The sequence below is a fragment of the Mesorhizobium sp. L103C105A0 genome, from assembly GCF_000502215.1.
Classification (GTDB): Bacteria; Pseudomonadota; Alphaproteobacteria; order Rhizobiales; family Rhizobiaceae; genus Mesorhizobium.
Window position 1 is genome coordinate 112,726 of the sequence record NZ_AYXF01000009.1, and the last position, 57,671, is coordinate 170,396.

Here is a 57,671-nt window from a genome sequence, read left to right on the forward strand (position 1 = left end):
CTTGCCGGGAACCATCGGGCGTTTGCAAGGGATCGTCACAACAACAGGAGCTACGATGTCCGCAACCACCGACGCTTCCCGGGGCAAACTTATCGTTCCGGTGTTTGGCCGCCTGTATTCGTCGCTGCATGATGGCGCCGAAACCCTTCTGCGCGTCGTCGCCGGCGGGTTTCTCACCATTCACGGCTCGCAGAAGATCACCAACCCTTTCGGCGCCGCCGAGATGGTCGAAGGCCTCGGCTTCTATCCCGGCGCGTTCTGGTCGTTGCTTTTGTCCTGCACCGAATTCTTCGGCGGCATTCTGATCGCCATCGGCCTGTTGACTCGGCCCGCCGCCTTTGCCGGCATGATCGTGCTGCTGGTCACCGTCTGGTTCCACTGGATCACTGTCGGCCAGGGCTTTTCCGGCGCTGAAAAGTCGCTTCTATGGGCGGCGATCCTGCTGTTCTTCGTTATCCGCGGCGGCAACCGGCAGTCGGTCGACGCGCGCCTCGGCAAGGCGTTCTGAAGGGTCTATAAGAGGGTGGCAGCGACGACGCGTCACCCTTTGCCTTTGGCCCAAAACGGACTATGAAACGGCTTCAGCCAAGCTTTCGAGCGCCGGAGCCAGCCATGACCGAAATCCTGCAGATCCCCAAGCTCGTGGTCGTCTTCGGCGGCTCCGGCTTCGTCGGCCGCCACATTGTGCGGGCGCTGGCCAAGCGCGGCTACCGCATCAGGGTGGGGGTGCGCCGGCCCGATCTCGCGGGACATCTGCAGCCCCTCGGCAATGTCGGCCAGATCCAGCCGGTGCAGGCCAATGTGCGCGTGCGCTGGTCGGTCGACCGCGCCGTGCAGGGCGCCGACCATGTCATCAATCTGGTCGCCATCCCGTATGAAAGCGGCCGGCAGAAATTCAACACCGTGCACGAATTCGGCGCCCGCGCCGTCGCCGAAGCCGCGCGCTCGGTCGGCGCAGGGCTCACCCATATTTCGGCGCTTGGCGCCGACCTCAACGCCGAGTCCGACTATGCGCGCACCAAGGCGCTCGGCGAAAAGGCCGTCCTGGAAACGATCCCGGACACCGTCATCTTCCGACCGTCGATCAATTTCGGACCCGAGGACAGTTTCTTCAACCGCTTCGCCGACATGGCGCGCTATTCGCCGGTGCTGCCGCTGATCGGCGGCGGCCAGACCAAGTTCCAGCCGGTCTATGTCGGCGATGTCGCCGAAGCCGTGGCGCGTTCGGTCGAGGGCAAGATCAAGGGCGGCCAGATCTATGAACTCGGCGGGCCGCAAGTGCTCACCTTCAAGCAGTGCATGGAAGAGCTGCTCACTGTCATCGAGCGCAAGCGGCTCCTGGTGCCGGTGCCGTGGTGGATGGCCAATCTGCAGGCCTCGATCCTCGGCCTGCTGCCCAACCCGTTGCTGACCAAGGACCAGGTGCTGCTGCTGCGCCAGCCCAACATCGTGTCGGAGGAGGCCAACAAGGCCAACCGGAACCTTGCCGGCCTCGACATCCAGCCGCAGTCTATCGGCACCATCCTGCCCAGCTATCTCTGGCGCTTCCGCGCCGCAGGCCAGTTCCAGCGCAAGCCCGCCGGTATCGCGTAACAAGGCGTTGCGCCGTTAAACGCGCCGCGTGACCTGCATCGGCAGGCCGCCCTGCGGCTGTGTCGTCAGTTTCTGCACCGGCCACGGCTTGGTCTCGGCGGTCACATCGAAGCGGAAGCGCGACAGCATGATGGCCAGCGCAATGATCGCCTCCTGCATGGCGAAGCTGGCGCCGATGCAGATGCGCGGACCGGCGCCGAACGGCAGATACTGGAAGCGGTCGATCTTCTCGCGGTTTCCCGGATGGAAGCGTTCGGGCATGAAGGCGTCGGGCATGTCCCACAGTTTTCTGTGGCGGTGGACGACCCAAGGCATCACCAGTACGGCCGCGCGCTTGGGGAGCACCAGATCGTTCCAGGTCTCCGTCTCGATCGGCTCGCGGTTGATCGACGGCGCCGGCGGATAAAGCCGCAGCGCCTCCTCGAAGGCGGCGCGGGTGAACGGCATTGCCTCGAGCCATTTCGTTGGGTCGGGTTCGCGCGCCAGCACGGCCTCGATCTCGCGCTCGACCTTTTCGCGCTCCCACGGCGCTTCGGCGAGGCAGTAGATCGTCCAGCCCAGTGCCCGCGCGGTGGTCTCGTGGCCGGCGCCGATGAAGGTGATGATGTTGTCCTCGACTTCCGCCCGCGTCAGCCCGTCGGGGCCTTCGGCGCGCAGCAGAAGCGTCAGGAAATCCTGCGGCGCGGTGTCGGGGTCGCGCTTCAGCCGCTCCTCGCGCATCTTGACCGTATCGGTGACGATCTTGCGGAAATAGGCCATGGTCTTGCGGCCGCGGATGCGGGTCAGCCGCGGCAGCCATTCGGGCGCGCGCAACAGGTCGAGCGGATCGACGCGGCCCATGGTCTCGAACAGGCGGTCGATCTCCTGCGCGAAACTGCCGGGCTCGCCCGCAATCTCGCCCGAAAACAGCGTCTCGGCCAGGATATCGTAGGTGAGCAGCGTCATGTCATGGGCGACATCGGTCATGCCGCCTTCGTCATAGCGGGCGACGAACTGCATCGTGCGGCGCAGCATCGGCTCGGCGAAGCCGAAGATATGCCGCGGCGTGAACACCGGCGCCATCGCCTTGCGCGAGCGCTTCCACACCTCGCCTTCGGCGGTCAACAGCCCGTCGCGCAAGATCGGTCGCAGGATCATCTGGCGCACCGTCGCCATCTTGTAGTTCTTGGCGTTGTCGATCAGCACGTGGCGGATAAGGCCGGGATCGTTGGCGACGATCAGATGCCCGCCGACGCCATTCGCCGAAATCCAGGGCTCGTTGTAGGTGTGCTCGCCCCACAGTTCGAGCGGATTGCGGTAGACGATCCGCATCATCTCCAGCGTCGAAGGCGGCGTCGTGCGCGGCCTGGGCGCCGGCGGCACGAAGGGGACGGGCTGCGTGTCCATGAGGTGCTCCGCTGATAGCTCAGATGTAGTGGCTGGCAATCCGGGCGTCCATGTGACCGAACGGCAAACTGAAACGCTGCAGCGCCCGGTGTGCCCGACAGACGGTGTGTTCATCGGATCGTGACCGCCGGTGAAACGGTTGCGGCTTGTCCGGTTGGACACTCTGCCATAGGTGACAGTTACCAACAGCTACTGCCAATCGCCCAGGAGAGTCCGCTTGAAGCACAAGCTGAACATCATAATCGGCAGCACGCGGCCGGGCCGCGCCGGGCCGGTCTTCGCCCACTGGCTGGAGGATTTTGCCCGCGAGCACGGCAAATTCGAACCGGTGCTGACCGACATTGCCACGTTCCATCTGCCGGTTCTGGACGAGCCGCATCACCCCAGGCTCGGCAATTACCAGAACGACCACACCAAAGCCTGGTCGAAGGTCATTGATGCCGCCGACGCCTTCGTGTTCGTGGCGCCGGAGTACAATTATTTCGTGGCGCCTGCGATCGTCAACGCCATCGACTACCTTGCGCGCGAATGGAAATACAAGCCAGCCGCCATCTTCAGCTATGGCGGCGTTTCCGGAGGCCTGCGCGCCGCGCAGGCGCTGAAGCCGCTGCTGACCGCGGTGGGCGTCATGCCCATCTCGGAAGGCGTCGCGCTGCCGATGTATCAGAAACTGCTGGAGAGCGACGGCTCCTTCCAGGCTAGTGAGCAGGTAGAGGGTGGGACCAAGACCATGCTGGACGAGCTCTCGCGCTGGAGCGGGGCGCTGAAGCCGATGCGGGCTACGTAACGCAGCCGGCCCCGGCTTGCTCATGCCATAAAGAGGTGGAATGGTCGGCAGGTGACTGAGCCGGGGGCGGTTCGATTTGCGCCTGTTGTTTGCCTTGCTGTTGATGCTTGCGACCACCGCCACAGCGGTGGCGGAGCGGCGCGTGGCGTTGGTCATTGCCGAGGACGACTACCGGCTGGTGCGGCCGCTGGCCAATCCTGTCAATGACGGCGAGGTGATGGAAGTGGCGCTGAAGAAGCTCGGCTTCGAGGTCGTGGTCGAGACCAATCGTGATCTCGGGCGCATGCGCCGGGCTCTCGACGATTTTCGCGAGGACGCCATGGGCGCCGACGTGGCGCTGGTGTATTTCTCCGGCCATGGCGTCGAAATCTCCGGCGACAACCGTCTTCTGCCGGTCGATGCCGATGCCTCCTCGCTCGACCAGCTGGAGAAGACCAGCCTGCCGCTGGAGGAAGTGCGCGATGCGGTTGCCGCCACGGCGAAGGTCGGGCTGATCGTGCTCGACGCCTGCCGCAGCGATCCGTTCACAGGCGGCAGCGGCGACGGGCGTGGCGCCACATCGCTGATCAAGGACCTGGTGGACAAGATCAAGCCGGGCCTCGGACGCGTCGGCAAGGCGGAAAACATCCTGTTCGCCTTTTCGGCGGCGCCCGGCGAGACGGCTGCCGACGGTACCGGTGCGAATTCGCCCTTTACAGCGGCGCTGATCAAATACCTCGGCACCGACGGGCTCGAAATCCGCTCGGTGCTGACGCTGGTGCAGCAGGAGGTCTACGACCTTTCGCGCGGAAAACAGCTGCCCTACGTCGAGAGCGGGCTGCCGAAGCTGTTCTTCGCCTCGGCGGCCAAGGAACAACTGCCGGAGCGCGAGCGGCTGTTGCTTGCCATGGCCGATGTGACGCCGGAAATGCGCGGCGCGGTCGAACGGGTCGCCAGCGATGCCGACATGCCGCTGGCGCCGCTCTATGGCGCGCTGATCAGTTCCGACACCAGCCATCTCTCCGGCGAAAGCCTGGACGCCAAGCTGCGCGAGGCGGCCGACGCCTTCGTCAAGGTGCGCGGCGAGATGAAGACGCTGGCCGCCGACGACCCGCAGGTGACCGAACTGCGCCGCCAGGCCGAGGAACAGTTGGCGCTCGGCGCTTTCGATGGCGCACGCGTGATCCTCGCCAAGGCCGCCGACGTCGACAATGTCTCGCGCCAGGCGTTGAAGGCCAATTTCGTCAGCCGCACCCTGTCCGAAGCCGCGACGCGGTTTCTCTCGGGCGGCGCGGCGCGCGCCACCCTGGACTATGCCACCGCCATCAAGGACTATGAAACGGTGCTGGCGCTCTATGGCGAAGCCGGACAGACCTCGCTCAGCCTGGAACAGGCCGACCGCCAAAGCCGCACGCTGGAAGAGCTCGGCATCCTCTACACAACGATTGGCAACACCGATGCCGCCGGCCGCGCCTTTGCGGCGCTGGTCGCCAACCTCGAGCAGCGAGCGCGCCAGGAAACCGATCAGAGCGTCAAGCGCGATCTCGCCATCGGCCATATCAAGTTTGCCAACATCAAGATGGCGCAAGGCGACCTGCCGGCCTCCCTGCAAAACTATGAGGCGGCCAGGGACATGCTGCAGGATCTGACTGGAAGGGTCCCTGACCAAAAAAACTGGCTCGGCGATCTGGCCATGGCCAATGACAAGATCGGCAACGTACTGGCGACGCAAGGCGATGTGGGTGCGGCAGCCCAAGCCTATCGGCAAAGCCTGTCCATCAAGCAGCAATTGGCCGACGCCGAGCCGAACAGCGTCTATCTGCTGCGCGGCCTGACCATTACCTACGACGAAATCGGCGGTCTTGCCCGCACCGCCGGCCAGCTGGATGGCGCCCAGACTGCATTCGAAGAGAGCCTGAGAATTCGGCTGGCGCTGGCGCAGAACAACCCCGACGACCCCAGGCATCAGCGCGCCGTCTCCGTCAGCTACACCAGGATCGGCGACGTCCTGCGCGAGCGTGGCGACGCTGCGGGCGCGCTCGACGCCTACAACAAGAGCCAAATAATCGCCGAAGCGCTGGTGCGCCGCGACTCAAACGACACCGATTTGAAGCGCGACCTGTCGGTCGGTTACGCCAAGATCGGCAATGCTTACGGCGACCAGAAGGACTGGCCACTCGCGTTGGAGGCCTACCAGCAGGCGCTGGCCACGGCGCGAGACCTTGCCGCCAGCGACCCAGGCAACACCGACTGGCAGCGCGACCTGTCAGTCTGTCTGGAAAAAATTGCCGGCGTGTTTGATGCCCAGGGCGATATCGCCGGTGCTTTGCAGAACTACCAGGACAGTCTCGTCATTGCCGACCGGTTGGCAAAGCTCGACCCGGGCAATTCCGATTGGCAGCGCGACCTGTCGATCACGTTCGAGGAAATAGGCCTGCTGGAGACCAAGCAGCGCCACTATGAGGGCTCGAAGAAGGCCTTCGAAGCCAGCCTGGCCATCCGCCAGCGGTTGGCCCTGTCCGATCCGGACAATGCGATCTGGCAATTCGATCTGGTACAGGCCTACATCAACTATGCCTATGTGGCGAAGAATCCGAAGGCTGTGTTGTCGCAGGCGCTAGACCTGACGCTGGAGCTTGACCGCACAGGCAAACTGGCGCCGAGGGACAAACCCACGATCAAATATCTGCGCCGTCTTCTGGCCAAATTGAAAGCCGCGAAAAAATAGCCGGCTGCCAGCTCGGGATTCAGCCCTGAAATGCCCGCAAACCTTGGAAAAACCGCCTTTTGCGCCTATATCTAGGACATCAAAGCGGCGTGATTCGAAGCCATTTTTTCGCGCTGAGCATGCGGCATCAATCAGACAGGTTTTCATGAGCGATCAAAGCGACAACGCCAACGGCGCTGAGGCCGAATACGGCGCCGATTCCATCAAGGTTTTGAAGGGGTTGGACGCTGTCCGCAAGCGGCCGGGCATGTATATCGGCGACACCGACGACGGCTCGGGCCTGCATCACATGGTCTATGAGGTGGTCGACAACGCCATCGACGAGGCGCTGGCCGGCCATGCCGATCTGGTCACGGTGACGCTCAATCCCGACGGTTCGGTCACCGTTATCGACAATGGCCGCGGGATTCCGACCGATATTCACACTGGCGAAGGCATTTCGGCGGCCGAAGTGATCATGACGCAGCTGCATGCCGGCGGCAAATTCGACCAGAATTCCTACAAGGTGTCTGGCGGCCTGCACGGCGTCGGCGTCTCGGTGGTCAACGCGTTGTCGGCCTGGCTGAAGCTGAAAATCCGCCGCAACGGCCAGATTTTCGAGATGAGCTTCACGCATGGCAATGCCGATGCGCCGCTCAAGGCGACCGGCAGCTATGAGCAGAACAAGCAGCCCGGCACCTATGAGGGCCGCAGCGGTTCCGAGATCACCTTCTTTCCGTCGTCCGAAACCTTCACCATGGTCGAGTTTGACTTCGGCACGCTGGAGCACCGGCTGCGCGAGCTCGCCTTCCTGAATTCCGGCGTGCGCATCATTTTGACCGATGCCCGCCATGCCGATCTCGTGCGCCACGAGTTGCACTATGATGGCGGCCTGGAAGAGTTCGTCAAATATCTCGACCGGGTCAAGAAACCGCTGATCGACAAGCCGATCGCCATCAAGGCCGAGCGCGACGGCATCACCGTCGAAGTGGCGATGTGGTGGAACGACAGCTACCACGAGAACGTGCTGGCCTTCACCAACAACATCCCGCAGCGCGATGGCGGCACCCATCTGGCCGGCTTCCGTGGCGCGCTGACGCGCCAGATCACCGGCTATGGCGAATCGTCGGGCCTGACCAAGAAGGAAAAGGTGGCGCTGATCGGCGACGACTGCCGCGAAGGCCTGACGGCGGTGCTGTCGGTCAAGGTTCCCGACCCGAAATTCTCCTCCCAGACCAAGGACAAGCTGGTCTCGTCGGAAGTCCGCCCGGTGGTCGAAGGCCTGGTCAACGAGGCGCTTGGCACCTGGCTGGAAGAACACCCCAGCGAGGGCAAGGTGGTTATCGACAAGGTGATCCAGGCGGCTGCGGCGCGCGAAGCCGCGCGCAAGGCCCGCGACATCACCCGCAAAAGCTCGCTCGGCGTCACCTCTCTGCCCGGCAAGCTTGCCGACTGCCAGGAACGCGACCCGGCGAAATCCGAAATCTTCATCGTCGAGGGTGATTCCGCCGGCGGTTCGGCCAAGGGTGGCCGTTCGCGCCAGAACCAGGCGATCCTGCCGCTGCGCGGCAAGATCCTCAATGTCGAGCGCGCCCGCTTCGACCGCATGCTCGGCTCCGAGATGATCGGCACGCTGATCACCGCGCTCGGCACCTCGATCGGCAAGGACGAGTTCAACGCCGACAAGCTGCGCTACCACAAGATCATCCTGATGACCGACGCCGACGTCGACGGCGCCCATATCAGGACCTTGCTGTTGACCTTCTTCTTCCGCCAGATGCCGGAGCTGATCGAGCGCGGCCATCTCTACATCGCCCAGCCGCCGCTCTACAAAGTGACGCGCGGAAAAAGCTCGCAATACATCAAGGACGAGAGCGCCTTCGAGGAGTTCCTGATCGGCTCCGGGCTGGAAGAGGCGTCGCTGACGCTTGCCTCCGGCGAGGCGCGGGCCGGACAGGATCTGCGCGGCTCGATCGATGATGCACTGGCCGTGCGCCAGCTCATCAACGGGCTGCACACGCGCTACAACAGGGGCGTGGTCGAACAGGCGGCGATCGCCGGCGCGCTCAACGCCGATGTGCTAAACGACCTCGGCCGCGCCAATGCCATGGCCGAACGCGTCGCCCAGCGCCTCGACATCATTGCCGAGGACACCGAGCGCGGCTGGACCGGCCGGCTGTCGACCTCCAATGAAGGCGTCGGCGGCTATGTGTTCGAACGCACGGTGCGCAGCGTCAAGGAATTCGCGCAGCTCGATGCCGGGCTGATAAATTCAGCCGACGCACGCCAGCTCGACCGCTATGCCCCGCGCCTCATGGAAGTCTATGGCGAGCCGCCGGTGCTGCGCCGCAAGGATGTCTCCGAAGTCATTTCGGGGCCGCTGGCGCTGCTCAACGCGGTGTTTGCGACCGGCCGCAAGGGCCTGACCATGCAGCGCTACAAGGGCCTCGGCGAGATGAATGCCGAGCAGCTCTGGGAAACCACGCTCGACCCGAATGTGCGCTCGCTGCTGCAGGTCAAGGTGAATGACGCAACCGATGCTGACAGCTTGTTCTCGCGGCTGATGGGCGACGAGGTCGAGCCGCGGCGCGAATTCATCCAGGACAACGCGCTGTCGGTGGCCAATCTGGACATTTGATGGCTGCGCGCCCATCGCTTCGTCATCCTAGGGTCTTCGCGACGGAGCTTCGCTCCTGTTTCGCCCTAGGATAACGACGTGGGTGAGGTCTCAGCCAATCTCCAGCGTTTGCGATGAACCGTTCTCAACGCCGCCACTCAACTCGGTCCAGCTTTCGCCCGAGATCGACGGCGTCGCGCAGCACTTGCAGATGCGAGCGCGGCGCGGTGCCCGCCGGCAGGGCGATTTCGACGCCGTTTGCCGTCGATGACCAATAAAGCGTGTGGGTGAAGATACGGCCAAGTGAGCTGCGAAGCTCGACCTGGATGTTCTCCACACCGGGGCCGAAATTTTCCGTCATCGGACCGGAAATCGGATCGCCTGTCGCCCAGCCATTGCCGCGGTCGTAGACGTTCGTCCAGCGCGTTGCCGCAAACACCGCGCCATGATGCACCGCGCGCTGCGCCTTGCCTGCTTGGCTGTGTCCTTCCTGGTAAAGCACGGTGCCGCCGGCGCGCCCGTCATCGGCAATCGGCGGGCAGGCCGAGAACAGGCGCTCGGCAAGGCCACGCCTGAATTCCGCGAGATTGTAGGTCACCAGGAATTCGCTGTGGGAGAGCGGACTGCCAAGCGTGACGAAATCGCTGATCTTCCAGGGCAGCGGGTGGTCGGCGTCCTTGGTCCGAAGCTGCTGGTAGAGCGCCCATTGGCCGCGCCGGAACCCGGCGAGGTCTTCAAGATTGTTTGGCCACGCTGACCCATCAGAGCCGAGCGTTGCCTTGTCGATGGCCTCGACCGCCGCCAGTTTGGCCTTGTCGCGGACCGCTTCCAGCCTTCGCGGCCGGAACTCGGCCCACAGGATCTGCAGCAAATCATAGGCGATGATCGACCCAAGGCTGTGCGAGACCAGCACGATGCGGTCGTAAGCATCGTCCTTCATCAGCGTCTTGAGCAACGTCAGGCCTCTGTCGCGGATCAGCGCACGCTTCTCGATCGTCGCCGCCTCGGCGCGCACATAAGCGGCGACGTCACCGAAATAGGGCAGGGCGAACTGATCCACCGCCCAGATGACAAAAGAAGCGAGGGTGGTGATCATCAGGCCGGTCGTCAAGGTAACGGCCTGTTGCCAGACCGATGTTGCCAGCACGAGTGCTGCGCCCAGAATGACGATAACGATCAGAAGTGTGGCGACGTAAAGCTTGCGGGCGTCGGGCGGAATGTCGGCGGGCTTGCGCCACAACAGGTTCGTCACCCAGGCGGCCAGCCGGCCGCGCGTCGTGCCTTGCGTGATGTCGGCCCAATAAAGCTCGTAGAAATCGGTACGGCGGCCATCGACGTCGTAGGGCGTGGTGATGCGGCGCAGCTCGTGTGACTTGGTCCGGCTGTCGGGCGTGATCCAGCTCTGGTTGATCGTGGCGCCGGAAACGGCCGGATCGGGAATCTGGGCGTAGGGTGGAGCACGGGTGGGATCGCTGCTCCAGACCGCCTGGACGAATCCCCTCAGCGTACCCATCGGCCGCTGCTCGCCCATGCCGTGCACGATCACCACCGCCTGGCCGGGCTGCGCCTTTTTGTAAGCCAGCGATGCGACAGTCTTGGGCATCAGCGTCTCCGTTGACGACATCCGACGGCGGGATCGCTCATGCTACCCCCGGCTCACCGAGCCAACAATACACGGCAGCCCATGTGGAACTCCGTGAACCAATCCACAGTTTCGCAGTCGTTCCTCGGGCCGCGGGGAAAATAGTTCCGTTCCCGGCAAGCAAATCATTTCATTGCCCTTCGGAACGGAAATCGCCCAGGAACATTGTGACGACATCGATCAATTTCTCGCAGGGAGGCTCTCTATGGGACGCGGTATTTTGCTCTGGTTGCTCGGTATTCCGATCCCGATCATCATTCTCATCATGCTGTTCGTACGGTAGGAGGCGTCGATGCAGTCCACCGTATCGGCTGTCGACGTATCCGCCTCAACAGAATCCTCCGCCCCGGCCGTCAGCTGGGGTCCGATCATCGCCGGCGCCTTCGCGGCCTCGACGCTGACCTTCATCCTCATGCTGCTCGGTTCGGGGCTGGGGCTGACCATGGTCTCGCCGTGGTCCGGCGCCAGTGCCTCGCTGACCACCTTCGCGGTGTCCGGCGCGATCTGGCTCATCATCGTGCAATGGCTGTCCTCCGGGGTCGGTGGCTATCTTGCCGGACGCCTGCGCACCAAATGGGTCGGCATCCACACCGACGAGGTCTATTTCCGTGACACCGCGCACGGCCTCCTCGCCTGGGCGCTGGCGACATTGCTGGTCGTCGGCATTCTCGGGTCGGCGCTGTCGGCAGTGCTTGGTTCAGGCGTGCAGGCGGCTTCTACTGTTGCCTCAGGCGCCGCCATGGGTGCTTCGGCCGGCGCGTCCGCCAATGCCGGCAGCGCACCGGCCGACAATGCAACGTCCTATCTTGTGGATACGCTGTTCCGTCCGGCTGATGCCGCCAGGCTCGCGGCGGCCAATCCGGACAGCGATGCGGCTGCGGCCGGGCAGGCTTCGCGCATCCTCATCGCCAGTGCGGCGGCAGGCGAAATTTCGGCTGACGACAAGACCTATCTGTCGCAGCTGGTCGCCGCCCGCACCGGGCTTTCCGAGGCTGACGCCAAGGCGCGTGTCGACGCCCTGGTGGCCAGGGTCGAGGACGCCAAGGTCAAGGCCAAGCAGGCCGCCGACGCCGCACGGAAAGGCAGCGCCACCTTCGCACTGCTTGGCGCCCTGTCGCTGGTTATCGGCGCCTTCATCGCCAGCGCTGCGGCAGCACTGGGCGGCAGGCAGCGCGACGACGAGGAAGCGGTTTTCCTGACCAGCCGCTGAACCGGTCTTCAACATCAAAAAGCCCGGTCGAACCGGGCTTTTTTGTTTCCGATGATGGACCGACAACCTTCCAGTGGAAGGTTGCGGCGGGGTCAGTGATCCATGGCCTTGACGATTTCCTCGGTCATCTTCTTGGCGTCGCCGAGCAGCATCATGGTGCCGTCCTTGTAGAACAGCGTGTTGTCGATGCCGGCGTAGCCCGAGCCGAGCGAGCGCTTGACGAACAGGCAGGTGCGGGCCTTGTCGACGTCGAGGATCGGCATACCGTAGATCGGCGACGACTTGTCGTCGCGGGCGGACGGATTGGTGACGTCATTGGCGCCGATGACATAGGCGACATCGGCCTGCGCGAACTCGGAGTTGATGTCTTCCAGTTCGAACACTTCGTCATAGGGAACATTGGCTTCGGCGAGCAGCACGTTCATATGGCCGGGCATGCGGCCGGCCACGGGGTGGATGGCGTATTTGACATCCACGCCATTGGCCTTGAGCTTGTCGGCCATTTCGCGCAGCGCGTGCTGGGCCTGGGCGACCGCCATGCCGTAGCCCGGCACGATGATGACCTTCTGTGCGTTCATCATCAGATAGGCAGCGTCGTCGGCCGAGCCCTGCTTGACCGTGCGTTCGATGCCGTCGTCGGCAACCGCCGCGGTCTCGCCGCCGAAGCCGCCGAGGATGACCGAGATGAACGACCGGTTCATGCCCTTGCACATGATGTAGGACAGGATGGCGCCGGACGAGCCGACCAGCGCGCCGGTGATGATCAACGCCAGATTGCCAAGCGTGAAGCCGAGTGCCGCGGCGGCCCAGCCGGAATAGGAATTCAGCATCGAGACGACGACCGGCATGTCGGCGCCGCCGATCGGGATGATCAAGAGGACGCCGAGCGCCAGCGACGCCGCGACGATCAGCCAGAACACCAGCTTGGCCTCGGTGGTGACCAGAAGCACGATCAGCACGATCAGCGCGATGCCGAGGACCGCGTTGATGATGTGACGGCCGCCGATCATGATCGGCTTGCCCGACATGCGGCCATCGAGCTTGAGGAAGGCGATGACGGAGCCGGTGAAGGTGATGGCGCCGATGGCAACGCCAAGGCTCATCTCGATCAACGCCTGGGCGTGGATGTCGCCATTCGTGCCGATGCCGAAACTTTCCGGCGCGTAGATGGCGGCTGCCGCTACCATGACGGCGGCAAGGCCGACCAGCGAGTGGAAGGCGGCAACCAGCTGCGGCATCGAAGTCATGGCGATGCGGCGCGCTGTAACGGCGCCGACGCCGCCGCCGATGGCCAGACCAAGCACGATCAGGCCGAAGCGCCCGGCGGACGGAGTCGCCAGCGCCAGCGTGGTGGCAATGGCAATGCCCATGCCGATCATGCCGTAGAGATTGCCTTGGCGGCTGGTGGTCGGATGCGACAGGCCGCGCAGCGCCATGATGAACAGGACGCCGGAGACCAGGTAGAGGAAGGACGCGAAGTTGGCGTTCATGGCTCTCTACCGGTCCTTCTTCTTGTACATGGCCAGCATGCGCTGGGTGACCAGGAAGCCGCCAAAGATGTTGACCGAGACCAGCATCAGCGCGACGAAGCCGAAGCCGGTGGCAATGCCGGAGGCCGAGATGCCGACGGCCAGCAGCGCGCCGACGACGATGACCGAGGAGATGGCGTTGGTGACCGCCATCAGCGGCGTGTGCAGCGCCGGCGTCACCGACCAGACGACGTAGTATCCGACGAATATCGCAAGTACGAAGATGGCGAAGCGGAAGACGAAGGGATCGATGGCGCCGCCGGAAAGTGCGTGCGCGGCATCGCCCGCCGCATCGGCGCCACCGGGCGCGTTGGCCAGGTTCTGCACAGCCAGCCGGACGGCGGCACTTGCCTGGTCGAGCTGATCGAGGGCTTTCTGCAAGGTCTGATCCATCACGCGATCCCCTTCGGCTTGGCGGCGGACTTGCCGGCAGTGGCTTTGTCGGACGCCTTTTTCGGTGCAGCCTTCTTCGGCGTGGCATCAGCCACCATGGTCTCCGCCGGAATGGCCGCCGGTTCGACATGGGGCTGTTCCGCCGCCTTGGCGAAGGCCGGATGCACCACGCGGCCAGCGTCGGTCAGCATCGTCGCCTTGACCAGATCGTCTTCGCGGTTGATGGCGAGCGTCTTGCTGGTCTTGTCGACCAGCGTCTCGAGGAAGGCGAACAGGTTCCTGGCGTAGAGCAGCGAGGCCGATGCGGCGACGCGGCCGGGCACGTTGAGGTGGCCGACGATTTTCACGCCATTGGCCGTGGTCACCACCTGGCCTGCAACTGCGCCTTCGACATTGCCGCCGCGCTCGACGGCGAGGTCGACGATCACCGAGCCCGGCTTCATCGAGGCGACCATCGCCGCCGACACCAGCTTCGGCGCCGGACGGCCGGGGATCAGCGCCGTGGTGATGACGATGTCCTGCTTGGCTATGTGCTCAGCGGTGAGCGCTGCCTGCTTGGCCTGGTACTCCTTCGACATTTCCTTGGCGTAGCCGCCGGCGGTCTCGGCCGCCTTGAACTCCTCGTCCTCGACGGCGAGGAACTTTGCGCCGAGCGACGCCACCTGTTCCTTGGCGGCGGGACGAACGTCGGTGGCGGTGACGACGGCGCCGAGACGGCGCGCCGTGGCGATCGCCTGCAGGCCGGCAACGCCGACGCCCATAATGAAGATCTTCGCCGCCGGCACCGTGCCGGCCGCCGTCATCATCATCGGCAGCGCGCGGTCATACTCCGATGCGCCGTCGATCACGGCCTGGTAGCCGGCGAGATTGGCCTGCGACGACAGCACGTCCATCGACTGGGCGCGGGTGATGCGCGGCATGAATTCCATCGAGAAGGCGGTGATCCCAGCCTCGGCAAGCGCCGCGACCGCGGCGTCATTGCCGTAGGGATCCATGATGGCAATGACCGCCGCACCCGATTTGTAGCCCTTCAACTCGGCATCGGTCGGCCGGCGCACCTTCAGCACTACATTCGCCCGGCTCGCATCCGAAGCCTTGCCGATCGCGGCGCCCGCCTTGGCGAACTCCTCATCGGGAATGCGCGACCTGGTGCCGGCGCCCGTCTCGACGGTGACGTCGAAGCCCAGCGCCGCCAGCCGCTTCACGGTATCGGGCGAGGCCGCGACACGAGGCTCGCTGGCATCGAGCTCGCGAGGGATGAAAACCGTCTGTCCCACCGCATGATCCTTTCGGCTGGAACCTGTTTGCGCAAGAGTGCGGCTTTGCGAAAGAGTGCGGCCGGATGTCCGGCTACGCCCTTGGCAAGGGTCTGAAGAGACTATCGGAGAATGAAGGCGCCGAGGGCGAGGATCAGCACGAACAGGATGGTCGCGGAGAAGAAGCCGCCTGCGAAGAAGCCGAAAGCCATGGCCAGGAGCAGGGCGCCGCAGAACAGCGAGCCGTATTTGGCCAGCGCCAGAAAGCCATGATAGGTGCGGTCATGTTCGGCATAGTCCATCTTCGCGCCCAGTTCGACAGGACCGGTCGGCGTGTGATCAGCCATAGGAATACCCCTTCGAAGACATCTTTGAGGCACATAGCGAAAAGCCGGGCCAAGAGCAATGGCGCTATTGCCGCACGACCAGTGACAACAGCCTCAAAGGAATGTTGACAGCCGGCGGTAGGGCTTGTCGCCGGCCTAACGTCGAACGTTTTGCGTTTCAACCGGCCAGATGCGGAAACAGCCCGAGCAGCCCAATGACGATCAGATAGAGCGCGACGATGTAGTTGAGCAGCCGCGGCATCACCAGGATCAGCACGCCGGCAATCAGCGAGATCAGCGGGGTCAGTGCTAGCTCGGGAATATGCATGTCGGTTCCTTTCTATGGCCGCGTCGGGGTCGTGACGTCCAGAACGCCGAAGCGGCCGGAAAGCTCCTCGCACCGGGCGCTAAAGTGCGCCGGCTTTGCCGACATTACGCTGCTTCGCGAAAATATTTGGCGGTGGGCAGGATGGTCAGCGGCGCGAGCTCGCCGGCCGGCGCCTTGGCAAACAGCATACGCCGCTCCAGCGCCGTCGACTGGAAGAAGGGAAAGCGCTCCAGCGTCGGGGCCATGTTCTGCTCGCAGATCGATTCATAGAAGAAGATCGGCATGGTGAAGGGCGGGTAGAGGCGCGGCTCGCCGACCTGCACCGATCCGAAGATGCGATGGTAGAAGGCCGTGTGCTCCTCGCGGATCATCGAAATGCAGCTGGTGGCGTTGAAGAAGGTGTTGGCGATAACCGCGAGCCGCAGCGTGACATAGGGCAGGGCGCGGTTGGCCGACGACATTTGCGGATCGATCGCCAACCGGCTCGGGTCGATGAAGGTTTCACCGCGCGCCAGCCGCAGCAGCAGCCGGTCGCCGAAAACGGTCATGATCGGCGCTTCGGGGGTCTCACGGGTCAAATGGTGGAGCCTGACGGTGCTGACCAGCTCGCCATCCATGAAGACGCCGAAACAGTAGCAATTGCGCACTTCGTCAAGGTGATCGACGAGCTTCTGTTCGGTAATGGTATCAAGCAGGCCGTGTGTATGAAAGGCCTTGTAGCGCAGCCGGTAGACCGCTTCGAGATCCTCGCCGCTTTCGCAGCGCCGGTATTCGACACGATCGAGGACGTCGAGGACGTTGCGGGCGAACAAGGAAGGCGGGCCAGATTTGACTGCCGCACCCGAAAGCACACCTGACTGATGCGTGTCCATTACTTCCCCTCGTACCGCCGCAGGAGAACAATACCGGACGACCGAAGGAACAAGAAGATGAAACTCTAATCGTCTGTGTTTACCGATCATTAACCTTAACAATCAGTTAACGCCTAGACAATACAACGCTTTTTAGACGGGCTTTTCAAGCGCAATTTAATGACGGGTCAGGGCGTGGCGAGTTTTGCCGCCGGCCGCAGCTCGGCGGCGAAAGGCCAGGTCACGTTGGACATGGTCTCTATGCCCGAGGCACTGAGTGCTGCGCCAAACAGGAAGCCCTGGACGAGGTCCGGCTTGACCGAATGCACCAGGATCTTCAGCTGTTCGAAGGTTTCCACACCTTCGATGGTGACGGTCAGCCCGAGCACGCGGGTCAGGTCGACGATGCCCTTCAACAAGTCGAGCGAACGCTTGTTCTGGGTCACGTCCATCAGGAACGAACGGTCGATCTTGATCTTGTCGAGCGGCAGCTTGTGGAGGTAGCTCAGGCTTGAATAGCCGGTGCCGAAATCGTCGAGCGCGATGCGCACGCCAAGCTGCTTCAGTTCCTCGATATACTGGCGCGTTAGCGATTTGTCGTCGAGCAGCGCGGTTTCGGTGACTTCGATCTCGAGGCGGCCGGCGGCGAGCCCCGAAGTGGCAAGCGCGTCGCGAACCTTCTGGACAACGTCGCGGTTGCGGAAATCCTTGGCCGAAAGGTTGACCGAGACGCTGGTCTGGCCCGGCCATTTGGCGCATTCGGCGCAGGCAGCCGCGAGCACAAAAGTGCTGATCTCGGAAATGATGCCCATTTCTTCGGCCAGCGGAATGAAGATGCTGGGCGAAACCGGCCCGAGATCGGGATGATCCCAGCGGCACAGGGCCTCGCAGCTGGCGATGCGCATGGTGTTCATCGCCACGATCGGCTGATAGACCACCCGCAGCGCCTTGCCTTCGACCGCCGTGCGCAGATCGGCCTTCATCAGCTGGCGGTTGCGGAACGCCGCATCCATCGCTGCCTCGAACAGCCGCCAGTTGTTCTTGCCGAGTTCCTTGGCCTTGTAGAGCGCCAGATCGGCCTTGACGATCATGGCGTCGACATCGGTGTCCTCGACCCTGGACAGCACGGCGCCCGCGCTTGCCTGGATGCGCAGACCGTGGCCTGCGACGTCGACCTCGCCCTGCAGATCGGCAAAGATCTGGTCGAGCAGGCCCGTCAGATGGCTTTCATCCTCGACGCGGTCGAAGAAGATCATGAACTCGTCGCCGCCGAAACGGCTGACATTGACGCCTTGCCCGGCGACGGCCGCCAGCCGCTCGGCAACGGCATAGATAAGTCCGTCGCCGACCGGATGGCCAAGGGTGTCGTTGACGCTCTTGAAATCGTCGAGATCGAGCACCGCCAGGGCACACAGGCGGTCGCGGCTGCCCGACGCCATGGCCTCGCCGACCAGCTCATGGAAATACGCGCGGTTCGGCAGGCCGGTAAGGCTGTCATATCGCGCCATGAAGCGGATTTTTTCCTCAGCCTCGACACGGGCGGTGACGTCCTCGAAGGTGATGACACCGAGGTCCTGATTGCCTTCACGGGCCGAGAACTCATAGTGCTGGCCATTGGAGAAGGAGACCAGCACCTTGCGGTCGCGGCCCTCGCGCAAGGCGCGCGTCAGCTGCGCTTCGACATAACGACAGTCTTTCGGCGCCAGCATGCCTCCGGCGACGCCGCGCAGGAGCAGCGAATGGATCGACCGCCCGAGCAGTTGGTCAGGCGAGCGCAGCGACATCAGATGCGCGGCTTCGGCATTGCCGACCACGACCTTGCCGTCGGGGCCGAGCATGACCAGGCCATGCGACATGGTGTTGAGCGCGCGGTTGAAGCGCTCGGCGAGCCTGGCGGCCGTCTTGCGCTCCGAAATGGCGTTGAACAGCACGGTGCGGACGTGGCTGGCCATCCGGGTGATGATGAAGATGAACGGCACGATGTAGAGGCCGAGGATGAAATCGCCGAGATGTCCCTTGAGCATCAGCCCGACCGCGATCGGCAGCACGACCGTGAAGGCCTGCACCGCAACCATGGTCTTGGAGCCGTAATTGCGGCCGACAATGGTCACCGTCGAGCCCATTATGACGGCGATGGCGGCGCTTTCCCCGAAGACATCGGGAATGAGATAGATTGAGGTGAAGCAGAAAAGCCCCATGAAGAAAGCCTGGATGGTGCCGCCAACCAGGTAGTAGCGTTCCCACTTCTTGGCTTGTTCATAAGTTTCGAAACTGCCTATGCGCAGGCCTTTGCGGATGCCGTAGTAACGGTAAAGCCCCGCCCCAAGCATAAGCGCGGCCAATGCAAGATAGGCCGGATGCCCCGAGGTAAAATAAACCAGAATGCCGATGAGGCCATGGCAAAATGCGCCAATCAGCAGGATCCCGGGATCGTTGAACAACGATCGCACGAACCCAGCATAGACGTCCTCACCTATCTCTGCGGCTTTGTTTTCTTGCATGGCCTGCGGTGTCGCACGAACCGCAGTCATGTCACATTCGCCTTAAGAAAGGTTTAGAGATGCCGTTTCGACGCTTGGCGTCAAGTCGGCTCCACCGGCGTAAACCGCGAAAATTCGTGTTCAGGTAAACAAGGCGTATCGATCACTCGGCGGCCTGAAGTTCAGGCCGCGCCGGCGTGTTGGCCAGCCGCTCGACAAGCCTTGTGCGCTCGCCCTCGGCCTTTTCGGCGCTGCCCTGCCTCACATGGCCGTAGCCGCGAATGAGCGCCGGCACCGAGGCAAGGGCGATGGCGGCCTCGATCCTGCCTGGCGCAAGTGCTTTGGCGACAAGCTCCAGATCGGCCTCATAGCCGGCCAGAAGCTGCCGCTCCATGCGCCGCTCAGTGCTGTAGCCGAACACGTCGAAGGCCGTGCCGCGCAGGCCTTTCAGCGCCGCCAGCAGGCGAAATCCCTTCATCATCCACGGGCCGAAGCTCGATTTCCTCGGCTTGCCGTCATTGCCGCGCCTGCCCATGATCGGCGGCGCCAGATGAAATTCGAGCTTTTCGTAGCTCTGGAACTGTTTTGAGAGCTCCATAGCGAAGGAGCCGTCGGTGTAGAGCCGCGCCACCTCATATTCGTCCTTGATCGCCATCAGCTTGAACAGGTTTCTGGCGGCGGCCTCGGTCACCGCGGTCGAGCCAGGCACGGCCTTGGCCTCGGCAGCACGCAAAACCGCCAGCTTCTCGGCGTAGCGCCTGCCATAGGCGGCATTCTGATAGGCAGAGAGGAAAGCGACGCGGCGGGCGATGATATCGTCCAGCGTCTTGGCGATCTCAGTGGCCTTGCCCGGCTGGGCGACCAGGCCGCGCACAAACTCCGGCTGATGCGCGGCGCGCCGGCCCCAGCGGAAGGCGGCGATGTTCATCGCCACCGCCTCGCCGTTCAATTCGATTGCTTTTTCAACGGCTTGCGCCGACAGCGGCAGCCCGCCATGCTGGAAGGCGAAGCCGAGCATGAACATGTTGGCGCCGAGCGAATTGCCGAACAATTGGGTGGCGGTGCCCGTCGCGTCGAAGAAATGCGTCTTGTCGTCGCCAGCGGCAGCGCGGATCGCCTTCTTCAGGCGCTCGATGGGCAGCGAGAAATCGGCCGAGCGGGCGAACTCGCCAGGCATGATCTCGGCGGTGTTGGCAAGGAAGATGGTATGGCCTTCGCGCACCGCGCCAAGCACCTTCTTGGCGCCGGACACGACAAGGTCGCAGCCGAGTACCAGGTCGGCCTTGCCGGCCGAAACGCGGATCGCGTGGATGTCGTCCGGCGTGCGGGCGATGCGGACATGAGTGAACACCGAACCGCCCTTCTGGGCGAGGCCGGCCATGTCGATCATGCCGCAGCCCCTGTCCTCGAGATGGGCGGCCATACCGAGCACAGCACCTATGGTGACGACGCCGGTGCCGCCGACGCCGTCGATGATCGCCGCCCAACCCTCGCTACCGAGCGGGAATTCGGCTGGCACCGGCACGCCGTCAAGCGGGTCGGAGCGCCCGGCAATGCCTTCGGCCTTCCTGATCTTGGCGCCGTGCACGGTGACGAAGGACGGGCAGAAGCCGTTGACGCAGGAGAAGTCCTTGTTGCAGCTCGACTGGTCTATTCTGCGCTTGCGGCCGAACTCGGTTTCGACCGGCTGGATCGAGACGCAGTTCGATTGCACCCCGCAATCGCCGCAGCCCTCGCAGACCAGTTCGTTGATGAAGACCCGCTTGTCGGGATCCGGGAAGGTGCCGCGCTTGCGGCGGCGGCGCTTTTCGGCGGCGCAGGTCTGGTCGTAGAGCAGCACCGAGACGCCCTTGACGTCGCGCAGCTCGCGCTGAACGAGGTCGAGGTCGTCGCGGTGGTGGATGGTGGCGCCGAAGGGGAATTCGGCCTTCCCCGCATATTTGTCCGGCTCGTCGGTGACGATGGCGATGCGCTCGACGCCTTCGGCGCGCACCTGCCTGGCGATCATGTCGACAGTCAGGCCGCCCTCATGCGGCTGGCCGCCGGTCATGGCGACGGCGTCGTTGTAGAGGATCTTGTAGGTGATGTTGGCATCGGTCGACAGCGCGAAGCGGATCGCCAGCGTGCCGGAGTGATTGTAGGTCCCGTCGCCGAGATTCTGGAAAATGTGGCCGCGCTTGGAGAATGGCGCCTGGCCGACCCATTGTGCGCCCTCGCCGCCCATGGCGGTGAAGCCGACCGTGTTGCGGTCCATCCACAGCGCCATGAAATGGCAGCCGATACCGGCGGCGGCGATCGAGCCGTCCGGCACCTTGGTCGAGGAATTGTGCGGGCAGCCGGAGCAGAAGAACGGCGTGCGCGAACCGATATCGCTGGTGTCGGCAAGCATCGCCTGGAACTGGCGCAGCTTTGCCACCTTTGCAGTGATCTCTTCCGAAGGGCCGATTGTGCGCAGGATGCGCTCGCCCAGCGCAATGGCGATCTCGTTGGGGTCGAGCGCGCCCTTGGCCGGGAACAGCCAGTCGCCGCGCTCGTCCTTCTTGCCGACGATCATCGGCTGGGTGGCGGTGCCGTAGAGGTTTTCGCGCAGTTGCACCTCGATCAGCGAGCGCTTCTCCTCGACGACGACGATGGTGTCGAGGCCGCGGGCGAATTCGGCGATATGCTGCAGGTCGAGCGGCCAGGGGCAGCCGACCTTGAACAGGCGGATGCCGATGCGGTTGGCGGCGGCCTCGTCGATGCCGATGTCTTCCAGCGCCTGGCGGACATCGAGATAGCTCTTGCCCAGCGTGATGATACCGAGCTTCGGCGCGCGGCCGCCCGAATAGACGATGCGGTTCAGGCCGTTGGCATGGATGAAGGCGGATGCAGCGGCGCGCTTGTATTCATGCAGCCGCTCCTCCTGGCCGAGCATGTCGATCTCATCGCGGATGTTGAGGCCGCCGGGCGGCATATCGAACTCCGGCACGACGATGTTCAGGCGCTCGAGCGCGGCATCGACGGAGGCCGTGGATTCGATGTTGTCCTTGACGCATTTGATAGCCGCCCAGGTGCCGGCGAAGCGCGACATGGCAAAGCCGTAGAGGCCGTAGTCGATGATCTCCTGAACGCCGGCCGGGTTGAGGATCGGCACCATGGTGTCGACGAACAGGAATTCGGTGGCGTGCGCATTGGTCGATGATTCGGCCATATGGTCGTCGCCCATCAGCGCAAGCACGCCGCCATACTTCGACGTTCCCGCGAGGTTGGCGTGGCGGAAAACGTCGCCGGAGCGGTCGACGCCCGGTCCCTTGCCGTACCAGACCGAAAACACCCCGTCATGCTTGCCTTCGCCCATTAATTCCGTCTGCTGAGAGCCCCAGCAGGCGGTGGCGGCAAGCTCCTCGTTGAGGCCGGGCTGGAAGACGATGTCGGCCTGCGCCAGCTGCTTTTTCGCCCGCCACAGCTGCATATCGAGGCCGCCGAGCGGCGAGCCGCGATAACCGGACACGAAGCCGGCCGTGTTGAGGCCGGCCCGGCGGTCGCGCTCGCGTTGCATCAAAAGCATGCGGATGACCGCCTGTGCGCCGGACAGGAAGATGCGCTCCTTACCAAGATCGAACTTGTCGTCGAGCGCGACGTCGTGCAGCGTCATCAGGCATTTCCTCTGCGGAGACAGCACCGGGGGCGCGCAGCCAACGTAGGAGTGAGATGGCGCAGTCTTTCTCCGCTTGCAAGGCAGGTCAAACGAAATCGAAAGTGCCAGGCAAAGCGCAACGAACGATCCGCTGCCGTCGCGTATTCGGCACGAAATCGGTCCGCGGCGGTTGTCCGGCGACCAGAAATTTCCACGCAGTCGCGCCGGGCAAAGACGCGTCAGCCTTTCGAGCAATCCGGCTTCGGCTCACCCGGCAGCTTGCCGTCGGGATGGCCGGCAAGATCGGGATTGGCCGTATAGAGCTGGTCGACCACCAGCGGCCGGTCGGGAAGGATCGACTGGTCCTCGCTCGACATCAGCGTCGTGTCGATCTTCTGCAGGAACGTGCCGTCAGGACCCCTGATGCTGATCGAAATCGCATAGGGCTTGTCCTTGACGATACAGGTCAGCGCCGGGCTTTCCAGGCTGACCTTGTCGAGCTTCGGCCAGACCTTCTGCTCGATCACCAGGGGAGGACCGCCAGCCGGATTCTGGAAGCTGGCGACCGCAACCTGGCCTTCGCCCATCGGCTGCAGGGGCCGCAGCGTCACGACATAGGTCGCCCGGGCGAGGCGGTAATTGAAGACGACGACCTTGCCGGAAACCTCGAACAGCTTGCCGTCGCCGCCGGTGTCGCGGCAGGCGCCAAGCGCAACGGCTGCAATGAGCGCAGCACCGACAAGGATCGAACGAAAAACAACCCTAAGCATTGTTGACCTCATGTGCCGCCGTGCGGCGGCGATAGTGACGGCTTGCTTTCTGGCGGTTGCCGCACACAGCCATATCGCACCAAAGGCGGCTGGAATTGCGGCTCCTGTCGACGAACAGCCAGCTGCAATTGGGACAGATCCTGAGCCTGGCGACCGTGTCGTCGCGCAGCAGCGACAAGGCCGAAACCGCCAGCGCCGCCTCGAACGCGATCGGCGTCGATGGATCGCCGAACGGTCTACCCGGTGCGCCGATTTCGGCAGGGCTCCGATCGAGGCCGTTGGCGCAGGCCTTGAGAAAAGCGGCGAGGTCGCCGGCGGCAAGCGCACCTTTCGACACCGCGCCGCGAAACAGGCGGTCGGTCGTCTCGCGGATCGCCAGCACCACCGGGGCGATCCTGTCCGGCGAGGTCGCCTCCAGCGGTCTGCCGCCAAGCTCGGCACCGCGAAAGCCGGTTGCGGCGTTGGCGAAGCGCGCGATCTCGGCCGGATCGGCAAAACGGTCGAAAGTCTTTTCCGGATCGTTGCGCAACACCACGGTGTTGGCCGTATCGAGCGCAAGAATGCCGCCGGTGAAGCGATGTGGGGTCCAAGATACTGTCATATCAGAAATCTAACCGATAAATCGCGTTTGACAAGTTAGATTTTACGATGCAAACCTTGGCGCGGGCTCCGGCGCAGGATTTTGTTGAGGCAAGTCGTTGCCCCAAAACCGCTTTGCACTTTTGGGCGACATGCCCTGAAAGCTGTCCATGCTCTATTTCTTCCAGCAGGTGCTGAACGGGCTGCATTCCGGCGCGCTCTATGCGCTGCTTGCCTTCGGCTACGTGCTGACCAACGGCATCCTGCACCGGACCAATCTCGCCTATGGCGCGCTGTTCGCCTTTTGCGGCCAGACGATGATCCTGACCGTGGCCTTCGGCTATCAGGTATTGTGGCTGACCTTGCTGGCGGCAGTGGTGCTCGGCGTCGTCACGGCTTTCTTTTATGCCGCGCTGATCGGCCACGTGCTGTCGCGCAGCGTCTTCGAACCGCTGGCCGACCGCACGCCCAATGCCATTGTGGTGACGACGCTCGGCATCCTGCTGGTGCTGTCGGAAGCAAGCCGTATCGCCGCCGACACGCATGATTGGTGGCTGCCGCCGATGCTGGCGCAGCCCATCGTTTTTGCTCAGGATGCCGGCTTCCAGGCGACGCTGACGCTGATCCAGCTCATCGATTGCGCGGTGGTTCTGGCGGCAATCATGCTCGCTGCATGGGCGTTTGCCCGCTCGGGCTTCGGCCGCCGCTGGCGCGCCGTCTCCGACGATCCCAAAGCGGCTGCCATGTGCGGCGTGGACGTGCGTGCAGTGTTCCGGCATGCGGTGCTGTTCGGCGGTTTCTGCGCCGCGCTGGCCGGAATCATGGCCGCCCTTTACTACGGCAATGTCAGCTTCGGCTCCGGCCTTGTCTACGGGCTGAAAATCCTGTTCGTGACGGCGGTGGGCGGCTATCTCTCTCCGCCTCGGGCCGCGCTCGGTGCGGCCGCCTTCGGCATGGCGGAGTCGCTATGGGCCGGCTATTTCCCGATCGAATGGCGCGATGGCTGGATGTATCTGTTCCTGGTCGCGGCACTTGTGCTGATCGGTCCCGGCCGCGACCAGCAGAAGATCGCCTGATCGCCGCATCCGCTGTCAGACTTTGGTTGCATGACGCAGCAGCCGGTCGGCACTTATCCCCTGCCTCCCGTCACGACGGCGTTGATCGCGCCCATGCCATGTTGACCCGCCGAACCACGCACGGCATACCGTTGGGCCACAGCGGCGCGACGGAAAATAGGGGAGCCGGCGCGCCTTCGACCTCAGGGAGGAAATGCATGGCAGGGCTGCTCGCTCTATCCAGAACGATCGACCGTATGAACGAGTTCATCGGCCGGTGGATATCGTGGCTGATCCTGCTGGCAATCCTGGTCAGCGCCGCCAATGCCATCATCCGCAAGGTCTTCGACGTCTCGTCGAATGCCTGGCTGGAACTGCAGTGGTACCTGTTCGGCGCCGCCTTCATGCTGGCCGCCGCCTACACGCTGAAACAGAACGACCATATCCGCATCGACATCGTCTACGGCATGTGGTCGCGCCGCGTGCAGCACTGGATCGACCTGCTCGGTCATGTCTTCTTCCTGATGCCGTTCGTGACGCTGATGGTGATCTATTTTGTCCCCTACGTGTCGCTGTCGTTCCGCAGCGGCGAAATGTCGAACAATTCCGGCGGCCTGATCATCTGGCCGGCCAAGGCAATCCTGCTCGTCGGCTTCTTCCTGCTGGCGCTGCAAGGCATCTCCGAGATCATCAAGAAGATCGCCATCATGCGCGGCGACATGGACGATCCCAATCCGTTCATCTCGGTGCACGAACAGGCCGAGCTCGAGGCTAAAGCCCTTGCTGAAGAGGCCAAGGCGCTCGCCCAGGAGGCGCGCCCATGATCGAGTTCATCGCCCAGAACATGGCGCCGATCATGTTCGCTTCGCTGATCATCTTCCTGCTGATCGGCTATCCCGTCGCTTTTTCACTCGCCGCAAACGGCCTGATGTTCTTCTTCATCGGCGTCGTGCTGTCGCCCTATTCGGGCGGCTCGATCAACCTGGCGTGGCCGCTGCTGCATGCGCTGCCCGACAATTTCTACGGCAGCCGGGTGATGTCGAACGACACGCTCTTGGCAATCCCGTTCTTCACCTTCATGGGCATCGTGCTGGAACGATCGGGCATGGCCGAGGACCTGCTCGACACGATCGGCCAGCTGTTCGGCCCGGTTCGCGGCGGCCTTGCCTATGCGGTGATCTTCGTCGGTGCGCTGCTTGCCGCGACCACGGGCGTGGTCGCGGCTTCGGTCATCGCCATGGGCCTGATCTCGCTGCCGATCATGCTGCGCTACGGCTATGACCGACGACTGGCGTCGGGCGTCATCGCGGCATCCGGCACACTCGCCCAGATCATCCCGCCGTCGCTGGTGCTGATCGTTCTGGCCGACCAGCTCGGCCGTTCGGTCGGCGACATGTATGCCGGCGCGCTGATCCCCGGCCTGGTGCTGACCGGCCTTTACACGCTCTACATCCTGATCATGTCGATCGTCCGGCCGAACTCGATGCCGGCGTTGCCGCTGGCGGCCCGCACGCTTGGCCACGGCGTGCTGTCGCTGCTCGCGGCACTGCTGGTGGCAGTCGCGGCTTCCTATGCGGCCTATCGCTACCTTGCGCCGGCGCATGGCGACAATGCCGATATCCTTGGCGCCAGCATCGGGGTGATCCTGATCTATATCGTGGCGATCGCCGACAAGGGCCTGAACATCAACATGATGTCCAGGTTGGCGCAGCAGGTGATCATCGTTTTGATCCCGCCTCTGGCGCTGATCTTCCTGGTGCTGGGCACCATCTTCCTCGGCATCGCCACCCCGACGGAGGGCGGCGCCATGGGCGCGGTTGGCGCCCTGGCGATGGCGGCAATGAAGGGGCGGTTGTCGCTGGATGTCATCAAACAGGCGCTCGCGTCGACCACGAGGCTTTCCTCCTTCGTGCTGTTCATCCTGATCGGCGCGCGGGTGTTCTCGCTGACCTTCTACGGCGTCAACGGCCACGTCTGGGTCGAGCATTTGTTGACGTCGCTGCCGGGCGGCGAAGTCGGCTTCCTGATCGGCGTCAACATCCTGGTCTTCGTGCTCGCCTTCTTCCTCGATTTCTTCGAGCTCGCCTTCATCATCGTGCCGCTTTTGGCGCCGGCAGCCGATAAGCTCGGCATCGACCTGATCTGGTTCGGCGTGCTGCTCGGCGTCAACATGCAGACCTCCTTCATGCACCCGCCTTTCGGCTTTGCGCTGTTCTACCTGCGCTCGGTCGCCGCGCGCGTGCCCTATCTCGATCGCCTCACCGGCAAGCAGATCGCGCCGGTGACCACCGGCCAGATCTATTGGGGCGCCGTGCCCTTCGTCTGCATCCAGGTGATCATGATCGGGCTGACCATCGCCTTCCCGCAAATGGTCATGCGCTACAAGGGTGCGGCCGTCGATCCGGGAACGATCGAGATCAACTTGCCTGATATGCCAGGCCTTGCGCCTCTCGGCACACCACCACCAGCCAACGGTGGCCCATCACCCGCGGCGCCACCGTCGAACGATCTCTCGCAGCCGCCGAATTTCGGCGAGACGCCGCCCGCCAAGCCGGCGGCGCCGGCGACCGACCTGTCGCAGCCGCCGAACTTCAACTGATGTGTGAACACTGAGAACCTGAGTGAGGATGTCATGAGAGCCGTGCGCCTGGAAGCCGTGGGCAGCATTGCGCTACGGGAGGTCGACAAGCCTGTTGCGGGACCGCAGGACGTTCTGGTGCGCGTCGAAGCCTGCGGCGTTTGCGGCACCGACCGTCACCTCCTCCACGGCGAATTCCCTTCGAGCCCGCCGGTGACGCTTGGTCACGAATTCTGCGGCATCGTGGAGGCTGTCGGTGATGCGGTTTCCGGCATCGCCATCGGTGACCGTGTTACCGGCGATCCCAACATCTTCTGCGGACGCTGCAGTCATTGTCGGGCTGGCCGGGTCAATTTGTGCAGCAATCTCAGGGCCATCGGCATCCATCGCGACGGCGGCTTCGCCGACTACGTCGTGATGCCGCAGAGCCAGGCCTTTCTTCTGCCTGCGAACCTCAAGCCAACGCATGGCGCCTTCTGCGAGCCGCTGGCCTGCTGCCTGCACGCTGTCGACCTCGCCGGAATCAGACCCGGCGCTGCCGTGGTGGTGCTTGGTGGCGGCGTCATCGGCCTGCTTACCGTGCAATTGGCGAGGCTCGCAGGAGCGGCGACCATCATCCTGTCGACGCGGCAGGCCTCCCGCCGTGCGCTCGCCGAAGAGCTCGGTGCAACGACGACGGTCGACCCAAACGCGGTCGACCCGATCGAGGCGATCGCCGGCCCAGCCGGCCTTGTGCCCGGCGGGGCCGACGTGGTGCTCGAATGCGCCGGTGTCCCCGATACCGTCGAACAATCGATGCGGCTGGCGAAGTCCGGCGGCTCGGTGGTGATCGTCGGCGTGATGCCGCAAGGCGTGAAAGTGCCCTTCGAACCGTTCGACATCCTGTTTCGCGAGCTGAAGGTTCTCGGCTCGTTCATCAATCCCTTCACCCACAGGCGGGCGGCGGACCTTGTCGCGTCCGGCGCAATCGAGATCGACAAGCTCATCTCAAGGCAGGTCGGCCTGGAGGAAGCCGCCTCGGTGATCGCCAATCCGGCAGCGCCGGGCGAGGTCAAGGTGTTGGTGGTGCCGGGCAGGGAATGAAGGGCAGCCTCAATCCTGCGGTGTTGGCGATTGGCGAAACGGCGATGACCGCGCCCCTCTCCCCGTCACTATACGGGGAGAGGATGCCGGCAGGCAGGTGAGGTGCAGCGTCAACGCTTGGAAAGATAAGCTATAATTTCGGGGCGGCTACCAAGCCCAAGGCGATCAATCGCCGAAGTTTGCACCGCCCCTCATCCCCCTGCCGGGACCTTCTCCCCGTATAGTGACGGGGAGAAGGGACAGATCCCAGCCTACAGTTTGCCGTTGCGCTGCTGGACCATCATGAAGGTGTCGTAATTGTACTCGGCCACCTGCGCCCACAGATAGTGCTCCTTGCGGAAGCCCTTGATCGAGTCCCAGATCTTCTTGAACGGTGCGTTGGTGGCTTCCATTTCGGTGTAGACCTCATTGGCCTTCTCGAAACAGGCGGCCATGATGTCCTGGCTGAACGGGCGCAATTTCGCGCCGCCGGCCACCAGCCGCTTGACTGCTGCAGGATTGAGGTAGTCGTATTTCTGCAGCATGTTGGCGTCCGCCGCGTGCGCGGCCGTGTGCACCAGCGACTTGTAGGCCGGCGAAAGCTCTTCGTACTTCGCCTTGTTGAACAGGAGATGGACGGTCGGGCCGCCTTCCCACCAGCCGGGATAGTAGTAATAGGGCGCGACCTTGTAGAAGCCGAGCTTCTCGTCATCATAGGGGCCGACCCATTCGGCGGCGTCGATCGTGCCTTTTTCCAGCGCCGGATAGATGTCGCCACCGGCGATCTGCTGCGGTACGACGCCGAGCTTCGAGACCACTTTGCCGGCAAAGCCGCCGATGCGCATCTTGAGGCCGGAGAGATCGGCGACGGTGTTGATCTCCTTGCGGAACCAGCCGCCCATCTGCACGCCGGTGTTGCCGCCGGGCAGGCCGAACAGGCCTTGCGTGGCGAGAAACTCGTTGAACAGGTCGATGCCGCCGCCATGATAGTGCCAGGCATTCATGCCGCGCGCGTTGAGCGAGAACGGCACCGCCGCACCGAGCGCCCATGTCGGGTCCTTGCCCCAATAATAGTATGACACCGTGTGGCAGGCCTCGACGGTGCCGGCCGTGGTGGCGTCGGCGGCCTGCAGGCCGGGTACGAGTTCGCCGGAGGCGAAGACCTGGACCTGGAAATTGCCGTCCGTCGCCTCAGACAGCATCTTGGAGAAGACTTCCGCGCCGCCATAGATCGTATCGAGTGACTTGGGGAAGGACGACGCCAACCGCCACGTCACTTTCGGATTGGACTGGGCGATTGCCGGTGCGGCTAGCGTCGCGGCAGCCGCCGCAGCGCCCACGCCGGTGACCCCGGCCTTGCGGATGAATGAACGACGATCCATGCAGAACCTCCCTTTTGGACCAACAAACCGACATCAGGGACATCTCCTCGCGCCCGGTATCGATTTGCCGAAACAATACACGGGCAAGGGGTCGAGTCCAGCATGGCAGCGGGATTTGACGGCGGCGCTGGCGACAAATCCGCCGGCCGGCCAGCCAGCCTGCAACTATAGTCTAACGGTCGCGCGTGGCCCATGCGAGATGGCGAAACTTGCCATGGAAAAGCGCCTTCGGATCGCCTATTTTGCAGGCACAATAGATTATTCGCTTCGCTCCAAATGGAATCCGGACCCAAAAATGCACCAGCCGCTCGTCGCCATATCGACCGACGTCCGTCAGTTCGACAACTACACCTGGCATGCCGTCCCGCAGCAATATATCGAGGCAGCACTTTCCGGCGCCGGCGTGTTCCCGCTTTTGGTGCCGTCCTTCGGCGACCGGCTCGATTTCGACGAGCTGTTGTCCTCGGTCGACGGTGTCATGGTCACCGGCTCGAAGTCCAACGTGCATCCATCGCTCTATGGCGGCGACGCCAGCGAAGCCAACGGCCCCTACGACCCGGCGCGCGATTCCACCACGCTGCCGCTGATCCGCAAGGCGATCGAGCGCGGCGTGCCGCTGCTTGCCATCTGCCGCGGCATCCAGGAGTTGAACGTTGCGCTGGGCGGCACGCTTGGCACCGAGATCCAGGAGCGCGAAGGCTCGCTCGACCATCGCGCGCCGGTGAGCGACAACCAGGACGAACGCTTCGCCATTCACCAGACCATTTCGATCAAGCCGGGCAGCTGCCTGGCCGGCGTGTTTGGCGCCGGCGACATCAAGGTCAACTCGCTGCACCGCCAAGGCATCGACCGGCTCGGCTCGAAGCTGCAGGTCGAGGCGGTTGCCGGCGACGGCACGGTGGAGGCAGTTTCGGTGAAGGACGCCCGCGCCTTCGCCGTCGGCGTGCAATGGCACCCCGAATACTGGGTCAAGTCGGACAACAACTCGGCCAAGATCTTCCGCGCCTTCGGCGATGCGGTGCGGCTGCATGCGACGGCGAAGGCCGGTGCACGGGCGGCGGCGGAATAAATCCCGGCGATCAATTGCCGGCGGATTGATCCCGTTCGCCGGTTGTCGCCAGCGACAGCAGTGGCGTGGCCGGAGCGTAGGATTCGTAGCCGTCGCCATCCGCAACCGAGAAGGTGACGATCGGGTCGGTGCCGTCGGCGCTGAACGCGATCGTGCCGTCCTCGCCCTCTCGCCAGAATTTTGCCCGCTCGATGCCGGGCAGCAGCCCGCGGCAATTCGGCGCCACGGTCAACAGCGACAGGCCATCGTCAATCGCGGCGCCGCGGCTAACCGCGCAGTCGCCTTCGTCGCCATTGGCGACCAGCCTGAAGGTGGTTGCCGGCCTTGCTTCATTGGCCGAACTTTCACTGCTGCCGCCGTGAAACAGCTGAAAGCCGGCGAAAAGTGCCGCTGCCGCAATCGATGCCGGAAGTTTCGTCATCTTGCACTCCGCGCCCCCCGGCGCAGATGCAGAATGATTTCAAAGCGTTAAGCCGACGTTAACGAGTGTGGCAGAGAGCCGCTCAGCTTCGTGGCTTGACTTGCGCCGTCTCCGGCACCGGGGTCAGTGGCCGGCGCTCGCTGAACCAGGATACCAGATTGTCGACGCACAGATCCGCCATGGCGCGGCGCGTGTGGTGCGAGGCCGAGCCGACATGGGGCAAAAACGAGGTGTTGGGCGCCTCCAGCAAAGCCTTGGGCACATTCGGTTCATCGGCGAAAACATCGAGCCCGGCGGCGGCAATGGTGCCGTTGGCAAGCGCTACGGCGAGGTCTGCCTCGTCAACCGTGCTGCCACGGCCGATGTTGACGAAAACGCCGTTGGCGCCAAGCGCCGCCAGGATTTCGGCATTGACCGCCTTCTCCGTGGAAGCGCCGCCCGGCACTACGGAAATCAGCGTATCGACCGCTTCGGCAAGGCCCTTCAGCGTCGGGTGGTATTCATAAGCCAGACCTTCGACCCTGCGCCTGTTGTGGTAGGCCACCGGCAGCCCGAACGCTTCCAGCCGGCGCGCAATGGCAAGGCCGATGCGGCCCATGCCGAAAATGCCGACATGCCGACCGCGCAAGGTCAGCCGGCTCAGGGGATAGTTGCCCTTCTTCACCCAACTGCCGTCGCGCAGCCATTTCTCGGCCTTGTAAAGTTCACGCACGGTGTTGAGCAAAAGGCCGATCGTGGTGTCGGCGACCTCCTCGGTCAAAACATCGGGGGTGTTGGTGACCATGATGTTTTTCTTGGCCGCATGGCCGGCATCGACCGAATCATAGCCGACGCCGAAGGAGGCGATGAGTTCGAGGTTGGGCAATGCATCCATCAATGCCGCATTGACGCCGGCGAAGGACGCAATGGCGCGCACGTCATGGCGCATCTCGTCGGTGACCAGGGCGGGATCGGCGCGCTCTATCTTGACCCGCTTGAAGGTGCGGTCGATGCGCTCGACCGCATGGTCGTTGAAATGTCCTGGCACCAGAACGGCGACGGTCTGCAACGCATCAGTCTTGGTCATGCACGCTCCACCGGCTTGCCGGTCGACTGGCGCACATGCAGTTCCGGCTTGATCAGTTCCTGTGACGGCCGTACCGCCTGTCCGTTCAGCTTGTCGAGCAGCGCGCTGGCGGCACGGCGGCCGACCTCTCGCTGGCCATTCCAGACTGTGGTGAGCGCCGGTGTCGCGATTGCCGCCTCCTCGAGATCGTCATAGCCGGTCACCGAGATGTCGGCGCCCGGCACCAGGCCGGCGCGGGCAATGCCGTTCATCAGGCCGATGGCGACCAGATCATTCCAGCAGCAAGCGGCGGTTGGCTTGTCTTTAAGCGCCAAAAACTGTCCAGCCGCCTCGAATCCGCCCTGCTTGGTGCGCGGCCCGGCGATGCGCCAGGACGGCCTGACCTCAAGCCCGGCGGCCTCCATGGCGTTGAGATAGCCCTGGTAGCGGTCGCGCCCTGTCGAGGTCTGGTCGGTGCCGCCGATCATGGCGATGCGCTTGTGCCCGAGCGAGATCAGATGATTGGTGGCAAGTGCCGTGCCATAGGCATCGTCACCACGAAACACCGGCACGTCGGCGCCTTCCACGCTGCGTGCGATCAGCACCGCAGGCAGGCCGTTTTCCTCGGCCATGACGATGTCGGAGGCCGGCGTGCCGATGGCCGGGGACATGATGACGCCGTCGGCGCCGAGCTGCAGCAGCGTATCGATGAAGGTGCGTTGCTTTTCCAGCTGGTCGTAGTGATTGGACAGGATGAAGGTCTGCCGGCTGCGATCGAGTTCGCTTTCGATGGAGCGCAGGATCTCGGCGAAGAACGGGTTCATGATGTCGTGCACGACGACGCCGACAATCCCCGAGCGCGAGGTGCGCAGTGAGGCGGCGCGGCGGTTGTAGATATAACCGATGGCCCGCGCATGCTCCTTGATGCGGTCACGCGTGGCGCCTGCGACCAGTGGACTGTCGCGCAAGGCGAGGGAGACCGTGGCCGTGGAGACGCCAAGCGCATCCGCGATCGTCGAAAGCTTGATCTTTTGTGCCAGCCCTTCGCTCCCCGAGTTTTTTAAATTTTTTAAATGCGGCGTTATGCCATCGGATTCGGAGCAAATCAAAGTTTTTTCGCCAGAGCCTCCGCCTCGACATCGACGGTCGTGCGATTGCGCAGCCGCAAACGGTGCTCGCGATGGATGATGTAGAGGCCGCTGGCGACGATGATGGCAGCACCCACCAGCGTCCAGCGGTCGGGGAACTGATGGAAGATGATCCAGCCGGACAGGATCATCCAGACCATCTGCGAATACGGGTAAGGCGCCAGCGCCGTGGTGGTCGCCAGTCGGTAGGCCTGAACCAGCAGCCAGTGGCCGCCGGCGCCGAACACACCCAGCATCACAAGGATAAACCAGTGCCAGCCATCCTGCGGCAGCCCATGCGAGAACGGCAGCATCGGCAGAAGCAGCACGGCCGGCGCCAGCGCTGAAAACAGGATCAGGCTCTCCGAGCTTTCGCTGGCCGACATGCGCCGCGTCATGATGACGTAAAAACTGTTCGACAGCATCGAGCCGAGCGCAAAGAGGTGGCCGACGCCGAACACGCCGACGCCAGGCCTTGTGATCACCAGCACGCCGACAAAGCCCGACAGGATCGCCAGCCAGCGCCGCCAGCCGGCCCATTCACCAAGCAGCGGTCCGGCAAGGGCGGTGATCACCATCGGGCCGAAGAAGTAGATCGAGGTGGTCTCGGCCAATTGCAGTGTCTTGAGCGCCATGACGTTGCACATGGTCGAGCCGAACAGCAGTCCGCCGCGCAGGATGTGGGCCGACAGATTGTTGGCGCGGAAGCGCGACGGCTCGCGCCAGCCGCGCAGAAAAACGCCGACAAGCAGGACATGGACGGTGAAGCGGGCCCAGGCGACGATCAGCGCCGAGACGCCGGCCAGCACCAGATATTTGCTCGATGTGTCGAGAAAGGTGAAAAAGACATAGGTGGAAAGCATGAACAGCATCGCCGCGGGCGGCGTTGCGCTTTCGTCTGATCTTGCGGGAACGTTCAAATGTCAGGCCGGGCAGGGAGGATCAACGCTTAACCTTTGCGGCAATCTCCAGCGCTCGGCAAGCCAAAAGCGACTGGCACAACAGGCGTCTGAGACAGGTTCAGCGCAGGCCGATCCGATGCCAGCTAAGGCGCTTTGCGTTCCGCTGCGACGTTCTGACATCCCGGTGCTTTGCCGTCGGATGCCACTTGCGCCTGGAGATGAAGCCACAACGCCTCGGCGACGGGTCCATGCGGTCGGTCGCGCCGGCGCACCGCCGCCAAGATCTCCGTCCGGCCGGGCAGATGTGCACCAGCGATCGAGATCAGCCTCCTATCCCGCAGTTCGTCCTCGATCAGCCATGCCGGCAGATGGCCCCAGGCCAGTCCGTGAAGGATCAGTTCCTTCTTCATCAGATGATCCGGCGCCGAGCACTGATGCGCACCGTCGATGAGGAAATAGCTCTCCGGCGATGGCCGCCGCGCCGTGTCGCGGATCACGCACTGGGTGAAGGGCCGCATCTGCTCCGGCGCAATCTCGCGGCCAGGCGCGAACGGAAGGAACCCAGGCGCCACCACCGGCACGAGGGGCACCGCGCAGAGATCGATCCGCTCGAGATGCGGATCGGAAGGATCCGCGCGATGGAAGATGAGGTCAGCCGAGCCTTCCATCAACCGTTCGAGCGGACCGCCGACCGCCTCGTACTCCAGGTGCAGGCGTGTCCCGGTGCGTTCGGCAAAGAAGCCGCTGAGCATACGCAGGATTTGCGGTCGCGGGCAGAGATCACCCATGACGACACGCAGGACCGTCTCCTCGCCGCTCGCCAACTGGCCCGCATAGGTTCGCAGATGGTCGAGCTCGCGCAATGTCAGCTGCGCTCGCGCGTGAAACTCGCGGCCCGCCTCCGTCAGCCCCACCCGATATCCGCTGCGGTCGAGAAGTGTGAGCCCGAGCAACTGCTCGAGGCGTGCGACAGCGGCGAAGACGGATGGATGCGATCGATTCAAGGCGAGGGCGGCCGCCTGGAAGCTGCCCTCGCTTGCCACGGCGTCAAAGCACCGTAAGTCGTGGAGTTTCAGACCATTCATTATCGTAAAAACCTACTGAGATCGTCCAATCATAGTAATTTTCCTGGATAATTACGAGGCCTAGGGTGGCTCATTCAAAGGGCGGCGGGAGCATGGAACTCCTTTCGCCAGGGTGAGATGAGGACCAGATGACTGACACGCTTTATTTTACGACGGGCGACGGCTGCCGGATCGCCTATCAGCTGGCGGGGGCCGGCCCTGTGCTTGTGCTCTCGAATTCCATTGCGACGAACCTGCATATGTGGGACCGGCAGCTAGCGGAACTTGCCGGATCTTTCCGGGTGCTGCGCTATGATCTGCGCGGCCACGGCAGTTCCGATGCTCCGGCCGGAGCCTATTCGCTTGATCGGCTGGGCCGCGACGTCCTTGAGCTGCTGGATGCGCTTCAAATCGCCCGCGTGCATTTCTGCGGGCTGTCGCTGGGCGGCTTCGTAGGGCAGTGGCTGGGTATCCATGCCTCGGAGCGCATCGAGCGTCTCATCCTTTCCAACACCTCGCCGCATCTCGGGCCGGCTTCTTACTTTGATGAGCAGATCAGGACTGTCCTTGCAGCGAGCAACATGTCGGCCACCGCGGACATGTTCATGCACAACTGGTTTCCCGCCTCGATGCTTGCCGGCCCAAACGAAACCGTCGACGCGTTCCGCGCGATGGTCCTGGCGACGCCGCCCCAAGGTCTCGCGGGATGCTTCGCCGCCGTACGCGATTGCGATCTGCGCCGGACTGTCTCCCTCATTACCGCGCCCACCCTGGTGATCGGTGGAGAAGACGACAAGGTAACGCTGGCAAGCCACAGCGAGGCGATCGCAGCCAGCATCCCCGGCGCCACGCTTACACTGCTTCCGGGCGTCCATATGCTGAACGTCGAGCGGCCGACTGAATTCATGAGCGCCGTTACACGCTTCCTGCTGAATTAGGCGTGCATGCGGGCGCCCTTGGTGATCTTGTCGACGAGTTTCTTGTCGGCACGCAGCGCGATGCCGACGATCTTGGCGTCCTCAGGCCCGAACTCGGCGAAGACCGCGCGGTTGGCCGCATCGAAGCCGGTGGCAAACATCTCCTCGACATAGGCTGACCCCGTCACGCCCCGCTCCAGCGCCTTCCGGTGGATGGAGTTGAGCGTCGGCCCATCGGCCGAAAGCACGATGACCGGCTGGATCGACAGAGGATTATAAAGGTTGCCGGCGCGGTCGCGGTAGGGTTCGCCGATAATGGCGGGGAATTGCGCGACGATGCCGCTGGTCAGGAAGGCGGCGACGTTGAGCTTTTGCCAGACGGCGAGATCGTCCCGCAGCACGATTGCAAATTTCGTATCGAACACCAAAATGAGGACTCCGGAGCACGCCCATGAAGGGCAGGGATAGGTGATGACGCACGATCTAGACGGTGAGGCGACACAGGGTCTTGGACGTTCGTGCGCGGATGAAGACCGGATCGTCTCGGCGCCAGGCAGCACCGGCATCGAGCGCATCGAGGCGCATTTCCATGGCAACGCCTTCGACCTGCACCGTCATGATACACTTGCCGTCGGCGTGACGCTTTCCGGTGTGCAGCGCTTCCACTACAGGGGCACTGTCAACCACAGCCTGCCCGGCCAGGTTATCGTGCTGCATCCCGACGAAGTGCACGATGGCGGCGCCGGGACCGAGGATGGTCTGCGCTACCGGATCCTCTATCTGGAACCCTCACTGCTGCTCGACTGCCTCGACGGCGCGCCGCTGCCTTTCGTCAGGGATGCTGTGGTCAGCGATCCTGCCTTGCGTGGCACGCTGCTTTCGGCCCTGTCGCCGCTCGATGAGGAACTGGACGAGCTGTTCGTCGCCGATTTCGTTGCGGAGCTGGCGCAGCATCTGGGGCGTCATGCGGGACAGAAAGCAAAGCCGATGGGGAAGTCGGCCTCGCGTGCGGCAGCGCTGGCGCGCGGCTATCTCGAGGAGAATGCCGAGCGGTCCGTTCGTTCCGATGAGCTGGAAGCCGTCACCGGGCTCGACCGCTATGCGCTGTCACGCCATTTTCGCGCGACCTATTCCACCAGCCCGCATCGGTTCCTGCTGATGCGCCGGCTGCAAAAGGCAAGACGGATGATCGAGGTGGGCGAGCCGCTGGCCGAGATTGCCGTTGGCGCCGGCTTCAGCGACCAGAGCCATTTCAACAGGCATTTCAAGAAAGCATTCGGCCTGACGCCCGGCCGCTGGTCGACCCTGGTGCGCGGGCCTTCGGTAGCCGCCTAGGTGAGGAAGATCAATCGTCGATGTCGCCATCGTCGTCGACAAGCACCAGCTCCTCGTTCGACAAATTGGCCTCGATGCGGGCGAGCAGCTTGAACAGCGTCTTCTGTTCTTTCTTGTCGAGGCCCTTCAACGCCTGCTTCTCGGTCTTCTTCACCGACTTCTCGATGGCGTGGATGATCTCGCGGCCGGTGTCGGTGAGAAAGATATGCGCCTGGCGTGCATCCGCGGAAGAAGCGCGCTTTTCCAAAAAGCCCTGGGCCTGCAGCCGGTTGATGGTCTTGGTGATGGTCGGCGGGCGCACGCCGAGGCGGCCGGCGAGATTGCCGGGCGTCTGGCCGTCCTCGCGGTCGAGCGTCAGCATGATCTGGTCCTGGCCGGCATAGAAGCCGTGCGCCAGAAGCCGCGCCGCCAGCGCGGTCCTTGCCAGCCTTGCCGCCGAATGCAGCCGGCTCATCGTTGCAGTCTTGTCCGCCTTGGCCATGGTGATCCCTCTTCGGCCGTACCGGTGCGTGCAGCATAGACGCAGCCGGCCGGTTGGCAATCGACGATCAAAAAGATTCCGGCTTTCGAAACAGCTTTGCCGGCAAGCATTTGTGGTGCTCGAAATGGTGATGCCAGATGTTTATTTCAGTTAGATGACAAACGAGTTTCCGCCAAGGCGATTGCAACGGTTTGACGCGGCGCGGCTCAGCACAGGTCAACGAAGAGGCGTTTCCAGCGACACGTTGATGGTCGGCATCCCTCGCACTCGGCCTCTCGGGTCTACCCATCCGCTTCGTCAATCCTGGGTCAAACACCCAGGCGGTTTGCCTCGTGCAAAAGGCCGGCACACATCCTATATCAGGCCAACAATCCCTTCTTGCGGCCCGCAATTCCGTGGCCCAGCCATTTCGAGGCAAGATATGAGCGAAGCACAGACGCAAATCCCCGTGACCGTTCTCACCGGCTATCTCGGCGCCGGCAAGACGACGCTGCTCAACCGCATCCTGTCGGAAAACCATGGCAAGCGTTATGCCGTCATCGTCAATGAATTCGGCGAGATCGGCATCGACAATGATTTGATCGTGGAATCCGACGAGGAAATCTACGAAATGAACAATGGCTGCGTCTGCTGCACGGTGCGCGGCGACCTGATCCGCGTCGTCGAAGGCCTGATGCGCCGTCCCGGCCGCTTCGACGCCATCGTCGTCGAGACCACCGGCCTCGCCGATCCGGTGCCGGTGGCGCAGACCTTCTTCATGGACGACGACGTGCGCTCCAAGACCAAACTCGACGCTGTCGTGGCCCTGGTCGACGCCAAGCACCTGCCGCTCAGGTTGAAGGATTCCAAGGAAGCCGAGGACCAGATCGCGTTTGCCGATGTTGTCGTGCTGAACAAGACCGACCTGGTGACGCCCGAAGAGCTGGCCAAGGTCGAAGCGACCATCCGCGCCATCAACCCGGCGGCCAGGATTCACCGCACCACGCGCGCCGGCGTGGCGCTGTCCGAAGTGCTCGACCGCGGCGCCTTCGACCTGTCGCGCGCATTGGAAAACGATCCGCATTTTCTCGAGGCGCACGATCATGATCACGACCACCATGATCACGACCACGATCACCACGACCATGATCACGACCATCATCATCACGATCACGCGCATCCCTCCGACATCCATGACGTGACCGTGCAGTCGGTGTCGCTGCGCGGCGGCGAGATGGACCCGAAGAAATTCTTCCCGTGGATCGAGAAGATCACTCAGATGGAAGGTCCCAACATCCTGCGGCTGAAAGGCATCATCGCGCTCAAGGGCGACGACGAGCGCTATGTCATCCAAGGCGTGCACATGATCATCGAAGGCGACCACCAGCGCGCCTGGAAAGACGGCGAAAAGCATGAGAGCCGGCTGGTGTTCATCGGCCGCGAGCTTGACGCCGAACGGCTGAAGAAGAGCTTTGACGCCTGCCAGGCGGCTTGATTTCCGGACTCTATGGCGCTAGCGCTGCCCGCTCTTCCTTCTCCCCTTGTGGGAGTAGGTGGCCTCGCGAAGCGAGGTCGGATGAGGGGTGCTCCAGCTCGGCACCGACGGCGATCCGTCCAACACCCCTCATCCGTCTCGGCGCTGCGCGCCGATCCACCTTCTCCCACAAAGGGGAAGGTTGACGCCAGGCCTGGCCGCCTCAATGGCTTCCCGGGAGTGGTGACAGCTTCATTGGAATGGTCCTGATGCCCACAGTTGCTCCCCTCGACCTGGAAGGTCACTGCCTTGCCGCCGTCTTCCTCGACAACGTGCCGCATTATGCGCTGGCCGATGGGACAGTTCATAGGCTCGACAACGGCCACAAGACAATTCAGGCCAATGACGGCCTGCTCTCCACGTTCCATGACGCCGCCAACGACCGCCTGATCACCGGCGGCGAGGACGGCAAGATTTTTGCTGTCACCGCAGGTGGCACCGTCGGCGAATTGGCGAGCGCCGGCAAGAAGTGGATCACCAGCGTCGCCGCCGGGCCGCAAGGCGCTATCGCCTATGCCACAGGCAAGACTGCGTTCGTGCGCTTTGCCGACGGCAAGACCAAAGAGTTTGCCCATCCGCGTTCGGTCGAGGGGCTGGCCTTCTCCCCCAAGGGCATACGCTTCGGCGTCGCCCGCTACAATGGCGCGACGCTGCATTTCCCGGCCGCCGACGGCAAGCCGGTGGAGCTGGAATGGGCCGGTGCCCATACCGGCGTCACCTTCTCGCCGGATGGCGCCTTCCTCGTCACCACCATGCAGGAAAACGCGCTGCATGGCTGGAAGCTCGCCGACGGCAAGCACATGCGCATGACCGGCTATCCCGGCAAGGTCAAAAGCCTGTCGTGGAGCGTGAAGGGCAAATGGCTGGCGAGTTCCGGCGCGCCGGCGGCGATCGTCTGGCCGTTTTCGGGCAAGGACGGCCCGATGGGCAAGGCGCCGCTGGAGCTCGGCACGCGCGGCAACGCCATGGTGACATCGGTTGCCTGCCATCCGAGCCAGGATGTCGTCGCCGTCGGCTATGATGACGGCATGGTCATGGCGGTGCGCTTTACCGATGCCAAAGAGGTGCTGTTGCGCCGCCCGGGCAAGGGCGCCATCACCGCGATGATGTGGGATAAGGAAGAGCGCCGGGTCGCCTTCGGCAGTGCCGCCGGCGACTGCGGCGTCATCGATATCTCGGCGTGACCTATTCGGCTCCGCACGACACCTTGCCGGTCAATTCTTTCGGCTTGCCGTCCTGTTCCGTGTCGGCGGCGTTGTCGTAGACGGCAAGCGTGTACCGGCCGTCATAGACGCCCTCGTCACTGGTCTTGGTCAGGATCGTCAGTTCGACAGAGTTGAATTTATCTCCGAGCTGATGCTCGTGGTAGACGTTCAGCCGCAACTCCTTGTCGTCCAGCCAGTACTGGGTGAGGTCGGAATCCTCGAAGACGGTCTTGCGCAGACTGTCGCCTTCCGGCCGGCCAAGTATCTCGAGATCGCCGCGAAAATTGAAGGTCGGGCCGCCCATACCTCTGGTGACCCCGGCGCCGACCTCGAATTGCACCGCTTTGTCATCGACGGAACACCAGACGCCGCCCGATGCGGAAGCCGCAGCGGCCGACAAGAGTAGCGCAATAGCGCAGATGATCGTCCGCATTTTTCTCCCCAAACCACAGACCCGATCGCATTGGCGCCCGACTGCGCCGGAAGGTCAAGTCTGCCGAACTTGCTGCTGACCCAATGCAGCGCACCAACACGGCCAATTGCGGTTGCCGTCGCCAATTGGGTAGTGTGCCGGCCGAGAGGGATTTCATGCACAGCACGAACAGTTCAAAGGCGTCCATTGGCGGTATCAGCCGTGACCGCATCGCTGCATTGCGGACAAGCGAGGCGAACACCTTCCGCAAGGCGCGGCCGAAATCGCAGGCCAAGGTCGGTAACGGCCTGCCAGGCTTCTTCGGCGGTGTGCCGATGCACTGGATGAACGACTGGCCGACGCCATTCCCGATCCTGGTCGAAAGCGCCAAGGGCGCCGCCATCACGGATATCGACGGCAACAGGCTGGACGATTTCTGCCTCGGTGACACCGGCTCGATGTTCGGCCATTCGCCGCCGCCGGTGGCGCGCGCCATCCGCCGCCAGGCCGGGCGCGGCCTGACCTATATGCTGCCTTCGGAAGATGCGCTGGCCATCGGGCCGCTGCTCACTCAGCGTTTCGGTCTGCCGTTCTGGCAGATCGCCACCACCGCCACCGACGCCAACCGCTTCGCGCTGCGCGTCGCCCGCGCCGTCACCGGCCGCGAAAAGATACTGGTCTTCAACGGCTGCTATCACGGCTCGGTCGACGAGACGATGGTCCGGATGGTCGACGGCAAGCCCGTGAATCGGCCGGGGCTGGCGGGTGAGTTTCGCGACCTGACCAAGACGGCGAAGGTCATTGAATTCAACGATGTCGCCGCGCTGCAAGCAGCGCTCAAGGACAAGGATGGCGCCTGCGTCATTGCTGAGCCGGTGCTGACCAATTCCTGCATGGTGCTGCCCGATCCGGGTTTTCACGACGCCTTGCGCAAACTGACGCGCGCGGCCGGAACGCTGCTTCTGATAGACGAGACGCACACGATTTCGACTGGACCCGGCGGCTACACCAGGAAATTCGGGCTGCAGCCCGACCTGTTCGTGCTGGGCAAGCCGATCGCCGGCGGAGTGCCGGCAAGCGTGTGGGGCATGAGCGACGAGGTCGCCTCGCGCTATGCCGACTACAATCGAACCAAGGAGCCGGGCTATTCCGGCATGGGCACGACGCTGTCGGCGAACCCGCTGCAGTTCGCAGCCATGCGCGCAACGCTCGAAGAGGTGATGACGCAGGAGAATTATGCCCGGATGGATCGCCTCGCCCTGCGGCTCGATGCCGGGCTGACCGGCGTCATCGATCGCTACAATCTGCCCTGGCATGTCGCCCGCGTCGGCGCCCGCGTCGAGTTCATCTGCGCCCCTGGCCCGCTCAGGAACGGCGCCGAAGCCGAGACTGCCCATGCGCCGGAGCTTGAGGCGGCTATCCATGTCGCGCTGGTCAACCAGGGCGTGCTGATCGCGCCCTTTCACAACATGATGCTGATCTCACCGGCCACCACCGGCGCCCAGGTCAACCGGCTGATCACCGCCTTCGCCACGGTTGCGGCAAGGCTGACGGCATGAGACAAGCTGCCAAGCCAAACTCGAGTACACTAATCATGACTTCACCTTCGGGCTCGACGCCCGCCGAGGCGCAAGCCTTTCTCGACGCCCATCCCGAAATCGAAGCCTTCGATATCGTCTTGACCGACGCCAACGGGGTCGGCCGCGGCAAGATCGTGCGCCGGCATGAGCTGAAAAGCATCTTCGAGGGCGGCCGCCACATGCCGATCTCGATCCTCGGCCTCGACATCACCGGCGAGGATGTGCACGAAACCGGGCTGATCTGGACGACTGGAGACGGCGATCTCAGGGCATGGCCGATCCCCGGCACGCTGGTGCCGCTTTACGGCACGAACCCGCCGCGCGGCCAGTTGCTGATGGCGATGTACCATCTCGAGGGACAGCCTATGTCGTCGGACCCACGGCTGGCGCTGGCCAGGCAGGTCGACATCTTGGCGGCCAAGGGCCTCTATCCCGCCGGCGCCTTCGAACTCGAATTTTTCCTGCTTGCCAATGAGCGTGACGCCGACGGCAAGGTAAAACCGGCGGACGCCGTGCTCGACGGCCGCCGCTCGGCCAAGACGGAAGTCTATTCCGTCGACCATCTGCACGGCATGGAGCCGTTGTTTTCCGACATCTATGCCGCGGCTAAGGCGCAAGGCATTCCGGCCGAAACGGTGATTTCGGAATACGCGCCCGGCCAGTACGAGCTGACGCTGAATTACCGCAAGGATGTCATGCGGGCGGCCGACGACCTCGTCATGTTGAAGCGGCTGGTGCGGGCGCAGGCGCGCCGCCATGGTGTTACCGCCTGCTTCATGGCCAAGCCGATCGAAAAATATGCCGGCTCCGGCATGCATTTCCATGTTTCGCTGCAGGACAAGAACGGCCGCAACGTTTTTGCCGAAGCCGGCGGCGAAAGCTGGTCGCTGCCGCTGCTGCAGGGGCTCGGCGGGCTGATCCAGACCATGGCCGAATCGATGCTGGTGTTTGCGCCGCACGCCAATTCCTGGCGGCGCTTCGTCTCGCAGTCCTATGCGCCGGTGGCGCCGACCTGGGGCGTCAACAACCGTTCGGTGGCGCTGCGCGTGCCGGCCGGCGACGCCAAGAACCGGCGCATCGAGCACCGGCCGTCGGGCGTCGACGCCAATCCCTACCTGATCGCGGCAACGGTGCTGGCCGGCATCATCAAGGGTCTGGACGAAGGCCTCGACCCCGGCCCTGAAACCACTGGGAATGGCTATGAAGCCGCTGTCACGCGCACGACCATGCCGGTCGACTGGCGCGCCGCGATCGAGGCGGCGCGGGCCTCGAGCTTCCTGAAAGAGGCGCTTGGCGAGGATCTGCATCGCACCTTCGTGGCGATCAAGCAGTCGGAGTATCTGCGCGTCGCGCGTACGGTGAGCGAGCTGGACTACCACCTCTACCTGCACGAGGTCTGAGAGACCGTTTCGAAATTCTACTCCGGCGGCCATCGATGGTGGTTTCTGCGCTTCCGATGCTCACGGACCAAATGTCCGCTGCGCTTCGGTTCTCGAAACCACCACCATATGACTCGCCAGAGCGAATTTCGAAACGGTCTCTGATTGCCCTGACGGCGGGCGGCGATCACTTTTTCGCCGCCTGCATCAAATGAGGTGGCGCTGCAGCCTTCAAGAACATATCATGAACAGATGAGCGCGCCCACCGTCCGTGAAAAGCTGGCAATCCTGTCTGACGCCGCCAAATACGACGCCTCCTGTGCTTCGTCCGGCTCGGCGAAGAAGGATTCGCTCCAATCCGGCGGTATCGGCTCCACAGAAGGCATGGGCATCTGCCATTCCTACGCGCCGGATGGCCGCTGCATTTCGCTCCTGAAAATCCTGCTCACCAATTTCTGCATTTACGATTGCAGCTACTGCATCAACCGCTCGTCATCGAATGTGCGCCGCGCCCGCTTTAGCATCGACGAGGTGGTGCAGCTGACCATGGACTTTTATCGGCGCAACTACATCGAAGGCCTGTTCCTGTCCTCCGGCGTCATCCGTTCGCCCGACGAGACCATGGCCGAAATGGTGGAAGTGGCGCGGCGGCTGCGGCTGGACGAAAAATTCTCCGGCTATATTCATCTGAAGACCATTCCGGAAAGCTCGGCCGAACTGGTCGAGCAGGCCGGGCTCTACGCCGATCGGCTGTCTATCAACGTCGAACTGCCGACCGATGAGGGCGTCAAGAAACTGGCGCCGGAGAAGAAGCCGGAAACGATCCGGCTTTCCATGGCGAACCTGCGCCGGAAGATGGAGGAAAAAGCCGAGCCGACGCTGAGGACCAAGAAGCGCGAACGCTTTGCGCCCGGAGGTCAGTCGACGCAGATGATTGTCGGCGCCGACAAAACATCCGACGACGGCATTTTGCACACCAGCGCGCGGCTCTATGGCAGCTATCACCTGCGGCGCGTCTATTATTCCGCCTTCAGCCCGATCCCGGATTCGTCATCGTCGCTGCCGCTGCAAAAACCGCCGCTGATGCGCGAGCACCGGCTCTATCAGGCCGACTGGCTGATGCGTTTCTACGGCTTTTCGCAGCCGGAAATCCTCGCCGGCAGCAGCGACGGCATGCTCGATCTCGCCATTGACCCCAAGCTCGCCTGGGCTTTGCGCAATCGGGCGAGGTTTCCCGTCGACATCAACCGCGCCGACCGCGAAGCGCTGCTGCGGGTTCCGGGTCTGGGCACCAAGGTGGTGGCGAAGATCCTTGAAACCCGCCGCCACCGACGCATGCGGCTGGAAGATGTCGGACGGATCTGCCATTCGATCGCCAAGCTGAGGCCCTTCATCATCGCCGAAGGCTGGTCGCCGGGCGGACTCACCGACAAGACAGGCCTGCGCGACACGATCGTAAAGTCCTGCGAACAACTGTCGCTGTTTTGACCATGCAGCCGGCTCAGCTCGACCTTGCCCGATACACTGTCCGGCTAGCGAGCCAGACCGATTTCGCCGGTTGGCGCGATGCGGCACGGCGTCTGGCGCTGAATGAGGTCCGGCCTGAGGATATTAGTTGGGGTGTCGGGTCCGACGCCAATGATCCTCAAGATGCCTTGCCGGCGGTGCCAGAGGGCGCGCAGCTTACCGTCCCGCGCGAGTTCATCGCCCATGCCGAAACCGCCTTCTGCCACTCCGACCCCGGCCGGTTTGCCTTTCTCTACTGGATGCTTTGGCGCCTGCGCACCGAGCCGAAACTGCTGGCGATCGCATCCGATCCCGACACCAGGCGGCTCGAAGCCATGGAAAAGGCGGTGCGGCGCGACAGCCATAAGATGCATGCCTTCGTACGCTTCCGGAAGATCGGCGACGGCGAGAACGAGCGCTACGTCGCCTAGTTCGAGCCGGAGCATTTCATTGTCGAGCGCAACGCGGATTTCTTCGTCCGGCGGTTCACCGGCATGCGCTGGACCATTCTGACGCCCTATGCCTCCGCCGACTGGAACGGCGAAAGGCTGGCGATCGGGCCGGGTGCGGCCAAGGGCGATGCACCCGATCAGGACGACACCGAGGCGTTGTGGCGGACCTATTTCGAAAACATCTTCAACCCGGCGCGGCTCAAGGTGAAGGCGATGCAGAAGGAGATGCCGAAGAAATATTGGCGGAACCTTCCCGAGGCCTCGCTCATTCCAGATCTGATCGCAGGAGCGGACGAGGCCGCCAGGGATATGATTGCCAGACTGCCGACAACGCCGGCGCCGCACCACGCCAAGCTGCAGGCAAGACATTGGCCGAAGCCCGAGCCGGCCGAGGCGCCGGATGAAGACGATGCCAAGACGATTTCCGATTTGCGCGAGGCTGCAAAGGGTTGTCGTCGCTGCCCGCTCTGGCGCGACGCGACACAGACCGTGTTCGGCGAGGGGCCGGATGACGCCAAAGTGGTCTTCGTCGGCGAACAACCTGGCGATCAGGAAGATCTCGCCGGCAAACCTTTTGTCGGGCCAGCGGGCAAAGTGTTCGATGCGATTCTCGATGACGCAGGCGTCGACCGGCAAAAAGTCTACGTCACCAACGCCGTCAAGCACTTCAAGTTCGAGCCGCGCGGCAAGCGCCGCATCCACTCGAAGCCAAATACCGGCGAAGTCCAGGCCTGCCGCTGGTGGATCGGCCGGGAGCTTGAGCTGATCAAGCCGGACCTCGCCGTGGCGCTTGGGGCAACGGCGGCGTTGTCGCTGCTGGGCAAGGCCATTGCCGTGACGAAAATGCGCGGCCAGTTGATCGAACGCGAGGATGGCTTGCGCGTGTTCATCACCATCCACCCCTCCTTTATCCTGCGCATTCACGAGCCGACGGACAAGGAGGCTGAGCGCGAGCGGTTCCTAAAGGATATGAAAGAGGTGAAGCGGCTGATGGGGTCGTGAGATGAGCGAAAGCCTCAGCGACGAAGCTGAGTTGCTTCAGCCAATCACCTACGGTCGTGAATCCAACGTTGGAAACTTCGGCCGCCACGGCCGAATTAACTGATCAGGATTGCCCTCAGATCATTCACATTCGTACCCGTCGGCCCCGGCACGAACAGATCGCCGATCGCGTTGAACGCCGTCCAGGCATTGTTGCCGGCCAGCATCGCCTTGGCGTCGACGCCGGCGGCACGCATGCGCGAGACGGTCGAGCCATCGGCAAAGGCGCCGGCATTGTCTTCCGAGCCATCGATGCCGTCGGTATCGGCGGCCAGTGCATGAATACCTTCCGCGCCGCTGATGCCGATGGCAAAGGCGAGCAGGAATTCGGAGTTGCGGCCGCCCTTGCCCCTTTTTCCGTCAACAGGGGCCCGCAAGGTCACGGTCGTCTCGCCGCCGGACAGGATCAGCACCGGCTTTTTGAACGGCCGGTTGCGCGTCGCCACTTCGCGCGCAATGGCTGCATGCACGCCACCGACCTCGCGCGCCTCGCCCTCGATGGAATCGGAGAGGATGACGGCTTCGATGCCCTGCCGTTTTGCCTCAGCGGCTGCCGCTTCCAGCGACACGCCAGCCGAGGCGATCAGGTGCACTTCATTGCGTGAAAAGCGCTGGTCATCCAGATCTGGCGCATCGGCCTCTGGCGAGTTGATGTGCGCCATGACGGCGTCGGGCAGTTTCATGCCGTAGGCCGCTATCGAGGCCAGCGCATCGGCGCGGTTGCCGGAGTCGGGCACGGTCGGGCCGGAGGCCACCAGCGCCGGGTTGTCGCCGGGAATGTCAGAGACAACCAGTGATACCAGTTTGGCCGGCCAGGCGGCAGCTGCCAGCCGGCCGCCCTTGATGGTCGAGAGATGCTTGCGGATTGTGTTCATCGCCGCGATCGGCGCGCCGGAGGCAAGCAGCGCCTCGTTGACGGCGATTTCGTCGGCGAGCGTCAGGCCGGCGGCAGGCGACGGCAGCAGCGCCGATCCTCCGCCCGATATCAGCGCCACTACCAGGTCGTCCGCAGTCAGCCCTTGCACCTTTTCGAGCAGGCGCCGCGACGCCTCAAGACCGGCAGCGTCCGGTACCGGATGTGCCGCCTCGATGATTTCGATGCGCTCGCATCTGGCGCCATAGCCGTAGCGGGTGACGACCAGCCCTTCGATTGGGCCATCCCACACCTTCTCGAACGCGGCCGCCATCTGCGCCGAGCCCTTGCCGGCGCCAATGACAATGGTACGGCCCTTGGGCCTGGCCGGCAGATGATCCCTGATGGTCCGTTCAGGATCGGCAGCGGCAACAGCGGCATTGAAGATCGAGATGAGAAAGGATTTGGGATCGAGCACGGTTATCCTTGGCCGTAACTGGCGGTTTTCAAAATGAGCAAACGTTGGCGCTGCCCCTCACCCTCACCCCGTGAAAGACGGGGAGAGGGGATCGCCAGCGCTCGAGCTTGTCCTTTCTCCCGTCACTATACGGGGAGAAGGTGCCGGCAGGCGGATGAGGGGCAGCGCCAACGTCACGATTTACCTTCCGGCGGCAGCGCCAATTGTGTCCGATCGAGGCCGAGATGATCGCACAGTGCATCGACGACGACGCCATGATCCTGGCGTTCCGGCAGGCCGGAGACGGCGATGACGCCAATGACGCCGGCACCCTTTACAGTCACCGGAAACCCGCCGCCGGCCAGTACGTAATCAGCAATATCCAGCCCCTCGCCGACCTTGAAGGTGCGGTCCGGTCGCTGCTGTTCCAGCACCAGACGATAGGTGCTCCTGAGGTAGCGCTTGACCACATTGATCTTGCGTCGTGCCCAGTCGGGGTTGGAGGCGTTTGAACCGGGCATCGCGGCATAAAACAGCGGCCGATCCCACAGCCTGATATCGACAATGATGGGCAGCTTTTCGGCCAGCGCCCGCTCGCGGATCGCCGCGCCGACCTTGAAGGCGACGGCCTCGTCGAAGGCCGGGAAGACCAGCGTCTCTTCCTGTTTCTGGATCAGAGCGATGTCGTCCGCGGCGGCCATTTTTGTTCTCCGAAATCGTCACAAATCGTGTGTACGACAAGCTCCGCCCGGTCAAGGTCTCGTCGCGGTGGTGGTCTTGCCCCGCCAGGGTCGCCCCCCACTCCTTCGAGCTTCTCTCGACACCTCTCCCCCGATCGACGGGGTAGAGGAAGGGCGCCAAGCTGTCCGAACCGGCGCCCGTCCTCCGAAGCAAAGGCTCCCTTCCTCACCCTCGGAGGGGGATAGGTGGCGCCGCGAAGCGGCGACGGAGTGGGGGAACCACTTGGCAACCAGGCGCAATCATCATCTTGTCCCGCGCGGATGATGGGTCCTAACCGGCGATTATATCACTCTTGGCAGGCCGCCCCGCGACATAGACCTCGCGCACCGCGCGGTCGTCGCCCAGCGTCTGCAGCAGGAACAGCTCCTCCGCCAGCGTCTCCACAGTCTCCATCCTCAGCCGCATCGCCGGTGTGGCGCGGGCGTCGAGCACGGTGATATCCGCGTCGGTGCCTTCATCCAGCGTGCCGACCTTCTCCGCCATAGACAGCGCCTCGGCATTGCCACGCGTTAATTGCCAGAAGGACTGGAACGGGTTCAGCTTTTCGCCAGTCAGCGCGATCACCTTGTAGCCCTCGTCCATGGTGCGCAGCATCGAATAGTTGGTGCCGCCGCCGACATCGCTGGCCGCGGCGATGCGCAGCGGCTTGTCGCGGCGCCGAAAGCGCTGGTAATCGAACAGGCCGGAGCCGAGGAACAGGTTCGAGGTCGGGCAGAACACCGCCACCGAGCCTGAGTCCGACAGCGCATCGGCCTCGCGTTCCGAGAGATGGATGCAGTGGCCGAACAGGCTCTTTGGCCCCAGCAGGCCATACTGCTCGTAGACATCGGTGTAGTCGCGCGCCTGCGGATAGAGTTTTTGCGTGAAGGCGATTTCGGCGTGGTTTTCCGACAGATGCGTCTGCATATGCAGATCGGGATGCTCGCGGCAGAGCGCGCCCGACATCTCCAACTGTTCGGGCGAAGAGGTGATGGCGAAGCGCGGCGTGATCGCATAAAGCTGGCGGCCCTTGCCGTGCCATTCCGCAATCAGCGCCTTGGTGTCGTCATAGCCCGATTGCGGTGTGTCGAGCACGCCTGCCGGCGCGTTGCGGTCCATCATCACCTTGCCGGCAATGTTGAGCATGCCGCGCGCGTGCGATTCGGCAAAGAACGCCTCGGCCGAGGCCTTGTGCACCGAGCAATACGCGGCGACCGTCGTCGTGCCGTGGCGCACCATTTCATCCAAAAACAGCCGCGCGATGCGGCGGCCGTGCTGGGCATTTGCGAATTTGGTCTCTTCGGGAAAGGTGTAGGTGTTCAGCCAGTCGAGCAGTTCGGCGCCATAGGAGGCGATGACCTGCATCTGCGGAAAATGCGCGTGCGCGTCGATGAAGCCTGGCAGCAACAGATGCGGCCGATGATCGATCTTTTTCGCACCGTCGCCAGCCTGCCTTTCCACATCAGCGTAGGCGCCGGCGGCAACGATTCGGCCATCGCGGATCAGCAGGCCGCCATCCTCCTCATAGCGCCAGGCGGCATGGTCGGTGATGGCTTCGGGCAAGCGCAAAAAGCTCAGCGTGCGGCCGCGCAGAAGTGTCGAAGTCATGCTTATTTCCCTGCGCCTTCGAACCAGGCGACCAGCAGCGCCCGTTCCTTGTCGCTGATCTGGGTGACGTTGGCGGGCGGCATGGCGTGGCTGCGCCCGGCCTGCAAATAGATTTCACGCGCATGCTCGGCAATGCCGGCGTCGGTGTCGAGCATCACGCCCTTCGGCGCATGGTAGATGCCTTCATAGACCGGCTCGGCCGTATGGCACATCGAGCAGCGGCCAAGCACGGTGTCGCGCACCGCCGGGAAATGCGACGAGGCGATATAGACTTCGGCCGCGGCGGATGCCTTGGGCTCGCCGGTCAGTATTTTCGGCGCTGTCGACAGCCACATGATGATGACGAATAGCACCGCAGCCGCCATCCAGGTCCAGTGGGGGTTGCCGGCACGCTTATGCACGGTGTTGAAATAGTGCCGGATCAAGACGCCGATGATGAACACCAGCGAGGCGATGACCCAGTTGAACTCCGTCGCAAACGCCAGCGGATAGTGGTTCGACAGCATCAGGAACAGCACGGGCAGCGTCAGGTAATTGTTGTGCAGCGAGCGCTGCTTGGCGATCTTGCCGTATTTCGGGTCGGGCTTGCGGCCGGCAATCAGGTCGGCGACGACGATCTTCTGGTTTGGAATGATCACCATGAAGACATTGGCCGACATGATCGTGGCGGTGATGGCGCCGAGATGCAGGAAAGCGGCGCGGCCGGTGAACAGATGCGTCAGCCCCCAGGCGATGAACACCAGCACGCCATAGAGCACCAGCATCAGTCCGGTGTCACTTTTGCCGAGCGGCGACCGGCAGAGCAGATCGTAGACAACCCAGCCGACGCCGATCGTCGCCATCGACAGCAGGATGCCCACGGGAACCGACATGGACAGAACATTGGGGTCGATCAGGAACAAATCGGCGCCGGCATAGTAGACCACGCACAGCATGGCGAAGCCGGACAACCATGTGGCGTAGGATTCCCACTTGAACCAGGTCAGGTGTTCCGGCATTTCGGCCGGCGCCACCAGATATTTCTGGACGTGGTAGAAGCCGCCGCCATGCACCTGCCATTCCTCGCCGAATGCGCCGGCCGGCATGCCGGGGCGCTGGCGCAGCCCAAGGTCGAGCGCGACGAAATAGAAGGACGAGCCGATCCAGGCGATGCCGGTGACGACGTGCAGCCAGCGCACGGCGAAACTCAGCCAGTCCCAGAAAATCGCGAAATCCATCATTTGAAATCGTCCCTGCCGATCGGCTGACTTTACGGTGTCGGGCGCAAACGAAAAGAGGCGAGGTGTACGATGACTTTCAAAAAAAAATGGAAAATACTAGGCTGACCACGTACGCCGCCACATAAAGAGCCACGAATGGCCTATCTCGACAACATCGCCGTCTTCGTCCGCGTCGTCGAGCTTGGCAATCTCTCGGCGGCAGGCCGCGACATGCGCATTTCGCCGGCGGTCGCCTCCAACCGCATCAAGGAGCTGGAAAAACACCTCGGCGTGCGGCTGTTCAACCGCACCACACGGCAATTGATGCCGACGGAGCATGGCACGGTGTTCTACTCCGGCGCCAAGCAGGTGCTGGAGGCGATCACCGAGGCGGAAGCCGCGGTCTCGGCTCTTTCCGGCCAACCGCGCGGCACCATCAAGGTGACCGCACCGCTCGGCCTCGGACGGCGGCTGGTGGCGTCGGGCATTCCGGATTTCCACGACAAATACCCCGATATCGAGGTGCGGCTGAGGCTCTCCGACCACAATATCGACATCATGAAGGAAGGCATCGACGTCGCCTTCAAGCTCGGCATCATCGAGGATTCCAGCCTGCGGATGCGCGGCATCATGGAATGTGAACGCGTGCTGGTAGCGGCACCGAAATATCTCGAAGCGCGCGGCGAGCCGGTGGAGCCACAGGAGCTGATCGGCAAGAAGCACGACTGCCTGATGCTGCGCTATTCCGGGGCGCGCGAATATGTCTGGACGCTGCAGACGCCGTCCGGCCCGCAGAAATTCGAGGTGCACGGCCCCTACGACACCGACGATGGCGATGTGCTGACCGGCTGGGCGCTGTCGGGCCGCGGCATCATCAACAAGCCGCGGTTCGAAGTGGAACCTTTCATCCGCGACCGGCGGCTGCAGGTCATCCTGGCCAGCACACCGCCAACGCCGGTGCAGTTCGCCGCCGTCTATCCACACAAGAAGCTCCAGGATCCAAAGGTGCGGCTGCTGCTCGACTTCATGGCCGAGCGTTGCCAGCGGCTGATCAAGGATTTGCTGGCCGGCAAGTGAGGGGCTGTTGGCCCAGTCGCCAGGATTGTCTTACAAGCAGGTGACCTTAGGTTCGCATACGCCGCCCTATGATCGATGGTCCCATGCCGACTGACCAGCAAGCCACAATGCATCTTGCCGTTTCGCCCAACATTGCTTGCGGGCAGCCGCTCGGGTTTAGCGATCTGGCCGGCTTTGCCAAGCAAGCGGAAGCGGCGGGGCTGGACATGATTGTCCTCGATGATTCCGCGCCGAACAGCGCCGGGTCGAGTTCTTTCGAAGCGACGACCTTGCTGGCGGCGCTGGCGACGATGACAAGTCGGATCGGCCTTGTCGCTGCAGCCTCGACGGTCGCTCACCAGCCGTACAATCTGGCGCGCCGTTTTGCTTCGCTCGACATCATCAGCCATGGCCGCGCCGGCTGGCACGCGACCATGGCGCAGGCGCCAGGGGAAGCCGCCAATTTCAGCCGGCCGGATGGATTTTCCGACGATGTGTTCCGCCGCCGCACGCAGGAATACATCGGCATCGTTCAGCGCCTGTGGCAGGGCTGGGATGCCGACGCGCTGCTGTTCGACAAGATCGGCGGCCGCTTCCACGATCCCGAAAAAATGCACCTGCTCGACCACAAGGGCGAATTTTTCTCCGTGCGCGGGCCGCTGAACGTCGCGCGCTCGCCGCAGGATACGCCGGTGCTGGTGCTGTCCGGCCTGTCCGAGGCCGACCTGGATATGGCCGCCCGCACCGCCGATGTCGTCCTGCTGGACAGACCCACAAAGGACCCCAAGGCGCGCCATGACGATCTCAAGCGCCGCGTTGTGGCCTGCGGACGCGATCCGGGTGCGGTCAAGCTGCTGCTGAACGTTGGCGCAGATGTCGCTGCCAACGCGCTCGAAACATGGTTCAGCTCGCAAAGCTGCGACGGGTTCAACATCGCAATACCGCCTGCGGCGATTGACGGTTTCATCGGCCGCGTGCTGCCGGAATTGCAGCGCCGCGGCCTCATCCGCCCGGATTATCCCGGCACCACCTTGCGCTCTCATCTCAGACTTGCCGGAGGAGCGCAATGACCCGCCAGATGAAGCTTGGCGCCTTCCTGTGGGCGACGGGCCACCACATCGCCGCCTGGCGTCACCCCAAGGCGCATGTTACTGCAGGCATCGACATCGATCATTACATCCGGCTGGCGCGCACGGCGGAAGCGGCGAAGTTCGACATGGTGTTCTGCGAGGACGCCGCCGGTCTGCGCGAAGCCAATATCGGCATCGCCAGCCAGACCTCACGCTCGATCGGCTTCGAGCCGATCAGCCTGCTGTCCGCGCTCGCCGTGCAGACCAGCGGCATCGGCCTCGTTTCGACGGCGTCGACCAGCTACAACGAGCCCTACGGTCTGGCGCGCACCTTTCTGTCGCTCGATCATCTGAGTGGTGGCCGGGCTGGCTGGAACCTGGTGACGTTGGCCAGCCCCATCGAAGCCGCCAATTTCAGCGCGATGGGCCTGAAACCCCATGCCGACCGCTACGAGCGGGCGCGCGAATTCGCCGAGGTGGTATCAGGACTTTGGCAAGGCAGTGGCTTTCACGGTCACAACGGCCAGAGCTTTTCGGTGCGCGACCCGCTCGACCTGCCGCGCTCGCCGCAGGGCGCGCCGGTGATGGTGCAGGCCGGCGCCTCGGATGTCGGCCGCGACCTTGCCGCCCGCACCGCCGACGTGGTGTTCACGGCGGCGCAGACCCTCGAGGAAGCCAAGGCCTTTTACGACGACCTCAAGGGCCGTATGGCGGCCTATGGGCGGGAACCCGACGACATCAAGATCATGCCCGGCGTCTCCCCGGTGGTGGCAGACACCGAGGCCGAAGCGCGGGAGAAACAGGAGGAATTGCAGGCGCTGATCCCCGACGATGTCGGCGTGGCGCTGCTGTCCAGCTATCTCAGCATCTCCGATCTCGGGACCTATCCGATCGACGGACCGATGCCCGAACTGCCGGAGACCGAGGGCATGAAAAGCCGCCAGGCGCTGGTCATCCAACAATCGCGCCGCGACGGCCTGTCGATCCGCCAGCTTGCGCGCCATTTCGCCGGCGCACGTGGCCATTGGCGTATCGTCGGCACGCCGGCGCAGATCGCTGACGAATTGCAGGCGCGGTTCGAGGGCGGCGGCGCGGACGGCTTCAACGTCATGCCGTCATACTTCTCCGGCGAGCTCGATGCCTTTGCCACGCTGGTGGTGCCGGAACTGCAGCGGCGCGGACTGTTCCGTCGGGAATACGAAGGCAGCACCTTGCGAGATCATCTCGGCCTGAAGCGGCCTGCTTAGCCGCGCCGAAGCTTAGCCGGCCATCATCTTGTGCTGGACTTCATGGTCGGCATTCGGCGCGGTGTTGTGAACGACCAGTGCCGTCATGATCTCGGCTGCCGCGAGCGCCGCGATCACCGGCGGGCGCTTGTCCCTGACGGCGTCGCCGCCGATCGGGGAGACGAGGCGGGCCAACTCAGCCTCCGTGCCATCCGTCGATTTCAGGAACCAGTTCCTGAACGTCGCTCTCTTGGTTTTCGAGCCGATCATGCCGACATAGGCCGCGTCGTCGCGCTTCAGCGCCTCGGCGACGATGAGGAAATCCAGCGCATGGTCGTGGGTTAGGATGGCGAAGGCGGTGCCGGCGGGAGCGTTTCGCACCTCGGCCTCGGGCATCGGCGTCAGCCGCCTCTCGACCGTCTCCGGCATGTCTTCCAGCGCTTCGGCCCGCGTCTCAATGACGACGCCATGCACGGGAAGAAGTGCTACCGTCGCGGCCAGCGCCTGGCCGACATGGCCGCCGCCGAACATATAGACATGCGGCAGGTGGGCTTCCTCGGCTTCTGCGGCCGCGATCAGCTCGGCAGTAAGCGCGGCATCGACGATACGGATCAAGACTTCGACGCGCCCGCCGCAGCACTGGCCGATCTCGGGGCCCAGCGGCACGTCAAGCGTGGCGCAGACTTCGTCGAAGCTGATGCGGGCTTCTTTACCCTCCCCCTTGTGGGGAGGGTCGGTGAGCGGACGCCGTGTGGCGGCGTCAGCGAAACGGGGTGGGGGTGGCTTGGCACGATCGTCCGCACCCCCACCCCGGCCGGCTTCGCCGGCCGACCCNTCGCTCGCCGACCCTCCCCACAAGGGGGAGGGTGAAGACCCCACCATCTGCCTCGCCTTGTCGATCGCCATGTACTCGAGCTGACCGCCGCCGATCGTGCCAAAAATCGCCGCCTGCGATACGAGCATGAAGGCGCCCTTCTCGCGCGGAGTCGAGCCTTTGGTGCCGGCCACTTCGACCAGAGCAAGCCGGCCGGCGCTGGCGAGAAAAGCTCTGAGGCTTTGCACTTTCGAGTTCATATTTCGCATTCCCGTACGGGAAATATAGAGTTTTTCAGTCTGAATTGCACGTTTTGCCAGAATCCAGGTCAGAGTCAGGCGCTATTCTCGGCTTCACCCTTCAACCGTTCGATCGCCATCAGCACCCGTTCTGGTGTTGCAGGAGCGTCGAGACGCGGACAGACCTTATGATCGGCCACACTTGCCACCGCGTCCGACAGCGCATGCAGCACAGACATGCCGAGCGGGAAGGGCGGTTCGCCGACCGCCTTGGAACGGTGCACCGTCGGCTCGTTGGCCTCCGGCCAGTCGGCCAGCGTGACGTTGAATATCTTCGGCCGGTCGGACGCGAGCGGGATCTTGTAGGTCGACGGCGCATGCGTGCGCAGCCGGCCCTTGTCGTCCCACCACAGCTCCTCCGTCGTCAGCCAGCCCATGCCCTGGATGAAGCCGCCCTCGATCTGGCCGAGATCGATGGCGCGGTTCAGCGAGCGGCCGGTTTCATGCAATATGTCGGTGCGCTCGACGACATATTCGCCGGTCAGCGTGTCGACCGAGACTTCCGAGCACGAGGCGCCATAGGCGAAATAATAGAACGGATGGCCCTCGCCCTTGTCACGGTTCCAGTGGATTTTCGGCGTCTTGTAAAAACCCGCCGCCGACAGTTGGATGCGGGCCATATAGGCCTGCTTGACAAGGTCGGTGAAGGCGATCTCCTGGTTGCCGATGCGCACCCGGTTGGGCAGGAAAAGCACCTGCTCGCGCGGCACCTGGTATTTTTCGGCGGCGAAGTCGGTCAGCCGTTCCTTGATCTGGCGGGCGCCGTTCTGCGCCGCCATGCCGTTGAGGTCGGT

At 63.5% G+C, this 57,671-nt stretch carries 48 protein-coding genes and 1 pseudogene (1 of these 49 running past the window's edge); 22 read left to right on the forward strand and 27 right to left on the reverse strand.

The window, feature by feature from the left end:
- Positions 1-55: 55 nt before the first annotated feature.
- Together X727_RS142660 and X727_RS142655 are read left to right on the forward strand one after the other, a co-directional pair.
- Entirely contained in the window at positions 56-508 is a 453-nt protein-coding gene (locus X727_RS142660) for a DoxX family protein (RefSeq protein ID WP_023700422.1), read from the forward strand.
- A gap of 104 nt (positions 509-612) precedes the next feature.
- Complete coding sequence (locus X727_RS142655; protein WP_023834794.1) at positions 613-1,593, forward strand: complex I NDUFA9 subunit family protein; 981 nt, start codon at positions 613-615, stop codon at positions 1,591-1,593.
- A gap of 15 nt (positions 1,594-1,608) precedes the next feature.
- On the opposite strand, the gene X727_RS142650 is transcribed toward X727_RS142655, so the two are convergent.
- Entirely contained in the window at positions 1,609-2,979 is a 1,371-nt protein-coding gene (locus X727_RS142650) for a cytochrome P450 (RefSeq protein ID WP_023671330.1), read from the reverse strand.
- 217 nt (positions 2,980-3,196) lie between these two features.
- On the opposite strand from X727_RS142650, the gene X727_RS142645 reads away from it, so the two are divergent.
- From X727_RS142645 to gyrB, 3 genes are all read left to right on the forward strand, one after another.
- Positions 3,197-3,766, forward strand: coding sequence for an NADPH-dependent FMN reductase (locus X727_RS142645; RefSeq protein WP_023745825.1), 570 nt, complete (start codon positions 3,197-3,199; stop codon positions 3,764-3,766).
- A gap of 76 nt (positions 3,767-3,842) precedes the next feature.
- A complete protein-coding gene (locus X727_RS142640) occupies positions 3,843-6,473 on the forward strand; it encodes a caspase family protein (protein WP_023834795.1) in 2,631 nt (876 codons plus the stop codon).
- Between the two features lie 145 nt (positions 6,474-6,618).
- A complete protein-coding gene (gene gyrB, locus X727_RS142635; RefSeq protein WP_023834796.1) occupies positions 6,619-9,090 on the forward strand; it encodes a DNA topoisomerase (ATP-hydrolyzing) subunit B in 2,472 nt (823 codons plus the stop codon).
- A gap of 124 nt (positions 9,091-9,214) precedes the next feature.
- Here the strand turns inward: gyrB and X727_RS142630 are convergent, their stop codons facing one another.
- Positions 9,215-10,672 (reverse strand): hypothetical protein, encoded by a 1,458-nt coding sequence (locus X727_RS142630; protein WP_023834797.1) that lies wholly within the window; start codon positions 10,670-10,672, stop codon positions 9,215-9,217.
- A gap of 331 nt (positions 10,673-11,003) precedes the next feature.
- Between X727_RS142630 and X727_RS142625 the strand changes: the two genes are divergently transcribed.
- On the forward strand, positions 11,004-11,921 hold the full coding sequence (locus X727_RS142625; protein WP_023695930.1) for a membrane protein: 918 nt from the start codon (positions 11,004-11,006) through the stop codon (positions 11,919-11,921).
- Positions 11,922-12,013: 92 nt separating this feature from the next.
- Here the strand turns inward: X727_RS142625 and X727_RS142620 are convergent, their stop codons facing one another.
- The 10 genes from X727_RS142620 to X727_RS142580 all read right to left on the reverse strand — a co-directional run bounded on the left by X727_RS142620 (position 12,014) and on the right by X727_RS142580 (position 24,071).
- Entirely contained in the window at positions 12,014-13,411 is a 1,398-nt protein-coding gene (locus X727_RS142620) for an NAD(P)(+) transhydrogenase (Re/Si-specific) subunit beta (RefSeq protein WP_023671337.1), read from the reverse strand.
- Between the two features lie 6 nt (positions 13,412-13,417).
- Positions 13,418-13,846 (reverse strand): proton-translocating transhydrogenase family protein, encoded by a 429-nt coding sequence (locus tag X727_RS142615; protein ID WP_023671338.1) that lies wholly within the window; start codon positions 13,844-13,846, stop codon positions 13,418-13,420.
- Positions 13,843-15,120, reverse strand: a complete 1,278-nt coding sequence (locus tag X727_RS142610; protein ID WP_023834799.1) for a Re/Si-specific NAD(P)(+) transhydrogenase subunit alpha — start codon at positions 15,118-15,120, stop codon at positions 13,843-13,845. The genes X727_RS142615 and X727_RS142610 overlap by 4 nt, the downstream gene beginning before the upstream one ends.
- Before the next feature lie 101 nt (positions 15,121-15,221).
- The gene (locus X727_RS142605; RefSeq protein WP_023671340.1) at positions 15,222-15,446 is read right to left on the reverse strand and encodes an aa3-type cytochrome c oxidase subunit IV; all 225 of its coding nucleotides are present in this window, start codon (positions 15,444-15,446) and stop codon (positions 15,222-15,224) included.
- 157 nt (positions 15,447-15,603) lie between these two features.
- Positions 15,604-15,753, reverse strand: a complete 150-nt coding sequence (locus X727_RS1000000166900) for a DUF3096 domain-containing protein (RefSeq protein WP_023671341.1) — start codon at positions 15,751-15,753, stop codon at positions 15,604-15,606.
- A 104-nt stretch (positions 15,754-15,857) separates the two neighbouring features.
- Complete coding sequence (locus tag X727_RS142600; RefSeq protein WP_023732632.1) at positions 15,858-16,625, reverse strand: hypothetical protein; 768 nt, start codon at positions 16,623-16,625, stop codon at positions 15,858-15,860.
- Between the two features lie 167 nt (positions 16,626-16,792).
- Complete coding sequence (locus X727_RS142595) at positions 16,793-19,105, reverse strand: EAL domain-containing protein (RefSeq protein ID WP_023732631.1); 2,313 nt, start codon at positions 19,103-19,105, stop codon at positions 16,793-16,795.
- Positions 19,106-19,247: 142 nt separating this feature from the next.
- Positions 19,248-22,718, reverse strand: coding sequence for an indolepyruvate ferredoxin oxidoreductase family protein (locus tag X727_RS142590; protein ID WP_023834800.1), 3,471 nt, complete (start codon positions 22,716-22,718; stop codon positions 19,248-19,250).
- Positions 22,719-22,939: 221 nt separating this feature from the next.
- On the reverse strand, positions 22,940-23,470 hold the full coding sequence (locus X727_RS142585) for a hypothetical protein (RefSeq protein ID WP_023746550.1): 531 nt from the start codon (positions 23,468-23,470) through the stop codon (positions 22,940-22,942).
- Positions 23,463-24,071 (reverse strand): CGNR zinc finger domain-containing protein, encoded by a 609-nt coding sequence (locus tag X727_RS142580; RefSeq protein ID WP_023746551.1) that lies wholly within the window; start codon positions 24,069-24,071, stop codon positions 23,463-23,465. The genes X727_RS142585 and X727_RS142580 overlap by 8 nt, the downstream gene beginning before the upstream one ends.
- Positions 24,072-24,219: 148 nt before the next feature.
- Here X727_RS142580 and X727_RS142575 point away from each other — a divergent pair, with 148 nt between their 5' ends.
- The 4 genes from X727_RS142575 to X727_RS142560 all read left to right on the forward strand — a co-directional run bounded on the left by X727_RS142575 (position 24,220) and on the right by X727_RS142560 (position 28,765).
- The gene (locus tag X727_RS142575; protein WP_023671347.1) at positions 24,220-25,125 is read left to right on the forward strand and encodes a branched-chain amino acid ABC transporter permease; all 906 of its coding nucleotides are present in this window, start codon (positions 24,220-24,222) and stop codon (positions 25,123-25,125) included.
- Between the two features lie 197 nt (positions 25,126-25,322).
- Entirely contained in the window at positions 25,323-25,928 is a 606-nt protein-coding gene (locus X727_RS142570) for a TRAP transporter small permease subunit (protein ID WP_023683517.1), read from the forward strand.
- Complete coding sequence (locus tag X727_RS142565) at positions 25,925-27,703, forward strand: TRAP transporter large permease subunit (protein ID WP_023683516.1); 1,779 nt, start codon at positions 25,925-25,927, stop codon at positions 27,701-27,703. The genes X727_RS142570 and X727_RS142565 overlap by 4 nt, the downstream gene beginning before the upstream one ends.
- A 33-nt stretch (positions 27,704-27,736) precedes the next feature.
- Entirely contained in the window at positions 27,737-28,765 is a 1,029-nt protein-coding gene (locus tag X727_RS142560) for a zinc-dependent alcohol dehydrogenase family protein (protein ID WP_023834801.1), read from the forward strand.
- Between the two features lie 251 nt (positions 28,766-29,016).
- On the opposite strand, the gene X727_RS142555 is transcribed toward X727_RS142560, so the two are convergent.
- Positions 29,017-30,126: a TRAP transporter substrate-binding protein gene (locus X727_RS142555; RefSeq protein WP_023725935.1), complete on the reverse strand. Its 1,110-nt coding sequence runs from the start codon at positions 30,124-30,126 to the stop codon at positions 29,017-29,019.
- Between the two features lie 295 nt (positions 30,127-30,421).
- Here X727_RS142555 and X727_RS142550 point away from each other — a divergent pair, with 295 nt between their 5' ends.
- Positions 30,422-31,195: a gamma-glutamyl-gamma-aminobutyrate hydrolase family protein gene (locus X727_RS142550; protein ID WP_023834802.1), complete on the forward strand. Its 774-nt coding sequence runs from the start codon at positions 30,422-30,424 to the stop codon at positions 31,193-31,195.
- Positions 31,196-31,205: 10 nt separating this feature from the next.
- Here X727_RS142550 and X727_RS142545 read toward each other — a convergent pair whose 3' ends face one another.
- The 5 genes from X727_RS142545 to X727_RS142525 all read right to left on the reverse strand — a co-directional run bounded on the left by X727_RS142545 (position 31,206) and on the right by X727_RS142525 (position 35,775).
- The gene (locus X727_RS142545; protein WP_023671353.1) at positions 31,206-31,616 is read right to left on the reverse strand and encodes a hypothetical protein; all 411 of its coding nucleotides are present in this window, start codon (positions 31,614-31,616) and stop codon (positions 31,206-31,208) included.
- Positions 31,617-31,698: 82 nt separating this feature from the next.
- Positions 31,699-32,682 carry a 2-hydroxyacid dehydrogenase gene (locus X727_RS142540; protein ID WP_023834803.1) on the reverse strand — a complete coding sequence of 328 codons (984 nt, stop codon included), beginning with the start codon at positions 32,680-32,682 and terminating at the stop codon, positions 31,699-31,701.
- Entirely contained in the window at positions 32,679-33,701 is a 1,023-nt protein-coding gene (locus tag X727_RS142535) for a LacI family DNA-binding transcriptional regulator (protein ID WP_023671355.1), read from the reverse strand. Before X727_RS142535 ends, X727_RS142540 begins: the two co-directional genes overlap by 4 nt.
- Before the next feature lie 65 nt (positions 33,702-33,766).
- A complete protein-coding gene (locus X727_RS142530) occupies positions 33,767-34,651 on the reverse strand; it encodes a DMT family transporter (RefSeq protein ID WP_032889662.1) in 885 nt (294 codons plus the stop codon).
- A 182-nt stretch (positions 34,652-34,833) separates the two neighbouring features.
- On the reverse strand, positions 34,834-35,775 hold the full coding sequence (locus X727_RS142525) for a LysR family transcriptional regulator (RefSeq protein WP_023755786.1): 942 nt from the start codon (positions 35,773-35,775) through the stop codon (positions 34,834-34,836).
- Positions 35,776-35,903: 128 nt separating this feature from the next.
- On the opposite strand from X727_RS142525, the gene X727_RS142520 reads away from it, so the two are divergent.
- Positions 35,904-36,692 (forward strand): alpha/beta fold hydrolase, encoded by a 789-nt coding sequence (locus tag X727_RS142520; protein WP_023683512.1) that lies wholly within the window; start codon positions 35,904-35,906, stop codon positions 36,690-36,692.
- Here X727_RS142520 and X727_RS142515 read toward each other — a convergent pair.
- Positions 36,689-37,096, reverse strand: coding sequence for a DUF2000 family protein (locus X727_RS142515; RefSeq protein WP_023683511.1), 408 nt, complete (start codon positions 37,094-37,096; stop codon positions 36,689-36,691). The two genes, X727_RS142520 and X727_RS142515, sit on opposite strands and share 4 nt — an antisense overlap.
- 46 nt (positions 37,097-37,142) lie before the next feature.
- Here X727_RS142515 and X727_RS142510 point away from each other — a divergent pair, with 46 nt between their 5' ends.
- Positions 37,143-38,006 (forward strand): AraC family transcriptional regulator, encoded by an 864-nt coding sequence (locus X727_RS142510; RefSeq protein WP_023736881.1) that lies wholly within the window; start codon positions 37,143-37,145, stop codon positions 38,004-38,006.
- A gap of 10 nt (positions 38,007-38,016) precedes the next feature.
- Here the strand turns inward: X727_RS142510 and X727_RS142505 are convergent, their stop codons facing one another.
- Positions 38,017-38,487, reverse strand: a complete 471-nt coding sequence (locus tag X727_RS142505; protein ID WP_023671361.1) for a MarR family winged helix-turn-helix transcriptional regulator — start codon at positions 38,485-38,487, stop codon at positions 38,017-38,019.
- A 421-nt stretch (positions 38,488-38,908) separates the two neighbouring features.
- On the opposite strand from X727_RS142505, the gene X727_RS142500 reads away from it, so the two are divergent.
- Both X727_RS142500 and X727_RS142495 read left to right on the forward strand, forming a co-directional pair.
- Positions 38,909-39,961, forward strand: coding sequence for a GTP-binding protein (locus X727_RS142500; RefSeq protein WP_023689243.1), 1,053 nt, complete (start codon positions 38,909-38,911; stop codon positions 39,959-39,961).
- 248 nt (positions 39,962-40,209) lie between these two features.
- On the forward strand, positions 40,210-41,184 hold the full coding sequence (locus X727_RS142495; RefSeq protein ID WP_023683508.1) for a WD40 repeat domain-containing protein: 975 nt from the start codon (positions 40,210-40,212) through the stop codon (positions 41,182-41,184).
- A 1-nt stretch (position 41,185) separates the two neighbouring features.
- Here X727_RS142495 and X727_RS142490 read toward each other — a convergent pair whose 3' ends face one another.
- Positions 41,186-41,638 carry a hypothetical protein gene (locus X727_RS142490; protein ID WP_023683507.1) on the reverse strand — a complete coding sequence of 151 codons (453 nt, stop codon included), beginning with the start codon at positions 41,636-41,638 and terminating at the stop codon, positions 41,186-41,188.
- 155 nt (positions 41,639-41,793) lie between these two features.
- Here X727_RS142490 and X727_RS142485 point away from each other — a divergent pair, with 155 nt between their 5' ends.
- The 4 genes and pseudogenes from X727_RS142485 (at position 41,794) to X727_RS01000000164970 (ending at position 47,536) form a co-directional block, all read left to right on the forward strand.
- Positions 41,794-43,176: an aspartate aminotransferase family protein gene (locus X727_RS142485; RefSeq protein WP_023834804.1), complete on the forward strand. Its 1,383-nt coding sequence runs from the start codon at positions 41,794-41,796 to the stop codon at positions 43,174-43,176.
- Between the two features lie 35 nt (positions 43,177-43,211).
- A complete protein-coding gene (locus X727_RS142480; protein ID WP_023683505.1) occupies positions 43,212-44,597 on the forward strand; it encodes a glutamine synthetase family protein in 1,386 nt (461 codons plus the stop codon).
- 231 nt (positions 44,598-44,828) lie between these two features.
- Complete coding sequence (locus X727_RS142475) at positions 44,829-46,064, forward strand: putative DNA modification/repair radical SAM protein (RefSeq protein ID WP_023745811.1); 1,236 nt, start codon at positions 44,829-44,831, stop codon at positions 46,062-46,064.
- A 2-nt stretch (positions 46,065-46,066) separates the two neighbouring features.
- Positions 46,067-47,536: pseudogene (locus X727_RS01000000164970) on the forward strand (UdgX family uracil-DNA binding protein).
- A 95-nt stretch (positions 47,537-47,631) separates the two neighbouring features.
- Here X727_RS01000000164970 and X727_RS142470 read toward each other — a convergent pair.
- The 4 genes from X727_RS142470 to X727_RS142455 all read right to left on the reverse strand — a co-directional run bounded on the left by X727_RS142470 (position 47,632) and on the right by X727_RS142455 (position 52,433).
- On the reverse strand, positions 47,632-48,912 hold the full coding sequence (locus tag X727_RS142470; RefSeq protein ID WP_023689251.1) for a glycerate kinase: 1,281 nt from the start codon (positions 48,910-48,912) through the stop codon (positions 47,632-47,634).
- A 167-nt stretch (positions 48,913-49,079) separates the two neighbouring features.
- Positions 49,080-49,586, reverse strand: a complete 507-nt coding sequence (locus X727_RS142465) for a heme-degrading domain-containing protein (RefSeq protein ID WP_023689252.1) — start codon at positions 49,584-49,586, stop codon at positions 49,080-49,082.
- A gap of 310 nt (positions 49,587-49,896) precedes the next feature.
- Positions 49,897-51,213, reverse strand: a complete 1,317-nt coding sequence (guaD, locus tag X727_RS142460; protein ID WP_023834807.1) for a guanine deaminase — start codon at positions 51,211-51,213, stop codon at positions 49,897-49,899.
- Positions 51,214-51,215: 2 nt separating this feature from the next.
- A complete protein-coding gene (locus X727_RS142455) occupies positions 51,216-52,433 on the reverse strand; it encodes a urate hydroxylase PuuD (RefSeq protein ID WP_023819674.1) in 1,218 nt (405 codons plus the stop codon).
- Between the two features lie 135 nt (positions 52,434-52,568).
- Between X727_RS142455 and X727_RS142450 the strand changes: the two genes are divergently transcribed.
- The 3 genes from X727_RS142450 to X727_RS142440 all read left to right on the forward strand — a co-directional run bounded on the left by X727_RS142450 (position 52,569) and on the right by X727_RS142440 (position 55,785).
- A complete protein-coding gene (locus X727_RS142450; protein ID WP_023671373.1) occupies positions 52,569-53,489 on the forward strand; it encodes a LysR family transcriptional regulator in 921 nt (306 codons plus the stop codon).
- A 107-nt stretch (positions 53,490-53,596) separates the two neighbouring features.
- Positions 53,597-54,538: an LLM class flavin-dependent oxidoreductase gene (locus X727_RS142445; RefSeq protein WP_023834808.1), complete on the forward strand. Its 942-nt coding sequence runs from the start codon at positions 53,597-53,599 to the stop codon at positions 54,536-54,538.
- Positions 54,535-55,785 (forward strand): LLM class flavin-dependent oxidoreductase, encoded by a 1,251-nt coding sequence (locus X727_RS142440; RefSeq protein ID WP_023834809.1) that lies wholly within the window; start codon positions 54,535-54,537, stop codon positions 55,783-55,785. Before X727_RS142445 ends, X727_RS142440 begins: the two co-directional genes overlap by 4 nt.
- Positions 55,786-55,797: 12 nt before the next feature.
- Here the strand turns inward: X727_RS142440 and xdhC are convergent, their stop codons facing one another.
- Positions 55,798-56,838 carry a xanthine dehydrogenase accessory protein XdhC gene (gene xdhC, locus X727_RS142435; protein ID WP_023834810.1) on the reverse strand — a complete coding sequence of 347 codons (1,041 nt, stop codon included), beginning with the start codon at positions 56,836-56,838 and terminating at the stop codon, positions 55,798-55,800.
- 74 nt (positions 56,839-56,912) lie between these two features.
- Positions 56,913-57,671, reverse strand: the 3' portion of a protein-coding gene (gene xdhB, locus X727_RS142430; RefSeq protein ID WP_023834811.1) for a xanthine dehydrogenase molybdopterin binding subunit. It continues 1,608 nt past the right edge of the window; the window shows 759 of its 2,367 coding nt (coding positions 1,609-2,367); its start codon lies beyond the right edge, outside the window — the gene reads right to left on this strand; the stop codon is at positions 56,913-56,915.

Bases quoted from the DNA above. Each gene is read 5' to 3' on its own strand.
- X727_RS142440 (WP_023834809.1), top strand. From the start codon at position 54,535: ATGACCCGCCAGATGAAGCTTGGCGCCTTCCTGTGGGCGACGGGCCAC.
- X727_RS142605 (WP_023671340.1), bottom strand. From the start codon at position 15,446: ATGGCTGATCACACGCCGACCGGTCCTGTCGAACTGGGCGCGAAGATG.
- X727_RS142625 (WP_023695930.1), top strand. From the start codon at position 11,004: ATGCAGTCCACCGTATCGGCTGTCGACGTATCCGCCTCAACAGAATCC.
- X727_RS142495 (WP_023683508.1), top strand. From the start codon at position 40,210: ATGCCCACAGTTGCTCCCCTCGACCTGGAAGGTCACTGCCTTGCCGCC.
- X727_RS142505 (WP_023671361.1), bottom strand. From the start codon at position 38,487: ATGGCCAAGGCGGACAAGACTGCAACGATGAGCCGGCTGCATTCGGCG.
- X727_RS142475 (WP_023745811.1), top strand. From the start codon at position 44,829: ATGAGCGCGCCCACCGTCCGTGAAAAGCTGGCAATCCTGTCTGACGCC.
- X727_RS142630 (WP_023834797.1), bottom strand. From the start codon at position 10,672: ATGCCCAAGACTGTCGCATCGCTGGCTTACAAAAAGGCGCAGCCCGGC.
- X727_RS142595 (WP_023732631.1), bottom strand. From the start codon at position 19,105: ATGCAAGAAAACAAAGCCGCAGAGATAGGTGAGGACGTCTATGCTGGG.
- X727_RS1000000166900 (WP_023671341.1), bottom strand. From the start codon at position 15,753: ATGCATATTCCCGAGCTAGCACTGACCCCGCTGATCTCGCTGATTGCC.
- X727_RS142530 (WP_032889662.1), bottom strand. From the start codon at position 34,651: ATGCTTTCCACCTATGTCTTTTTCACCTTTCTCGACACATCGAGCAAA.
- guaD (WP_023834807.1), bottom strand. From the start codon at position 51,213: ATGACTTCGACACTTCTGCGCGGCCGCACGCTGAGCTTTTTGCGCTTG.
- X727_RS142555 (WP_023725935.1), bottom strand. From the start codon at position 30,126: ATGGATCGTCGTTCATTCATCCGCAAGGCCGGGGTCACCGGCGTGGGC.
- X727_RS142570 (WP_023683517.1), top strand. From the start codon at position 25,323: ATGGCAGGGCTGCTCGCTCTATCCAGAACGATCGACCGTATGAACGAG.
- X727_RS142600 (WP_023732632.1), bottom strand. From the start codon at position 16,625: ATGGACACGCATCAGTCAGGTGTGCTTTCGGGTGCGGCAGTCAAATCT.
- X727_RS142545 (WP_023671353.1), bottom strand. From the start codon at position 31,616: ATGACGAAACTTCCGGCATCGATTGCGGCAGCGGCACTTTTCGCCGGC.
- X727_RS142480 (WP_023683505.1), top strand. From the start codon at position 43,212: ATGACTTCACCTTCGGGCTCGACGCCCGCCGAGGCGCAAGCCTTTCTC.
- X727_RS142450 (WP_023671373.1), top strand. From the start codon at position 52,569: ATGGCCTATCTCGACAACATCGCCGTCTTCGTCCGCGTCGTCGAGCTT.
- X727_RS142490 (WP_023683507.1), bottom strand. From the start codon at position 41,638: ATGCGGACGATCATCTGCGCTATTGCGCTACTCTTGTCGGCCGCTGCG.
- X727_RS142660 (WP_023700422.1), top strand. From the start codon at position 56: ATGTCCGCAACCACCGACGCTTCCCGGGGCAAACTTATCGTTCCGGTG.
- X727_RS142465 (WP_023689252.1), bottom strand. From the start codon at position 49,586: ATGGCCGCCGCGGACGACATCGCTCTGATCCAGAAACAGGAAGAGACG.
- X727_RS142655 (WP_023834794.1), top strand. From the start codon at position 613: ATGACCGAAATCCTGCAGATCCCCAAGCTCGTGGTCGTCTTCGGCGGC.
- X727_RS142510 (WP_023736881.1), top strand. From the start codon at position 37,143: ATGACGCACGATCTAGACGGTGAGGCGACACAGGGTCTTGGACGTTCG.
- X727_RS142575 (WP_023671347.1), top strand. From the start codon at position 24,220: ATGCTCTATTTCTTCCAGCAGGTGCTGAACGGGCTGCATTCCGGCGCG.
- X727_RS142585 (WP_023746550.1), bottom strand. From the start codon at position 23,470: ATGCTTAGGGTTGTTTTTCGTTCGATCCTTGTCGGTGCTGCGCTCATT.
- X727_RS142560 (WP_023834801.1), top strand. From the start codon at position 27,737: ATGAGAGCCGTGCGCCTGGAAGCCGTGGGCAGCATTGCGCTACGGGAG.
- X727_RS142590 (WP_023834800.1), bottom strand. From the start codon at position 22,718: ATGACGCTGCACGACGTCGCGCTCGACGACAAGTTCGATCTTGGTAAG.
- X727_RS142580 (WP_023746551.1), bottom strand. From the start codon at position 24,071: ATGACAGTATCTTGGACCCCACATCGCTTCACCGGCGGCATTCTTGCG.
- X727_RS142525 (WP_023755786.1), bottom strand. From the start codon at position 35,775: ATGAATGGTCTGAAACTCCACGACTTACGGTGCTTTGACGCCGTGGCA.
- X727_RS142485 (WP_023834804.1), top strand. From the start codon at position 41,794: ATGCACAGCACGAACAGTTCAAAGGCGTCCATTGGCGGTATCAGCCGT.
- X727_RS142550 (WP_023834802.1), top strand. From the start codon at position 30,422: ATGCACCAGCCGCTCGTCGCCATATCGACCGACGTCCGTCAGTTCGAC.
- X727_RS142500 (WP_023689243.1), top strand. From the start codon at position 38,909: ATGAGCGAAGCACAGACGCAAATCCCCGTGACCGTTCTCACCGGCTAT.
- X727_RS142565 (WP_023683516.1), top strand. From the start codon at position 25,925: ATGATCGAGTTCATCGCCCAGAACATGGCGCCGATCATGTTCGCTTCG.
- X727_RS142520 (WP_023683512.1), top strand. From the start codon at position 35,904: ATGACTGACACGCTTTATTTTACGACGGGCGACGGCTGCCGGATCGCC.
- X727_RS142445 (WP_023834808.1), top strand. From the start codon at position 53,597: ATGCATCTTGCCGTTTCGCCCAACATTGCTTGCGGGCAGCCGCTCGGG.
- X727_RS142540 (WP_023834803.1), bottom strand. From the start codon at position 32,682: ATGACCAAGACTGATGCGTTGCAGACCGTCGCCGTTCTGGTGCCAGGA.
- gyrB (WP_023834796.1), top strand. From the start codon at position 6,619: ATGAGCGATCAAAGCGACAACGCCAACGGCGCTGAGGCCGAATACGGC.
- X727_RS142620 (WP_023671337.1), bottom strand. From the start codon at position 13,411: ATGAACGCCAACTTCGCGTCCTTCCTCTACCTGGTCTCCGGCGTCCTG.
- X727_RS142650 (WP_023671330.1), bottom strand. From the start codon at position 2,979: ATGGACACGCAGCCCGTCCCCTTCGTGCCGCCGGCGCCCAGGCCGCGC.
- X727_RS142455 (WP_023819674.1), bottom strand. From the start codon at position 52,433: ATGATGGATTTCGCGATTTTCTGGGACTGGCTGAGTTTCGCCGTGCGC.